Origin of the sequence: Streptomyces sp. NPDC047515 (genome assembly GCF_040643055.1) — a bacterium.
Classification (GTDB): domain Bacteria; phylum Actinomycetota; class Actinomycetes; order Streptomycetales; family Streptomycetaceae; genus Streptomyces.
The window spans coordinates 1-55,868 of the sequence record NZ_JBEYTM010000032.1; the positions used below are offsets into that span (position 1 = coordinate 1).

General features: G+C 71.3%; 45 protein-coding genes, 1 tRNA gene and 3 pseudogenes. 21 read left to right on the forward strand and 28 right to left on the reverse strand.

Going from position 1 to position 55,868, the window contains the following annotated elements; translation table 11 throughout:
- Positions 1–479: 479 nt before the first annotated feature.
- Genes ABZ826_RS24395 through ABZ826_RS24405 form a run of 3 tightly spaced genes read left to right on the forward strand, consistent with a single transcriptional unit; the run spans position 480 to position 4,721 of the window.
- Positions 480–860: a hypothetical protein gene (locus tag ABZ826_RS24395; RefSeq protein ID WP_361452038.1), complete on the forward strand. Its 381-nt coding sequence runs from the start codon at positions 480–482 to the stop codon at positions 858–860.
- Complete coding sequence (locus ABZ826_RS24400) at positions 857–1,837, forward strand: caspase family protein (protein ID WP_361452041.1); 981 nt, start codon at positions 857–859, stop codon at positions 1,835–1,837. Before ABZ826_RS24395 ends, ABZ826_RS24400 begins: the two co-directional genes overlap by 4 nt.
- Positions 1,830–4,721 (forward strand): tetratricopeptide repeat protein, encoded by a 2,892-nt coding sequence (locus ABZ826_RS24405; protein ID WP_361452044.1) that lies wholly within the window; start codon positions 1,830–1,832, stop codon positions 4,719–4,721. The genes ABZ826_RS24400 and ABZ826_RS24405 overlap by 8 nt, the downstream gene beginning before the upstream one ends.
- A gap of 112 nt (positions 4,722–4,833) precedes the next feature.
- On the opposite strand, the gene ABZ826_RS24410 is transcribed toward ABZ826_RS24405, so the two are convergent.
- From ABZ826_RS24410 to ABZ826_RS24430, 5 genes are all read right to left on the reverse strand, one after another.
- Positions 4,834–5,232, reverse strand: a complete 399-nt coding sequence (locus tag ABZ826_RS24410; protein ID WP_361452047.1) for a hypothetical protein — start codon at positions 5,230–5,232, stop codon at positions 4,834–4,836.
- Positions 5,233–5,342: 110 nt separating this feature from the next.
- The gene (locus ABZ826_RS24415; protein ID WP_361452050.1) at positions 5,343–5,750 is read right to left on the reverse strand and encodes a hypothetical protein; all 408 of its coding nucleotides are present in this window, start codon (positions 5,748–5,750) and stop codon (positions 5,343–5,345) included.
- Positions 5,747–7,069, reverse strand: a complete 1,323-nt coding sequence (locus ABZ826_RS24420) for an integrase (RefSeq protein WP_361452053.1) — start codon at positions 7,067–7,069, stop codon at positions 5,747–5,749. The genes ABZ826_RS24415 and ABZ826_RS24420 overlap by 4 nt, the downstream gene beginning before the upstream one ends.
- 792 nt (positions 7,070–7,861) lie before the next feature.
- Positions 7,862–9,595 carry a hypothetical protein gene (locus ABZ826_RS24425; RefSeq protein WP_361452056.1) on the reverse strand — a complete coding sequence of 578 codons (1,734 nt, stop codon included), beginning with the start codon at positions 9,593–9,595 and terminating at the stop codon, positions 7,862–7,864.
- Entirely contained in the window at positions 9,592–10,368 is a 777-nt protein-coding gene (locus ABZ826_RS24430; RefSeq protein WP_361452059.1) for a hypothetical protein, read from the reverse strand. Before ABZ826_RS24430 ends, ABZ826_RS24425 begins: the two co-directional genes overlap by 4 nt.
- A 1,659-nt stretch (positions 10,369–12,027) precedes the next feature.
- Here ABZ826_RS24430 and ABZ826_RS24435 point away from each other — a divergent pair.
- Complete coding sequence (locus ABZ826_RS24435) at positions 12,028–13,890, forward strand: ABC transporter ATP-binding protein (RefSeq protein WP_361452062.1); 1,863 nt, start codon at positions 12,028–12,030, stop codon at positions 13,888–13,890.
- Positions 13,891–14,065: 175 nt separating this feature from the next.
- Here ABZ826_RS24435 and ABZ826_RS24440 read toward each other — a convergent pair whose 3' ends face one another.
- From ABZ826_RS24440 to ABZ826_RS24470, 7 genes are all read right to left on the reverse strand, one after another.
- Positions 14,066–15,367, reverse strand: coding sequence for a hypothetical protein (locus ABZ826_RS24440; RefSeq protein WP_361452065.1), 1,302 nt, complete (start codon positions 15,365–15,367; stop codon positions 14,066–14,068).
- Between the two features lie 211 nt (positions 15,368–15,578).
- Positions 15,579–16,169: a hypothetical protein gene (locus ABZ826_RS24445; RefSeq protein ID WP_361452068.1), complete on the reverse strand. Its 591-nt coding sequence runs from the start codon at positions 16,167–16,169 to the stop codon at positions 15,579–15,581.
- A 14-nt stretch (positions 16,170–16,183) separates the two neighbouring features.
- A complete protein-coding gene (locus ABZ826_RS24450; RefSeq protein ID WP_361452071.1) occupies positions 16,184–17,347 on the reverse strand; it encodes an ROK family glucokinase in 1,164 nt (387 codons plus the stop codon).
- 131 nt (positions 17,348–17,478) lie between these two features.
- Positions 17,479–18,351, reverse strand: a complete 873-nt coding sequence (locus ABZ826_RS24455; RefSeq protein WP_361452074.1) for an ATP-binding cassette domain-containing protein — start codon at positions 18,349–18,351, stop codon at positions 17,479–17,481.
- Positions 18,348–19,400, reverse strand: a complete 1,053-nt coding sequence (locus ABZ826_RS24460; RefSeq protein ID WP_361452077.1) for an ABC transporter permease — start codon at positions 19,398–19,400, stop codon at positions 18,348–18,350. The genes ABZ826_RS24455 and ABZ826_RS24460 overlap by 4 nt, the downstream gene beginning before the upstream one ends.
- On the reverse strand, positions 19,397–20,380 hold the full coding sequence (locus ABZ826_RS24465) for a sugar ABC transporter substrate-binding protein (protein WP_361452080.1): 984 nt from the start codon (positions 20,378–20,380) through the stop codon (positions 19,397–19,399). The genes ABZ826_RS24460 and ABZ826_RS24465 overlap by 4 nt, the downstream gene beginning before the upstream one ends.
- Before the next feature lie 332 nt (positions 20,381–20,712).
- The gene (locus ABZ826_RS24470) at positions 20,713–21,471 is read right to left on the reverse strand and encodes a GntR family transcriptional regulator (protein WP_361452083.1); all 759 of its coding nucleotides are present in this window, start codon (positions 21,469–21,471) and stop codon (positions 20,713–20,715) included.
- A gap of 137 nt (positions 21,472–21,608) precedes the next feature.
- Between ABZ826_RS24470 and ABZ826_RS24475 the strand changes: the two genes are divergently transcribed.
- Positions 21,609–22,646, forward strand: coding sequence for a Gfo/Idh/MocA family oxidoreductase (locus ABZ826_RS24475; protein ID WP_361452086.1), 1,038 nt, complete (start codon positions 21,609–21,611; stop codon positions 22,644–22,646).
- A 48-nt stretch (positions 22,647–22,694) separates the two neighbouring features.
- Here the strand turns inward: ABZ826_RS24475 and ABZ826_RS24480 are convergent, their stop codons facing one another.
- From ABZ826_RS24480 to ABZ826_RS24500, 5 genes and pseudogenes are all read right to left on the reverse strand, one after another.
- Positions 22,695–23,114: a PaaI family thioesterase gene (locus ABZ826_RS24480; RefSeq protein ID WP_361452089.1), complete on the reverse strand. Its 420-nt coding sequence runs from the start codon at positions 23,112–23,114 to the stop codon at positions 22,695–22,697.
- 16 nt (positions 23,115–23,130) lie between these two features.
- On the reverse strand, positions 23,131–24,321 hold the full coding sequence (locus tag ABZ826_RS24485) for a cytochrome P450 (RefSeq protein WP_361452092.1): 1,191 nt from the start codon (positions 24,319–24,321) through the stop codon (positions 23,131–23,133).
- A 55-nt stretch (positions 24,322–24,376) separates the two neighbouring features.
- A pseudogene (locus ABZ826_RS24490) lies at positions 24,377–24,814 on the reverse strand (response regulator transcription factor); the annotation flags it as partial.
- Positions 24,814–25,493, reverse strand: a pseudogene (locus tag ABZ826_RS24495) (histidine kinase); the annotation flags it as partial. The pseudogenes ABZ826_RS24490 and ABZ826_RS24495, both read right to left, overlap by 1 nt.
- Before the next feature lie 19 nt (positions 25,494–25,512).
- A complete protein-coding gene (locus ABZ826_RS24500) occupies positions 25,513–26,436 on the reverse strand; it encodes a DMT family transporter (protein WP_361452241.1) in 924 nt (307 codons plus the stop codon).
- A 397-nt stretch (positions 26,437–26,833) separates the two neighbouring features.
- Here ABZ826_RS24500 and ABZ826_RS24505 point away from each other — a divergent pair, with 397 nt between their 5' ends.
- Complete coding sequence (locus tag ABZ826_RS24505; protein WP_361452095.1) at positions 26,834–27,583, forward strand: SDR family oxidoreductase; 750 nt, start codon at positions 26,834–26,836, stop codon at positions 27,581–27,583.
- A gap of 153 nt (positions 27,584–27,736) precedes the next feature.
- Here ABZ826_RS24505 and ABZ826_RS24510 read toward each other — a convergent pair whose 3' ends face one another.
- The 3 genes from ABZ826_RS24510 to allB all read right to left on the reverse strand — a co-directional run bounded on the left by ABZ826_RS24510 (position 27,737) and on the right by allB (position 30,766).
- On the reverse strand, positions 27,737–28,066 hold the full coding sequence (locus ABZ826_RS24510) for a putative quinol monooxygenase (RefSeq protein WP_361452098.1): 330 nt from the start codon (positions 28,064–28,066) through the stop codon (positions 27,737–27,739).
- A 238-nt stretch (positions 28,067–28,304) separates the two neighbouring features.
- Entirely contained in the window at positions 28,305–29,420 is a 1,116-nt protein-coding gene (alc, locus tag ABZ826_RS24515; RefSeq protein ID WP_361452100.1) for an allantoicase, read from the reverse strand.
- Positions 29,421–29,422: 2 nt separating this feature from the next.
- Complete coding sequence (gene allB / locus ABZ826_RS24520; protein WP_361452103.1) at positions 29,423–30,766, reverse strand: allantoinase AllB; 1,344 nt, start codon at positions 30,764–30,766, stop codon at positions 29,423–29,425.
- A gap of 360 nt (positions 30,767–31,126) precedes the next feature.
- Between allB and ABZ826_RS24525 the strand changes: the two genes are divergently transcribed.
- Positions 31,127–31,927, forward strand: a complete 801-nt coding sequence (locus tag ABZ826_RS24525; protein WP_361452106.1) for an IclR family transcriptional regulator — start codon at positions 31,127–31,129, stop codon at positions 31,925–31,927.
- Positions 31,928–31,985: 58 nt separating this feature from the next.
- Here the strand turns inward: ABZ826_RS24525 and ABZ826_RS24530 are convergent, their stop codons facing one another.
- Positions 31,986–32,666 carry an ABC transporter ATP-binding protein gene (locus ABZ826_RS24530; RefSeq protein ID WP_361452109.1) on the reverse strand — a complete coding sequence of 227 codons (681 nt, stop codon included), beginning with the start codon at positions 32,664–32,666 and terminating at the stop codon, positions 31,986–31,988.
- On the reverse strand, positions 32,663–33,757 hold the full coding sequence (locus tag ABZ826_RS24535) for an ABC transporter permease (RefSeq protein ID WP_361452112.1): 1,095 nt from the start codon (positions 33,755–33,757) through the stop codon (positions 32,663–32,665). The genes ABZ826_RS24530 and ABZ826_RS24535 overlap by 4 nt, the downstream gene beginning before the upstream one ends.
- A gap of 110 nt (positions 33,758–33,867) precedes the next feature.
- Between ABZ826_RS24535 and ABZ826_RS24540 the strand changes: the two genes are divergently transcribed.
- Together ABZ826_RS24540 and ABZ826_RS24545 are read left to right on the forward strand one after the other, a co-directional pair.
- Positions 33,868–35,079 carry a sensor histidine kinase gene (locus ABZ826_RS24540; RefSeq protein ID WP_361452115.1) on the forward strand — a complete coding sequence of 404 codons (1,212 nt, stop codon included), beginning with the start codon at positions 33,868–33,870 and terminating at the stop codon, positions 35,077–35,079.
- Complete coding sequence (locus ABZ826_RS24545; protein ID WP_361452118.1) at positions 35,076–35,708, forward strand: response regulator transcription factor; 633 nt, start codon at positions 35,076–35,078, stop codon at positions 35,706–35,708. Before ABZ826_RS24540 ends, ABZ826_RS24545 begins: the two co-directional genes overlap by 4 nt.
- 20 nt (positions 35,709–35,728) lie before the next feature.
- Here the strand turns inward: ABZ826_RS24545 and ABZ826_RS24550 are convergent, their stop codons facing one another.
- Positions 35,729–36,031, reverse strand: a complete 303-nt coding sequence (locus ABZ826_RS24550) for a DUF5955 family protein (RefSeq protein ID WP_361452121.1) — start codon at positions 36,029–36,031, stop codon at positions 35,729–35,731.
- A 256-nt stretch (positions 36,032–36,287) separates the two neighbouring features.
- On the opposite strand from ABZ826_RS24550, the gene ABZ826_RS24555 reads away from it, so the two are divergent.
- Together ABZ826_RS24555 and aceB are read left to right on the forward strand one after the other, a co-directional pair.
- Positions 36,288–36,893: a nucleotidyltransferase family protein gene (locus tag ABZ826_RS24555; protein WP_361452124.1), complete on the forward strand. Its 606-nt coding sequence runs from the start codon at positions 36,288–36,290 to the stop codon at positions 36,891–36,893.
- 234 nt (positions 36,894–37,127) lie between these two features.
- Positions 37,128–38,747 carry a malate synthase A gene (gene aceB / locus ABZ826_RS24560; RefSeq protein WP_361452127.1) on the forward strand — a complete coding sequence of 540 codons (1,620 nt, stop codon included), beginning with the start codon at positions 37,128–37,130 and terminating at the stop codon, positions 38,745–38,747.
- Between the two features lie 133 nt (positions 38,748–38,880).
- On the opposite strand, the gene ABZ826_RS24565 is transcribed toward aceB, so the two are convergent.
- The gene (locus ABZ826_RS24565) at positions 38,881–39,819 is read right to left on the reverse strand and encodes an extracellular solute-binding protein (RefSeq protein ID WP_361452130.1); all 939 of its coding nucleotides are present in this window, start codon (positions 39,817–39,819) and stop codon (positions 38,881–38,883) included.
- A gap of 111 nt (positions 39,820–39,930) precedes the next feature.
- Between ABZ826_RS24565 and ABZ826_RS24570 the strand changes: the two genes are divergently transcribed.
- Positions 39,931–40,560: a TetR family transcriptional regulator gene (locus ABZ826_RS24570; RefSeq protein WP_361452133.1), complete on the forward strand. Its 630-nt coding sequence runs from the start codon at positions 39,931–39,933 to the stop codon at positions 40,558–40,560.
- A 61-nt stretch (positions 40,561–40,621) separates the two neighbouring features.
- Here ABZ826_RS24570 and ABZ826_RS24575 read toward each other — a convergent pair whose 3' ends face one another.
- On the reverse strand, positions 40,622–42,910 hold the full coding sequence (locus tag ABZ826_RS24575; protein ID WP_361452136.1) for a glycosyl hydrolase family 18 protein: 2,289 nt from the start codon (positions 42,908–42,910) through the stop codon (positions 40,622–40,624).
- A 304-nt stretch (positions 42,911–43,214) separates the two neighbouring features.
- Here ABZ826_RS24575 and ABZ826_RS24580 point away from each other — a divergent pair.
- The 6 genes and pseudogenes from ABZ826_RS24580 to ABZ826_RS24605 all read left to right on the forward strand — a co-directional run bounded on the left by ABZ826_RS24580 (position 43,215) and on the right by ABZ826_RS24605 (position 48,810).
- Positions 43,215–43,290 (forward strand) — tRNA-Arg (locus ABZ826_RS24580).
- 102 nt (positions 43,291–43,392) lie between these two features.
- Positions 43,393–44,529: a gala protein gene (locus ABZ826_RS24585; RefSeq protein WP_361452139.1), complete on the forward strand. Its 1,137-nt coding sequence runs from the start codon at positions 43,393–43,395 to the stop codon at positions 44,527–44,529.
- Positions 44,526–45,449, forward strand: coding sequence for a hypothetical protein (locus tag ABZ826_RS24590; protein ID WP_361452142.1), 924 nt, complete (start codon positions 44,526–44,528; stop codon positions 45,447–45,449). Before ABZ826_RS24585 ends, ABZ826_RS24590 begins: the two co-directional genes overlap by 4 nt.
- 251 nt (positions 45,450–45,700) lie before the next feature.
- Positions 45,701–46,291, forward strand: coding sequence for a hypothetical protein (locus ABZ826_RS24595; protein WP_361452145.1), 591 nt, complete (start codon positions 45,701–45,703; stop codon positions 46,289–46,291).
- Positions 46,292–46,428: 137 nt separating this feature from the next.
- Positions 46,429–47,597: pseudogene (locus tag ABZ826_RS24600) on the forward strand (sigma 54-interacting transcriptional regulator).
- 49 nt (positions 47,598–47,646) lie between these two features.
- Positions 47,647–48,810, forward strand: coding sequence for a VWA-like domain-containing protein (locus ABZ826_RS24605; protein ID WP_361452148.1), 1,164 nt, complete (start codon positions 47,647–47,649; stop codon positions 48,808–48,810).
- An 82-nt stretch (positions 48,811–48,892) separates the two neighbouring features.
- Here ABZ826_RS24605 and ABZ826_RS24610 read toward each other — a convergent pair whose 3' ends face one another.
- Positions 48,893–49,885 carry a fibronectin type III domain-containing protein gene (locus ABZ826_RS24610; protein ID WP_361452151.1) on the reverse strand — a complete coding sequence of 331 codons (993 nt, stop codon included), beginning with the start codon at positions 49,883–49,885 and terminating at the stop codon, positions 48,893–48,895.
- Between the two features lie 184 nt (positions 49,886–50,069).
- On the opposite strand from ABZ826_RS24610, the gene ABZ826_RS24615 reads away from it, so the two are divergent.
- Both ABZ826_RS24615 and ABZ826_RS24620 read left to right on the forward strand, forming a co-directional pair.
- The gene (locus tag ABZ826_RS24615; RefSeq protein WP_361452154.1) at positions 50,070–51,131 is read left to right on the forward strand and encodes an amidohydrolase family protein; all 1,062 of its coding nucleotides are present in this window, start codon (positions 50,070–50,072) and stop codon (positions 51,129–51,131) included.
- Between the two features lie 36 nt (positions 51,132–51,167).
- A complete protein-coding gene (locus ABZ826_RS24620) occupies positions 51,168–51,782 on the forward strand; it encodes a TIGR03086 family metal-binding protein (RefSeq protein WP_361452157.1) in 615 nt (204 codons plus the stop codon).
- A 164-nt stretch (positions 51,783–51,946) separates the two neighbouring features.
- Here the strand turns inward: ABZ826_RS24620 and ABZ826_RS24625 are convergent, their stop codons facing one another.
- Together ABZ826_RS24625 and ABZ826_RS24630 are read right to left on the reverse strand one after the other, a co-directional pair.
- Positions 51,947–54,076, reverse strand: a complete 2,130-nt coding sequence (locus ABZ826_RS24625) for a hypothetical protein (protein ID WP_361452160.1) — start codon at positions 54,074–54,076, stop codon at positions 51,947–51,949.
- Between the two features lie 85 nt (positions 54,077–54,161).
- Positions 54,162–54,845, reverse strand: a complete 684-nt coding sequence (locus ABZ826_RS24630) for an alpha/beta hydrolase (protein WP_361452163.1) — start codon at positions 54,843–54,845, stop codon at positions 54,162–54,164.
- 61 nt (positions 54,846–54,906) lie between these two features.
- Here ABZ826_RS24630 and ABZ826_RS24635 point away from each other — a divergent pair, with 61 nt between their 5' ends.
- Positions 54,907–55,722: a chitosanase gene (locus ABZ826_RS24635; protein WP_361452166.1), complete on the forward strand. Its 816-nt coding sequence runs from the start codon at positions 54,907–54,909 to the stop codon at positions 55,720–55,722.
- The last annotated feature ends 146 nt before the right edge of the window (positions 55,723–55,868 follow it).

Below are 55,868 nucleotides of genomic sequence, written 5' to 3' on the forward strand. Positions count from 1 at the left end.
ACGAACCTCTTCCATCTCCTCAGGTGTCACACCTGAAAGAAGATCACAACCCTACTCCTGCTTGATCATCCGGGGTACCTAACAAAGCCCTACTAGTCGTGACATTCGACGGTCACGGCGAGGTCCTCGCCGTCGACATGGAGAGCTGAGCCTCAGGCGCCCACATGACACACACCGCCCCGGCTCCAGAGTCAACCCCCGAAGGACTTCCGGCGCAGACCACTTAGGAACAGTTCGTCTGTCTCATGACGTCTCCTGTCTCACCAGCACGCGCCCCGGGAAACGATCCGACTCGAGCGCCGGGACCCAGCACCTGTCTCACCATCCCTCCAGACCGTTATGAGTTCGTTGCAAGTCCGGGTCGAGTCGTCGACGTGCAAGCACCTCAGATCGCGGAAACCGACCCCGGCACCCGCCGTATCGTGCAAGCTTGGAGCCGGCCGGGTCAGACCGGGTGGGGATCGACGGAGGAGCGCGTCGTGCAGGTACGACTTCGGGTGGAGGACGGCGGCGAGGGCGGGGATCTCCTGCGATGGCTGCGGAACGACCCGGTTGCCGCTCATGCCCAGCTCAGCGTGCTGCCTGCCGAACCCGGGCAGAGCGAGATGGGCGTCGCCGACGTCGTACAAGCCGTCTTGGACGACCCCGCGGGGTTCGGCAGCCTCGCCGTCGCGGTGGCCGCGTGGCGGGACGCCAGGCGGCAGGGCCGGGACAGGGCCACCGCACCCACGGTCAAGATCCAGTACAGGGATACGACGGTCGAGATCACCCACGACGACCCTGCCGAGATCCGCCGTATCGTCGACACTCTGACGGCATCCGGCGACGACACCGTCGACGAGGGTGCATCGGGCTCGTGACCGTGCCGGACCCGGCCGGTTCCCGGGCGATCCTCATCGGAGTGCACAGTGCGGCCGACGGCCTGGGCATGGGCGCGCTCCCTGCGGTGGAGCAGAACCTGGCCGCCATGCGCCGCCTACTCACCGACGGCACGGTGTGGGATCTGCCGGACGAGCACTGCTTCTCGGTACCTGAACCCGCCTACCCCCACGAGGTCCTGGACGAGGTGCAGCGCGCCGCCGCCGAAGCGACCGACACACTGCTCCTCTACTACTCCGGCCACGGATTGTTGGTGGGCGAATCGCAGGACCTGCACTTGGCGCTCAGGGGCGTGCACTGGGAGGACGACTGCCTGAGCTACGCCAAGGTGCGGACCCGGCTGCGACAGTCCGGAAGCCGGGCCCGGCGCACCGTGGTGATCCTCGACTGCTGCTATAGCGGCAAGGCGTTGAACGGCGAGATGGGCGCCGCGGCGGAGGAACATCAGGGGGATCCGTTGGCAGAACAGCAGGAGCTGGCGGCGCTGGTGGCGGGCAAGGCCGACATCGATGGCGTCTGCGTGCTCACGGCCTCCGCCGCCACCCGCAAGGCGCTCTCGCCGGTGGGCGAGCACTACAGCGCGTTCACCGGTGAGCTGATACACGTCCTGAGCCACGGAGTGGAGGGTGGTTCGGAGTACCTCGACATGACCGCGATCTACGACGCCGTCTCAGCGCGCCTCGCCCTGCGCCCGGGCATGCCGGTCCCGCAGTTCGGCACCCGCGGGCACGGCGCCGGAATCGTAATTGCGCCAAACCGCGCGCACCGCCCGCCGGAGCCACCGGACCGGGCGGTCAACGGCAGTGCGGAGGTCCGCCCCGCCCATGCCGTTCCCATTCCCGACCGCGGCCTCGCACCCGTGCTCGCCACGTACAAGGGGGTGGAGATCCGCGACCGGCAGGTGCTGCTCCAGTTCCTCACGCAGTTGACGGCCGACGAGAGGGACGCCGATGTCTGACTTCCGCTTTAACGGCAGTGTGGGCGCCTCCGGACACGGCCAGATCAACATCACCGGTGACGTCAACTTCCACGGTTCGGTCCTCAACACCGGATCCCTGCGCCGGGTATCGGACGTGCAGGCCGGGGCCGGACTGTCGAACCTGCCGCCCGAAGTAGCGGAACTCATCGGCCGACAACACGAACTAGGCGTGCTGGCACGGCATTTGGAGGAGCCCGGTCGGGTTGCGGTGGTGACCGGACTGGGGGGTGTTGGAAAGAGCGCGCTGGCGTCCACGTTCGCACACCTCTGGCTCCGGCGGAGGGAGGCACCCGCCTGGTGGCTGGCGGCCGGTTCTCCCACCGAGCTCGACAACGGCCTGGCAGACCTGATCTACCGGCTGCAGCCGGAGCTGGCGAAGTCGCTCCCCATGGAGGAAGCGGCGCGGCGCGCCGTCCGGTGGCTGCTCGAACATGATGAATGGCTGCTGGTGCTGGACGACGTAACCGACCCGGCGCACGTCGATCCGCTGCTGGCCGATCTCGCGGGCAGCAGCGGTCGGGCCCTCGTGACCACCCGGCTCTCCTACGGCTGGCGCCGGCCCGATACCGAGGTATTTCAGCTGCAGCCCCTCGCCCCGGACGCCGCGGCCGAGCTGCTCGCTGACCTGTTGCGGAAACCGGGTGCCGCGCGCCCGGCAGAGTCCGCCGAGTTCGAGCGCGAGCTCCGTGAGCTCGCGCTCGAACTCGGCGGACTTCCCCTCGCGCTCGCCCTGGCGGGCGCCTACCTTCGCAAGACCGGGATCAGCAGCGCGTCGTTCCGTCGGCGGATGTCCGAACACCTCGACACCTTGGGTGGCGTCGACGCGTGGGCCGGGCATCTGGTGGACGCCATCGGCTTGGCGCTCCGTGCCGTCTCAAACACTCCGGGTGCACTGCGCCTGTTGCGCGTGCTGTCCTGGTACAGCCACGAGCCCGTGCCCGTTGCACTGCTGTCAGGCTCCGACGGGCCGGCCGCCGGAAGGGCTGTTCTCCGGGCTCTGAGGGAGCTCCGCGCGCACGGCCTGGTCCAACTCGGCGACAATACGGTCTCCGTCCACCGGCATGTTCAGACCCTGGTGCGGACCGCTGACGACCGCGATTCGCTGCGCAGCACGGAAGCCATCGCCGAGAGCCTGGCCACCGCCACCGACCTGCTCGACCAGTACGTTCCCCCCGTCCACGAATCTCGGAGCTGGCCGCGCTGGCAGGAACTCCTGCCGCACATCACGGCACTCGCCGATCAGTCCGCAGCATCGTCTGACACGCCGGTGACCGCCCGCCTGTTCAACCGCACCGGGCTCTTCCTCTGCGAGCAGGGTGCCCCCGGCGACGCGCTGGTGCTCCTGGAACGGTCCCACGCGGCCTACCAGCGCATCCTGGGCGACGACCATCCTGCAGCGCTCGCGGCGCTCCGCAACGTCGCGGGCGCCCTCCAGGCGTGCGACCGGATCGATGAGGCCGTTGTCAGCTTCCAGCGCGCACTGGACAGCTCCGAGCGCGTCCTCGGCCCGGACGATCCGGCGACCCTGGGGTGCCGGGCCGACCTGGCCGGAGCCCTCTTGGCCCGCGCCGACTCCGAAGCGGCAGTCGACTTGCTGGAGCACGCCTTGGCCGACTGCGCACGAATCTTCGGCAGCGACCATCCCGAGACCCTCACGGTGACCGCCAATCTCGCCTATGCCTATCGAGTGGCCGACCGCCTGGAACGGGCGATCCCGCTCCTAGAACGAGCTCTGGTCGGACGCCGGCGCATCCTCGGCGACGACCACCCCACCACTCTGGTCACCCGGCACAACCTGGCCGGTGCCCTGCACGCCGCCGGCGACCTCGCGCGAGCCCTACCGATGCTGCAGGACAACCTGACTGCACGGCTGCGCGTCCTGGGCGGTGACCACCCCGAGACCCTGACGTCCCGGAACAGTCTGGCCTACGCGCTACTCAGCGCCGGCCAGCTCGATCTGGCCGTGCGGATGCTCCAGGATGTGCTCACCGACCGGGAGCGGGTGCTGGGCCCCGACTCGCCCGGCACCATCACCTCACGCAGCAATCTGGCCGCCGCCTACTGGGAGACCGGAGATCTGGGGCAGGCTGCCGAACTGTTCGAACGGACGATCTCGGACTGCCTGCGGCGGCTCGGCACCGACCACCCGGACACCCTCGCGGCCAGGCAGAACCTCGCGGGCGTGTACCGCGCCGCCGGCCAGCACGAGGAAGCGCTCGCGCTCTTCGAGCTAAACCGAGCCGAGACGGAGCGGCTACTCGGCCCCGAGCACCCAGACACCCTCACCGCCCGCAACAACCTGGCTGCCGCGTACTGGGAGAACAACGATTTCCCCCAGGCCCTGCCATTGCTGGAGCGGGAAGTCGACCACTGCGTAAGGCTGTTGGGCGAGCGGCATACCGAAACCTTGGCCGCCAGATCCAACCTTTCACTGGCACTGCTGACCACGGGCGCACACGAGCGCGCCCTGCCCCTGCTGGAACGCGTGGTGGCCGACTACAAGCAGGTACTCGGCCCCGACCATCACGCCACGCTCACCGCCGTCAACAACCTGGCTGGGACCTACGAGGAGACCGGCAGGCTGCAGGAGGCCCTCGCCTTGTACGAGTCGAACCTGGAGCAACGGACGCGTGTGCTCGGACCACGTCACCCCGACGTACTCGCGTCCCTGAACAACCTGGCCGGGGCCTACAAAGAGAGCGAGCGGCAGGAGGAAGCACTGGCCCTGTACCAGGTCGCACTCCCTGTATGCCAGGAGACGCTGGGCGAGAGCCACCCCCTCACACGCACCATCCGGCGGAACCTGTCGGTCCTGACCGGCGGACGTCGGGGCGGAGAGGGGGGGGCTGGCTGTGCGGGGTGATCACGTGGGGCGGGATGCTGGTCTCCTCGGTGAGCTCGCGGCCGGCGGCCTGCAGGAGGGTGTTGTCGGCTGGTTCGAGGTGGCCGCCGCCGTTAGAAACAGTTCGGCTGTCTCAGAGCTGCTCCTGTCTCGCTCGGCCTCGCCTGCTTCTGCCGGGAGGACACTCCGATCGCATGGGCAGGCAGGGTGATTGCAAAGTCTTTTGATCATGGATTTGGTGCAGGTCAGTTGAGGCCGAGGAGGGCCAGCGGTCGTTCGTAGGGGCGGAGGGCTGTCGTGCGGAGTCCGGCGGCGATGTTGGCGTGGCCGGCCGCGCGGAGCCGGTTAATGGCGAAGCTGCGGAGGGTGTGGCCATGTTCTCTGGCCCGTGTCCGGCGCGGATCTTGGAGGTGTCTTCGCGGAACGCGGTGTCACGGACGAAGTGGAGCTTGTTTTCGATCACCCAGTGCGCCCTCAAGATTGTTGCGAGGCGTTCCGGTGACGCCTGGCGGCTTGTCAGGTCGGTGATCACGTAGACCGTTTCCCGGCTCTGCTTGCCGGTTGTCGCGTACTCCCCAAAGTTCTCAGCCGCTTGCCCGTTGACGGCCGGAGCTCGGCGTCGCTGCGCGACGGCCTCGGCCTTCAGCCGGCGGGTGGGCGGATCGGGACGACGTTCCCAGGGTCGGGTTGATCCTCACCGGCGGGTTTGCGGAGGATGAGGACGGCAGCAGCGAGGGCCATCTGCTCCGCTCTATGCTGGGACTTGGCCTCGGCCGTCCGGGAGTCCTTGAGTGCTTGCTTCAGGCGGACTACCTCTTTGCGGAGACGGGCTTCGACCTCCGGTGTCTGGTGGGTTTCTGCGCGAACTCGCGCGTAGAACTCCTCCTTGAGATCGGCGTGGCGCTTCTGCAGGGCCATGCGGTGAACACCGGCTTCTGCGGCGAGCGCGACCGCCGTGAGGCTGCCGTTGGAGCAGGTGGGCTGGCCAGCCAGGAGCCGGTCCATGGCCTCGCGGATGCGGGCGCGTTCATCCATGTGCTGCTGGTTCATGCGATGGCCTCCTCGGCGTCGAGCGCGGCGGCGTCGTGGGCGTCGGCGAGACCTCGGAAGCGGTCTGCGGTCAGGCGGAGCCGATCACCCAGGGGCTGGGGCAGATGGGCTGCCTTCGTCTCGAGCCGATCAGCGTGCTCTCTAGCCGCCCGCGCGTGGCTGTCCGTTCGGACCGCGTTGCCGCAACCGAGCTGGCAAGCGAACTGGTTGGGTGCCGTCGCCCCAGGATCCGGGTCGCATAGGGCCGTGTCGCGCTTGAAGGCGCAGATGAGGAACGAGTCCGGGTTGTCGAAGAGTACGAGGCCGTCGCGCGAGAGGAACTTGGCGGCGGCCTTCGGGGTGGTCAGGGCTCCTTCGAAGCTGGGCATCGAGGTTGCTCCGATGATTGCTCGTCGAGCGGCGGGCCCGGAGATCTTCTCCCCAGCGGCAGCAGCGTCGCGCAGTCGAGCCGCGGTCTGTGCGGCGGCAAGGGCGGTCTCGACGTCGAGCTCGCCGTGGAACCCTCGGCGCCCGCGGTTGCCGTAGCTGGCGGAGGTGCGGGCGTCCAGGGCGGTGCGCATGTGTCCGTACTGGATGGCGAGGGCGACCAGGCCGCCGGGGCGGCGGGCGATGTGCCAGGCCAGCGTTCTGCGAAGGCGGCTCAACCCCAGGTTTCCGTGCGGGTCAGCCGGCACCTTCTGATCCGGCAGGCCCTGGGCGGTGGCCTCCTGGTTGATCCACGCGACGAGACTCTCGACCCGGCGGTCCAGGCTGGACCGCTTCAGCGCACCGTGATGGTTTCGCTGGGAGACGATGTCGTGGTGGGTGGAGCTAAACAAGAGCTCACCTTCGGGGACGATCCGTTCCAGAACGCGGATGGCGTTCACCACCGGTGTGATCGCGACCCAGGGAACATCTCGCTCCTCACCAGCGGCTATGTGGTGGCCGTCGGAGTCGCGGACGTTCTTGTAGTGGTGGGATCGGATCAGGTGCCTCGGCGTGGAGCCGTCGGGGTTGGGCTCCGGATCCGGACAGCAGCCGGACCGCAGCGACTTGGTCTCCTGGGGGCGCATTCCGGTCAAGTACAAGATCACGATTGCGGCGGCCGTGGCCAAGTGACGCACCAGGGTCGGTGTTTCCTCGTAGTCCATACATTCCCGCCAGGGTCGCCCATCGATCCGGCCCGCCACCGGCACTTGCATCGGGCTGGGGCCGGGCCGCTGGGCGGTGAGCCGTACGAGTCCGCGCCGGGCGATGAAGTGGTGGGCCTGGTTCCAGCTGGCCCCCGTGACTGCGGCGACGTAGTGGTGGGCCAGGGTGATGCCGTGCTTCCGGTGCACGGTGGCGGGCAGCAGACCGCCGGAGTCGATCAGTGGCGTCAGATACTCCTTGACGGCGGCCAGGCCCTCTCGGGTGCATGCGGCGGCGCTCGGCCCAGGCCGCCAGAATGTCGTCGGAGAAGTCCTCGACCATGCGGACCGACCAGGTCAGCAAGGGGCCGATCACTGTCGGGTCCAGTGGCTCGGTCGTGTTCTCCCCGCGCGCCTCGCCCGTCTCGGCCGACAGGTAGTCGTCGACGCCCTCGTCCTCCCAGGGAGGACGCGTGATGCCGCAGGGGCTGATCGACAGCTGGTCGAAGGCCCAGAGGTCCGACAGCCAGCGCAGCACCGTCAGAGCATGATCGCGCGTGCAGCCGCTGCTCGTGCACTTGGCGGCGTACGCCCTCCAGTGCTCCACGGTGCAGTCACTGAGCTGGGAAACACCCTGCCGGTCGAGCCAGCGCGCGAACTTCAGCCACTGCAGGATGTTGTCGCGCATGCTGAGAACGCCGTCGCGTCCCCGGTTCTGAAAGCCGCGTTCCCGTACGTAGGTGGGACGCAGTTCGCCGTTGATCAGAACCCAGATCATACGCTGGAACTCGCTCCTGAGCGCTGCGGGACATCTCCTCCAGTGGATCTTGTGAATGCTGTCCCCCGGCTTGTCGGTCAACGGCCCCATCGACCAGATGTCGTCGCCATAGCGGGAGTTGGGGTGGGTGTTGGTGACGCTGATCCACCGGTCCTGGACCACCAAGCTGTCGGGACCCGGCAGGGGAAGGATGTAGGGATCGGCCTCGATGGTCAGGGCTGTCGTCACGGGGCGAGGTCTCCCTTGAGTAGATGGCTGATGATCATCCGATCCCGGTCGGTGACACGGGCCAGCGAGGTGTGCCAGGTGCTTTCGTTGACCTTCGTGCGCAGGTCGGCAAGTCGCTGGAAGTGCTCGTCCCATCGTTTTTGCCAGAGCTTCTCGGGCCAGGTGGACCGGAGCGATTTCAACTGCCGGTGCAGGAGCGCGAGGCGGGGGTGGTGACCGGTGTGAACCCGGGAGTTCTCGCAGGACAGGCAGAGCAGGAAGTCGGCGCCGCAGCCCCCGCTCGGGTCGGGCCACGGGCTGGTCTCCTCGTCGGCGCAGTCCGCGGTCGCTGTCTCCTGGTGGGCCGCGTCGGCCGCGTCCGTGAGCCGGCCCTTGAAGGTGTAGTCGCGGGCCTGTTCGAGAGCCTCTTCGGCGCCGGCTGCGATCACGTCCACGGCGGCTCGCTGCACGTTCTCGTCGGGCAGGACGTAGATGCTCTGGTTCGTGCCGGGCTTGTGCTGCAGGGGCTTGCCCGTGGTGGTGACGGTGGTTCTGCGTGTGCGCTGGAAGGGCGAGCCGAGCTGGTGAGACGTCGCCCAGTTCTTCGCGTCTGCCTTCGAGACCCCGAAGACCAGCGGGCCGAGGGGCCGGGGCCGGTCCAGGTTGGAGTCCACGTCGCTCGGACGCCGGTTGCGGGCGGTCATCAGCAGGTCATGCCCCGGGGCCAACGCAGCGGCCAGGGCCCTCGCGTTCTTCGTGGCTTCCAGGGCCTGGGTGATGAGCCTGCCGGGCGAGTCGGCGCCGGAGTCTGTGTAGTTCTCCGTGTCGAACCACTGTCCCTCGCCGGAGCGGCGCTTCTCGACCAAGACCTCGTAGGTGACGGTGGCCGTCTCTCCTGCAGAAGGGGTGATGACGGGGACATGCAGGCGGTCGTAGACCGACAGGTTCCAGCCGTAGCGGTCGGTCATCATCACCGCGAGCGAGGTCAGTTCCTGGCGCGTCAGAAACAGCCGGCCCGTTGTCTTCCCGCCGTTCCGACCGCGCAGCAACCTCTCGGCCCGGGTGTAGACCTTCCCCTCGGGATCTTCGGCCCCGGGAAGCTCGCCCGTGGCGGCGATGTGCTCAAGGACCTCCCCGATCCTCCATTCCCGGCTGTCCGCGTCGAGCGCGCCGGCCCGAAAGCGGGCCAGCAATGTGGTGTTCTCCCGGATCCGGAGGAGCGCGGCCCGGAACTGCCGTTCTGCGGCCAGCAGCACCTGATCGCGCTCCGAGGGCCGGTAGGACTGCTTGGAGGGCTTGCCCTTCTTCGGGACGGGGCGGGCCAGTTCTTCGGCAGGAAGTCCCTGGGACAGACGCGGCTCGCGGTTCAGCAGCGTCCGCATCTTGCCCAGGGCCTCGCGCCCGCCGGGGGTGTCCTTATGGTTGTTGCGCCAGAGCCGGAGCGTGGCCGAGGTGAGGTCTCCCAGGTCGTCCGCCGGCTGCCCCTGGGCCTTGAGGAACCGGGCGAAGACTTCCAACGACCGCCAGTACGACTCGCCACTCGCGTGGCTGTTCCACCCCATGGACTGTTCGGCGAAGGCTCGCGCGAGCGAGCGGCGCATCGGCTCGGGCACGGCGAGGGAGGCGAAGTCGAAGACGCGCTCGAAGCCTTCCTTGTTGACCACGGTGGCCCGCAGCCCGTCGGCGGCTATTCGCTGGGTTGACTGGAAATCCGCCGGTGGCAGGACAGCCTTGTGCCCCCGCCCACTCATGACGCCTCCGCGACGGGCCGGGCGCCGACCAGCAGTTCGATGTCCTGGATCCCGGAGGTCTCCCTGGCCAGCCGGGCGAACAGACCATTCAGGTCCGTCGCCTCGTCCTCCTCGCCGGGCTCGCCCTCGGTGTCGAAGGCGAGGATCGACTCCAGCTGCAGATGCATCACCGGGTTGAGGTAGTGCTCCTTCGTTGTCTCAACGTCCCGGTGCCCCAACAGGGTCTTCACCAGCCACCACGGGTCGCCGTAGAGCTGAGCGAAGTCACGCCGATCTGCGGCGGTCAGCCCGTACTTCTTGTCCATGAGCTCGTTGAGCACGATCAGCATGTAGAGCGCCATAGAGTGGCGCGCGGAGTGCGGGGTTGCATATGGGACTTTCCCCCGCACCTCGGCCAGCCTGACCAGCCGCGGCACCTCCCGTTCCTGCGGTGTAAGCAAAGCCTCCTCGCAGCGCTGGTTGGCCTGCCGGAACACCGTGTTCCACCGGTCCGGCAGCATCGGCATGCCCTGCTCGGTCAACCACAGCCACGCCGGCTCCGGCCCCTCCGGCCCCTCGACGAACAGCCACTGCCGCTCGCGCCAGCCCAGCAGGCTCAACTCCCGCCTGCCTGCCGCCCCGTTGCGGTCCACCCAGTGCACGACCGGGACCGGGCCTCGCGTCACCTTCGTGATCAGCCGCATCAGGGTCAGTTTGTCGTAGCGACCCCTCTCCTGGGCGCGCTGTACCGCCCAGGCCCGCTCGGACTCGGAGTAGGCGCCAACCTGCCGCACGGACTCGATCGACGCGTAACAAGTCCGGTCGCGCTTCGACCGGGACAAAGCGCGGGCCACCTGGCCGTGGCAGTAGCGCCCGGACCGGAGAGGCCGTGTCGGCACTTCGAACGTCAACATCGCGCCCGCCTCCTGGCGCCGCTGCCCCGAGCTCAGCGTCAGCCCCACGTACGCGGTGTTCCGCAGCTCGGTTCGCCCATCCCAGCCAGGCAACGGCGCTCCATCACGACCGAGTCCTCGAAGGCCCAGGTCGTGCCACAACCCCCAGGTCCGCGGAGTCAACCACGACAACCGAGAGCTTCGCGCGCTCGCCGCCCGGTCCTCGCGCCGTCCCACGTCCAGCGGGAGAGGGCTGACCTTCGCCCATCTGTAGAGCCGGGTCAGCGCAGCTGCTTCCCGGTTCCACTTCGTGCCGCCGATCCGTTGCGGATTCAGCGGTGATATCGAGGCGCCATTCCTTGTATGCCTGCAAGTCCATTCTTGTCGCCGCCCTCCAGGGCACGCCCCGTCGCCAGAGCCACGACAGGAGCAGCCGGATATCCGTCGCATAATTCCGACGTGATTCCCGTTCCAATCCCCGGAATTCGAGTGAGAGAACGAACTGCAGCAATTCCGCGTCAACAATGAAATCTGGCCGCACGAAGACCGGATCACCCGGCCGAAGCCCTACTTCCTCAAGGGCAGCTGGCAGGTCGCGGACCCCCAGTACCCCCTCCGCCGGCAGCGGCCACCATCGTTCCGGATCTGGTACGAACACCAACGACCACTCGTCCAACTTCCACCCCTGTGAGTCCCTTGAACTCACTCAATCATCAGGGAAACACAGATGGGGGTCGTGGGGCTCTCCGGTCGCCTCGAAACGGATATGCCCGCAAAGGCAGCCGCCGGTGGACACGACTGGTGTGCGGTCGTCGGTCATGGGCGTTTCCTCGCTGTCGCAGAGTCGTCGGGGGGCCCTCATCGCCGTGCCGCAAGGGGGGCAGGCATGCGTGCGGGGCGCACGGGCGGATGGGGGCGCCGCGGTGAGGGGCAGCCTGGCACGCCGACTCGGCAGTGGGGGTACGGCCGCACGGAATCGGCCATTGCCGCCGCCGTGACCCCGCGCGGCGCGCAGCGTCGCCGCGCAGTTGCCGCCCGAGACGGCCGCGGTTTCAGGTTGGCCGGAATCTCTCCGAGGAAGGGGCCGAAAGGGTGACTATCCCTCGAACGAGGGCGTTTCGAAGGACCCGCCCCAACGGCTCCTGGCATCAGCCAAGGAATTCGCACAGGCGTCCCGCATTCCCCCCGCCGTCACCCGTTACGGCGAGCAATCAGCCGCGTTTCTAGAGCACCCGTGCCATTCGACGACTTGCTGGAGGACACGATGGATCCTGTACCCACCCACGCGCATCAGCCCCCCGGATTCGAACGGCGGCGGCCCCTCCCCGCTCTTTCCACCCCCGGAGTGCAGCAGGTCGACACGGTTGCCGGCCACTCAGGGCGACCGGATACGGGGCGGGCGGCATGAGCGAGCCCACCGATGCCTCAGCCGACAGTGTCCCGGGGCCGCGCACCACCCCGCCGCCCGCAACGGCGCATTCCGGACCGACGAACGGACCGGGCGTCCCGCCTGAAACCGCGCCGGCCGCCGCCACGGAGGCAACCCCTCCCGGGCCGCAGATGCGGTACGTGGACGTGACCGGCAGCCGTGAAGCGGCCGGCCGCTCGATCCGGATGAGCGACATGACCAGGCGCCTCCCGCAGTTGGTGCGCCGGTCGCTGGCTCTCGCCTGGCGGGTCGACCGAGCAGCGACTGTCGGTCTCCTGCTGTGCCAGGCGGTCGCCGGTGTGGTGCAGGCCGTGGGTCTGGTCGCGATCAGCGGCACCCTGACCGCGCTGCTGACCAGCGGGGACGTCTACCACCGGCTCCTGCAGGCATGGCCGTCCGTGGCCCTGCTGGCCGGCGCGTCCGGCGTGCGATCACTTCTGGGGATCACCGTCAACTGGCTCTCCTCCCGGCTGGGTCCACTGATGTCGCGCGAAGCCGAGCAGATGCTGCTCATCGGCTGCGCGGAGGCGGAGCTGTGCGCCTACGACGAACCCGACTTCAACCGCGACCGCGAGGCCGCCGACCGCGGAGCGCAGGTCACCGGAGACCTGATCAATGAAGGGCAGGACCTGATCGCCTCGACGGCCTCCTTCCTCGCCGGGGCACTCGTGCTGGCCGGGGTGCACCGGGTGCTTCTTCCACTCCTGGTGGCGGCCAGCCTTCCGCAGGCACTGGCCCAGATCAGCGCCGCACGGGTGCGCTACCTGGCGAACCTTCGCAGCAATGGTGACAACCGGATGCTGTCGGTGCTGCGATGGCACATCTACACCAAGGACGCCGCCGACCAGATCCGCGCAGGCACCATGGCCGCCTTTCTCTCCGGCCGGTACCGGCAGACGGTCGCCCGGATCAATCACGAGGACAGGGCCGCGGCCGACAAGGGGGCGCGCATGTCCCTGGTCGGTGCACTGTGCGGCGGCGTGGGGTCGGCGGTCGTGTGGGCGGCGGTCGTGTGGCTACTGGCAACCAGCCGCATCAGCGTCGGGCACGCCGGGACGGCCGTTTTCGCCTTGCAGACAGTCGGGCAGTCGGTACGCGGACTCGTGGCCGTCGGGGCGCGAGCCGTGCGCACGGGGCTGTACATGGATGACTGGAGCGGCTTCCTCGACAAGGCCGGCGGGTTCCGGATGCGCCGGGGCGCGCGCCGCCCCGAGCCGCCGAAGAAGATCGAGATCAAGTCGGTCTCTCACCGCTACGCGGGCAAGGACCAGAACGCGCTGTCCGACGTCTCGCTGACGCTGCGCAGGGGTGAAGTCACCGCCCTGGTCGGTTTCAACGGCTCGGGGAAGTCGACGCTGTCGAAGCTGGTCGGCGGCCTGTACCTGCCCACTGACGGGCAGGTGCTGTGGGACGGTACCCCCACCGGCGACGCCGACCCGCAGGCGCTGTGGCAGCAAGTGGCCCTGGTGCCACAGGACTACGCGCACTGGCCCCTGACGGTGCGCGAGAACGTGACCCTGGGGCAACCCTCGGAGCGCGGCGACGCGGCGGTGCGTGAAGCGTGCGAGGCCGCCGGCGCCGACGAGGTCGTTGACAAGCTCGGTGCCGGGCTGGACACACTCCTCGCTCGCGAGTGGCTCAACGGGGAGGAATTGAGCGGCGGCCAGTGGCAGCGCATCGCCCTCGCAAGGGCGTTCTTTCGCGAGGCCGGGCTGCTGGTTCTCGACGAGCCGACCGCGAACCTCGATCCCCGCGCCGAGTACCGGATCTTCCAACGGCTGCGAGACCTGGCCCGGGAGCGGGTGGTGCTGCTGGTGACCCACCGCATCACCAACGTCGCCGTGGCCGACCGGATCGTAGTCCTCGACGAGGGCAGGATCGTGCAGGAGGGCACCTACCAAGAACTCGCCGGGCAAGAGGGCTTGTTCCAGCAGTTGCTGTCCTACCAGGTCACGTCCGAGCCGGACGGCGAGAAGCACGGGACCCGCACATGAGCCGCACCGACGTCACTTCAGCTGCCCCAGCCGCCGTGGGAGCGCCCACGACGCCGTACTCCTTCGGCCACCCCACGCCCTCCCGAGGTGATGACGTGCCGCCCGCCCGCTCCCACATCCGTGCGACCGCCGAGGCGCATCCGGCTCGGCATCCGCATGAGCGGGATGTCGCTCGTCAGGGTGCCGCACGACGGGACTCCACCGGCGGCATGGTGTGCAGCAGTTCCAGTCGGTGCTGGACGGCTTCGACCGCCCCGGCGCGCCGGCCAGGTACGTGGCGGCGCAATGAGACCAGGGGCGGGCCGAGTTCCCGGGCCCGCTGCGGGTCGCGAAGTTCCTGCCACTGGTGGTGGGCGCGGTCCACGGCGCCTTCTACGGCGGGGTCGTCCGGGGTCTGCTGCCGGGCGAGGCGGGCGTTGGCTGCAGCCATCCACAACTCGCAGCTGCGTGCCGGATCGCCGACCAGGCGAGCGAGGTCGGCCCGGACCTCCAGCCAGTGGATCGCCTGCACGGAGCCCGCGCCGTAGGCACGCAGAGCCCACCCCTCCCACATGGCTGCGAGCGACGCGGCCTCGCCGTGCCGCCCGGCGTGGGCGGTGGCAAGGATCGCAGGCAGTGGGTCCGATTCGGCCACCTCGTTGTCTTCCGGAATCGGAGCAGGTGCCGTCGGAACGGGTGCAGGTTCTTGGTGCGGCGGGTTCGGTACCTGGACAGTCGCCGCTGCAGGGGAGGGGGCGGCTGTGTTGTCGACGGCGAGGAACAGCGCGTCGTCGGGGCCGGCCTGGGCGGCGACCTGTTCGTGGAGCTGAGCGAGCGGCGGGTTGATGCCGCTGCGCCAGACGGTGGCGAGGGCCTTCAGGTAGAGCGGTTCTGCGATCCGGTGGCGGGGCGGCGGCGGGGCGATCCGGCCGAATACGCGGATCCCATGGCCGAGGACGAGACCCTCGGTACGGAGCTGCTGCCAGGCGTCCGGGGCAGCGACCATATCGATGACGACGGTGGTGGTGCCCGGTCGGCGCAGCTTGAGTTCGCCGGCCAGCCAGTGCCAGGGCAATGCGGTGTAGCGCAGGGTGGTCGGCGTGGTCCGGGCGAGTGCGAGGTGGATCAGGCGCTGTTTACGGTCGAGGTGGAGTTGTCCGGTGATGTAGAGGGAGAGTGGGCCTGGTGCGGCGGCTGTGGCGCGGATGCGGGTGAGGACGGTCTGCGGGTGGGTCGGGTCGGCGAGTTCAACGATGGTGGCTGCTGTCGTGCCGGTCAGGATGCTGGGCGGGACGGCCGCGAGCGTGGGCAGGACGCTGGTTGCGTCGATGAGACAGCCCTTGGCGGCCGGAGCTGCCGCGATCAACAGCGCGGTCCCGGATGCCGTGTCCTCCCCGTTGATCATCACAACTGCACCGTAGCGGCTGCCCGGCCTGTGCATGTAACCGGCGACCAACTCCCGTCCGATGAGCAGGGTGTAGACCTGCCCGGCAGGCATTCGAACCGGGCGCGTGCGGAACGCCTGCCTCCCTTTCTGCCCGGGGAACGGCGCTCCAGGCTCCCTGAGCACGGACGACGCTGCGCGCACTTGACGGTGTCGGCCGACGCGTCCCCGTCCTCGAAGCCCTGGGCCCGCACCCAGCAACCGTCCTGCGGCGCGACTGTTCGTCGCACGCGCGCCGCCCTCATCGCCGCAGTACCCGGATCGTTCAGGGCGTCGCCGCGGATACGACATAGACGACCGGGTTCATCGGATCGGTCATGTTCACGGTGATGTCCTGGGTGGGGCGCGGGCGCTCGTTGATGTGCGTGGTGCTCGCCCACTCGACGCCGGGCCCGAAGCTCCAGCCCGAGATCTTCTGGTCGCGGGCGCCGATGCCGACCTTTCCGGCCTCCAGGGCGGCACGGCCGCTGCCCAGTCGGCTCAGGAACCGGTCGAGCCCGGCGGACGTGGTGCGGAACTCCACGTACAGCCGGCTGGCCTTCCAGTTGTTGGTCTCGTAGTACCGCACGTCCAGGGAGTTGCCGGGCATCGGCAGCTCGAAGATCCGGCGCTGCAACCGGGACGGCCAGCCCTCGCGCAGTCCCTGCGCGGAGGCCTCGGCCTCCTTGTTCTGGCCGGAGCGGCGGCTCTGTCCGGCGGAGATCAGCAGATAGCCGGCCGGGATGCCGATGAGCAGCACGATGATGGTCGCCGTGATCAGACGGCGGCGGATCATCCGGCGCCGGTCCTGCGGCCGCTTGTCGTCGTCGGGCGGCGAGGACTGGCGCGGCAGGACGGGGTGCTCGGCTGCGGTCATGTCTCTGGGGATCCCTAGGAGGTGCGAGTGTTGCGCGTGTTCCGGATGGTGCTGGCGGCCTGGTCGTAGATCTGGGCGTACCGCTCGTACCGCTCGACGCGGCGACGGTTGGCACGACGGAATCTGCGGGCCACCAGCCGGGCCAGGTCGGCGGCGCCGACCATACCTGCCTCCGGGCCCAGCTGCGCCTTCGCGATCCGGGCCTCGGGGCGGTAGCCGCGGCCGGTGAGGTGGCGTTTGAAGGCGTCCCTGGCAGGGCCGATCAGCAGGTCGTCGGCGGCGCTGACGCCGCCTCCGATGACGAAGCAGGAGGGGTCGAGCGCGGCGGCGAGGTTGGCGATCCCGATGCCGAGCCACTGGCCGATGTCCTGGAGGAGCTCGACGCACATCGCGTCGCCCTCGCGGGCCAGTTCGGTGATGAGCGGCCCGGTGATGTCGGGAATGTTCCCCTGGACCCGCTCGATGATGCCGTGGGCCACCGGAGAGTCGGCCGCGGCCAGTTCCTTGGCCTCGCGGACGAGCGCGTTGCCGGAGCTGTACTGCTCCCAGCAGCCGCGGTTCCCGCACGGGCAGCGATGCCCTCCGGGAACCACCTGCATGTGACCGAACTCACCGGCGACGCCGTACTTGCCGCGCTTGACCTGACCGTCCTCCAGGATCGCGCCGCCGATGCCGGTACCGAGCGTGATCATGACGAGGTGGTCCTCGCCGCGGCCCGCACCGAAGCGCCACTCCGCCCAGGCGGCGGTGTTGGCGTCGTTGTCGACCATGACGGGGACGGCGAGGCGGGAGGCGAGGGCGTCGCGCAGCGGTTCGTCGCGCCAGGCGAGGTGCGGGGCGAACAGCACCTTGGAGCGGTCCGCGTCGACCCAGCCCGCCGCCCCGATGCCGACGGCGTGCACATCGTGCCGGTCGGAGAGGTCCAGGACCAGCTCGACGATGGTGTCCTCGACGACCTTGGGACTCTTGGACTTGTCCGGCGTCTCGGTGCGCAGCCGCTCCAGGATGTTGCCGTCGGCGTCGACGACGCCGGCCATCACCTTCGTGCCCCCGATGTCGATACCGACGGTGGGCACCCGTGGCGCCGTGAGGTGCGAGCGCCGCTCCCGGGTGCCTACGGTCCGCAGGACGGTGGCGCGGGCGGAGCCGCGGTGTGTGAAGTCGCGGTACGTGCTCATCGTCCCTGCAGGGTCTGGGGGGGCCGGAGGCGGTGCTCCCGGCGGCGGACGGCGCCCGTCGGGCTCGATTCTGCCACTGCCGGGGCGCCGCGGCGGGCGGACCTGTGGGGGAGCGCGGGTATCGGTCCGGGCTACCGCGGGTGGCCGGCGCCGGGGTGGCCGCCGAGACGGGTCGGCCCCGGGACCCGTTCCAGCTCGTGGCTGAGCTCCTCCAGCTCGCTGCCGCCCGCCATTTGGCGGGTCAGCTCGTCCAGGGTGATGTCCGCCCTCGTGTGGCTGCCGGACATGGCGCCCCGCTTGAGGAGGACGAAACGGTCGCCGACGAGAAACGCGTGGTGCGGGTTGTGCGTGATGAGGACCACGCCGAGACCCGCGTCGCGGGCGGCCGCGACGTACTTGAGGACGACCCCGGACTGCTTGACGCCGAGCGCCGCGGTGGGCTCGTCCAGGACGAGGACCTTGGCGCCGAAGTAGACGGCCCGCGCGATGGCGACGCACTGGCGCTCACCGCCGGAGAGCGTGCCGATCGGCTGGTCGACGTCGCGCAGGTCGATGCCCATGCGCAGCAGCTCGGAACGAGTCGTCTCGCGCATCAGCCGCACGTCGAGCCGTTTGAAGGGGCCCGCGCCGGTGGTCGGCTCGGAGCCGAGGAAGAAGTTGCGCCAGACCGGCATCAGGGGAACGACGGCCAGGTCCTGGTAGACCGTGGCGATACCCCGGTCGAGGGCGTCGCGCGGGTTGGCGAGGGTGGTCTCCTCGCCGTCGATGAGAAACGTTCCGGCATCGTGCCGGTGCAGCCCTGCGATGATCTTGATCAGGGTGGACTTGCCGGCTCCGTTGTCGCCCAGCACGCAGGAGATCTCCCCCGCGTGGACCTCCAGCGAGACGTCCTGGAGTGCCTTGATGTTGCCGTAGAACTTGCTGACGCGGTCCAGCTCGACGAGCGCCCGGTGGGGCGTCTCCTGGTCGGTCGGCCGGCCGGCCGGTGCCTGGGGGGCCGTCATTTCGTCGCCTCCGCGCGCTTGCGTACCCATGCGTTGAGCAGGGTGGCCAGGAGCAGCATGGCTCCGAGGAAGAACTTGAACCAGTCCGGGTTCCACTCCGCGTACACGATGCCCTTGCTGGTCATGCCGAAGATGAAGGCACCGACCGCGGAGCCGATCGCGGAGCCGTAGCCGCCGGTGATCAGACAGCCGCCGATGACGGCCGCGATGATGTAGATCAGTTCGTTGCCGACGCCCTCGCCGGACTGCACCACGTCGTACGAGAACAGCAGATGCTGCCCCGAGACCCAGGCGGCGAAGGCGACCCCGAGGTAGAGCCCGATCTTGGTACGGATCACCGGGACGCCGACCGCGCGGGCCGCGTCGGCCTCGCCGCCGACCGCGAAGATCCAGTTGCCGAAGCGGGTGCGGAGCAGGATCCAGGTGGCGATCGCGACGAGCACGGCCCACCACAGGATGGTGACCTTGAACTCGACGCCGCCGATGGTCCACTGCGAGGCGAAGACCCGACGGGCCGAGTCGAAGCCCTCCATGTCACCGATGGTCTTGGTCGACACGGTCCCGCTGATCAGCTTGGTGAAGCCCAGATTGAGACCGGTCAGCATCAGGAACGTACCGAGCGTGATGATGAAGCTCGGCAGTTTGGTCCGGGTCAGCATGAAGCCGTTGAAGGCTCCGATGGCCAGTGTGACCAGCAGCGACACGAAGACGCCGACCCAGACGTCGGCCGTCATCTGGTAGCTGAACATCGACGAGATCAGCGCGGAGCTGGTGACCAGCACACCGGCGGAGAGGTCGAACTCGCCGCCGATCATCAGCAGCGCCACCGGCGCGGCCATGATCCCGATGGTGGAGGCCGCGTAGAGCACGGTGCCGAGGCTGGAGGCGCGCAGGAAGCTGTCGGCGACGATCGAGAAGAAGATGAAGACGGCCGCGGCGCCGACCACCGAGCCCAGCTCGGGGCGGCCGAGCAGCTTGCGCAGCGGCGAGGTGCGCAGCAGCCGCTCGTCGGCCGCGGCCGGGGCGGATGGACCCGTCACCGTGCTCATCGGGTGCCCCGCTTCGTGTACTCGGCGAGTTCGGCGGCGTCCTTCGAGGTGATGATCTGCGGGCCGGTGAGAACCGGACGGCCACCGCCGAGCACATTGCCGTTGTAGCGGTGGAGCCAGAGCAGGTCCACGGCCTCGTACCCCTGGAGGTAGGGCTGCTGGTCGACCGCGAAGCCGAGGGTCTTGTCCTGGAGGGCCGTGGCGACCTTGGCGTTCAGGTCGAAGGTGTCGATCTCGGCCTTGCTGCCGGCGGTCTTCTTCGCCTTGACGGCGGCGTCCGCGAACGGGGCGCCGAGCGTGACGACCGCGTCGATGTTCTCGTCGGCCTGGAGCTTGGCCTCGATGGACGCCTGGACGTCGGGCATGTTGGTGCCTTCGACATACAGGTTCTGCATCTGCCCGTCGAAGGTCTTCTTCGCCCCGGCGCAGCGCTGCTCGTGGCCGACGTTGCCCTGCTCGTGCAGGATGCACAGGGCCTTCTTGCGGCCCCGTGCGTTGAGCTCGTCGCCGACCGCCTCACCCGCGATGGACTCGTCCTGGCCGATATGGGTGAGCGCGCCGAACTGCTTGGACTCCGCGGACCCCGAGTTCACCGTGATCACCGGGATACCGGCCTTGGTGGCCTTGGCGACGACGTCCTTCATCGCGTCGGGCTTGGCGAGCGTGACGATCAGCCCGTCGACCTTCTGGTCGATGGCCGCCTGGACGAGCTGGGCCTGCTGCTGTGCCTCGTCGTTGTGCGAGTAAAGGAACTTGATGTTGTCCTTGACGGCCGCCTGCTCGGCGCCCCGCTGGACGATGTCCCAGAACGTGTCGCCGTCGCCCGAGTGGGTGACCATGGCGAAGGTCCAACGGGGCGTGTTCACCGCGGACCGGCCCTCGGCGGCAGCCCGCGCCGCGCGCTCCTCCGCACGCTTGCCGCCGGTGCTGCTGCATCCCGCGAGGGAAGCCCCGAGCACCACCGCAAGCACGGCGCCCATCGCACGTACCCCTGTCCGAACCCTTGCCACGACGCCATGCCCTTCTTGTGCTGCTCGCTGTGCTGCCTGATGGGACCGGGGACGTTTCACACCCAGCCCGGCCGGCCAAGTATCCCCGAGCCGCCGACGGCGCCGCCCGGCAGGGCGGAGGTCGACGTTCCGCTTGATGGCCGTCCGGACGGCCGGGCCCGTTCCCCGCCTGCCTTCTTCCCCGGGCGGGAGAACTCGATACCGTCCCCGGCCGCCGTCTCTTTCACACCGCCGGGCACGATCTCCCGCAAGCCACCGCCCTCCCCCGGGTCCGCATCCGTCGCGGGCCCGGGTGACCCCCGTCACCGTACGAGCAACTGGAAGTCGAAGGAATAGCGCGAGGCGCGGTAGATGTGGGAACCGAACTCGACCGCGCGCCCGGTGTCGTCGAAGGTGGTGCGCTCCATCGTCAGCAGCGCGGCTCCCTCGGTCTCGGCGAGTGCGGCCGCTTCCTCCGCCGTGGCGAGCCGGGCGCCGACGGTCTGGCGGGCGCTGTGCAGGGTGATGCCGGCGCCGCGCATCATCCGGTAGAGGCCGGTGGTCTCCAGCCGCTCGGTCTCCAGGTCGACGATCCCGAGGGGCAGGTGGTTGCGCAGGAGTGCCAGCGGCTCGTCGTGCGCGTACCGCAGTCGCTCGACGACGTGCACGTCGGTGCCCTCGGCGACCCCGAGCGCGTCGGCGACCCCGGCGCCGGCGGGCTCGACGGTGTTGCGCAGGACGCGGGTCGCGGGGTGCCCGCCCGCCGCCTCCAGGTCGTCGTACAGGCTGCTCAGTTCGAGGGGGCGCCGGACCCGGCTGTGCACGACCTGGGTGCCGACGCCTCGGCGACGGACCATCAGCCCCTTGTCGACCAGTGACTGAATGGCCTGGCGCACGGTGGGGCGGGACAGACCGAGCCGGGCCGCGAGCTCGATCTCGTTGCCGAGGAGGCTGCCGGGGGCCAGCCGTCCCTGCTCGACGGCCGCTTCCAGCTGCTGGGCCAGCTGGTAGTACAGCGGAACCGGACTGGTGCGGTCCACACCGAGTTCGAGTGCGGTGGGGTCGGTGGTGGGTTTGGGCACGCGTGGAGGGTATCCCTCACGTCAGAACCTCCGGTAGTCCGGTAGTCCTGTTGTCCGGACAGCATGAAGATCGAACAAGCCTCGCCTTGTCAGGACATATGGTTGACAGCGCAGTCGGCGGGCGGCACGTTGGGTCCATGCGCATCGGACTCATCGGCACCGGCCGGATCGGTTCCTTCCACGCGGGCGTGCTGGCCCGCCATCCCGCGGTCGACGCCCTGGTGGTGACGGACACCGACGCGGCACGGGCGGCCGAGGTCGCGGACCGCCTCGGCGCGCGGACCGCGGGCAGCGCCGCCGAGGTGTTCGGCGCGGGTGTGGACGCCGTGGTGATCGCCTCGGCCACCTCGGCGCACGCGGACCTGATCGGGCAGGCCGCCCGCGCGGGGCTGCCCGCATTCTGCGAGAAGCCGATCGCCCTGGACCTGCCGGGGACGCTGGGCGCGCTGCGCGAGGTCGACCGGGCGGGCAGCGTCCTCCAGCTGGGCTTCATGCGCAGATTCGACGCCGGGTACGAGGCGGCCCGCACCGCGGTACGGGCCGGGGCGCTGGGCAGGCTGCACACCGTACGGGCCATGACCATGGACCCCGCACCGCCGCCCGCCTCCTACCTGCCGCTCTCCGGAGGGCTGTACCGGGACTGTCTGGTCCATGACTTCGACATGCTGCGGTGGGTGACGGGCCGTGAGGTGACGGAGGTGTACGCCACCGGGTCGGACGCCGGACCGGGGATGTTCCGGGCGGCCGGTGACGTCGACACGGCGGCGGCCCTGCTGACCCTCGACGACGGCACGCTGGCCACGGCGACGGCCACCCGCTGCAACGGTGCCGGTTACGACGTGCGGATGGAGCTGGCGGGCGAGCTCGGCCAGCTCACGGTCGGCCTGGACGACCGCACTCCGGTCACCTCGGCGGAGCCTCGGGGCCCCGCCGCGCCGCGCCGCCCCTGGCCGGGCTTCCTGGAGCGCTTCGCCCCGGCGTACGAGGCGGAACTGAACGCGTTCGTACGGGTGGTGCGGGGCGAGCTGCCCAATCCGTGCGACGGCCGGGAGGCGTGGTACGCGCTGCTGATCGCGGAGGCGTGCGAGGTGTCCCGGCAGGAGCGTCGCCCCGTGGCGATCGCCGAGATCGCCGATGCGGCGGCCGCCCGGTCCGGAGCTCACGCCGCGGGGTGAATCCAGCCCCGCCCCGTCCCCGGTGGCCGGGAACGGGGCGGAGGCGTCTCAGGACGGCGTGGCGGACAGCACGGTCCCCTGGGCGACCGCGCAGAGCGTCCGCGCCCCCTCCTCCCCCGTGGCGAACAGCTCGCAGCGGACCACGGCCTGCCGGCGGCCGGTGTGCACGACTTCGGCGCGGGCGACGAGTGTGCGGCCGGTGGCGGGCCGGACGTACTGGATGGAGAAACCGCCGGTCAGCACGGCCGGGCCGAGGGTCGTCCCGGCGGCGAAGGTGATCGAGTTGTCGGCGGCATAGGCCAGGACCCCGCCGTGCACGAAGCCGTTCTGCTGCTGGAGCTCCTGGCGGATGTCCACCTCCAGGGTGGCCGCACCGTCCCCGAAGGCGGTGATCCTCGCCCCGACCAGCCCGCTGAACGGCTGGCTGTCGAGCACCTTCTGTGCCATCTTCAGATCAAGTCCCGTCATGGTAAAGCTTTTTACCTCACCAACGGACGGGCAGCCCGCGCACCCCACGGATCAGCATGCCGGGGAGCCAGTCCGGCTCCCCGCCGTCCGTGTCCAGTACCAGACCGGGGCACCGCTCCAGCAGCGACCGGATCGCGATCCGGCCCTCCGTCCGGGCCAGCGGCGCACCCAGGCAGAAGTGGATGCCGTGGCCGAAGGCCAGATGCCCCTGGGCGTCGCGGCGGATGTCGAAGCGGTCCGGTTCCGGGTAGCGGCCGGGGTCGCGGTCGGCACCCGCCAGGGAGACCAGGACCGGCTCCCCCGCGGGAATGACCCGCTGCCCGACCTCGACCGTTTCGCGGGGAAAGCGGAACGTGGCGGTCTCCACCGGCCCGTCGTATCGCAGCATCTCCTCGACCGCGCCGTCGATCAGACCGAAGTCCGCACGGAGATCCGCCAGTTGGTCCGGGTGGTCGAGCAACGCCCGTACCCCGTTGGAGATCAGGTTGACCGTGGTCTCGTGCCCGGCGACGAGCAGCAGGAAGGCCATGCCCACGAGCTCGTCGGGCGACAGTCCGTCCCCCTCCTCGTCACGCGCCCTGACCAGCGCGCTCATCAGGTCCTCGCCGGGCGAGCACCGCTTGTCCTCGATGAGTTCGCCGAGATATGCCCCCATGGCGGCCACGGCCTCGCGCTCCTGCTGCGGCGTGGCCGGGGTGACAATGGTGTTCGACAGTCGGCGGAAGGTGTTGCGGTCCAGATCCGGCACACCGATCAGTTCGCAGATGACGGTCATCGGCAGCGGGAACGCGAGCGCGTCCACGAGATCGGCACGCCCGGCCGGCACCATCGCGTCGAGGAGTTCATCGGTGATCTGCTGGACGCGGGGGCGCAGGGCCTCGACCCGGCGGGCGGTGAACTCGCGGGTGACGAGCTTGCGCAGCCGGGTGTGGTGGGGTGCGTCGAGCTCCAGCATGTTGGCGAAGATCGGATCGTTCCCCTCGGGCCGGTCCACCAGCCCCTGCCACTCCTTGCCGAACCGCTGGTCGGCGAGGACGGCACGGCCCTCGTCGTACCCCACCACAAGCCACACCCGCTCGAAGTCGTCGGTACGGACGGTGTGCACGGGACCCGTGGCGCGCAACTTCTCGTAGTGCGGATAGGGATTCGCGGTGAAGTCCTTGACCCCGCGCAGATCGAAATCGACATGGACACTGGCATCGGACATGGGATCGCCCCTCCCGGTCTGATCGGCTCGATCGCTGGCGATCGACCGGTTCAGCCTATGTGGCCCGGTCTGCGCCGTCGTCGTCGAGCAGGCCCGCGTCATGCACCAACAGCGCGATCTGGACACGGTTGTTGAAATCGAATTTGGCCAGGATCCGGGACACCTGGGTCTTCACGGTCGCCACGCTGAGACAGAGCGTGGCGGCGATCTCGGCGTTGGAACGGCCCCGTCCGACAGCGATGGCGACCTCGCGTTCCCGTTCGGCGAGGGCCGCGATCCGCTGCCGCGCCCGGTCGGCGCGGTCCACCCGGTCACCTCGGCCGGGCCCGGGGCCGGTCCCGGCGGCGCGGGCCGTCAGCCGTCGGGTCACCGCGGGCGACAGCACCGGATCACCGGCCGCCACCCGCCGCACCGAGTCGACGATCTGCGCCGGAGGCGTGTCCTTCAGGACAAATCCCGCGGCTCCGGCGCGGATGGCCCGCAGCACCTGTTCGGCCCGCCGGCGACGGTGACGCCGACCTCGGTGCCCGGTGCGTGTTTACGGGCGTTGGTCAGGCCCTCCTGGGCGATGCGGTAGACCGTGCGGCCGGTGGCGGCGGGGGCCGCGGCGGGGTCGGTGACGCGGTTGTCGAGGACGACCCTCATACCGGCCGGCCGGGACTCGGCGATCAGGGAGTCCAGGGTGGCGAGGGTGGGCTGCGGCCGGTCGTCGTCGCTCTCCCCCGGGCTGCGCAGGACTCCGATGATCTCGCGGAGGTCCTGGAGCGCCTCGTGCGCGCTGTCCCGGATGACCCCGGCGGCCCGCGCCACCTCGGCCGGGGGTGCGTCGGGGCGGAATTCGAGGGCACCGGCGTGGACGCTGAGCAGGGTCAGCCGGTGGGCGAGCACATCGTGCATCTCCCGGGCGATGGCTTCGCGGGCCGGCCGCTGCGCCTGCTCGGCGCGGAGCTCCGCCTCGGTCTCGGCCCGGCGGGCCCTCGCGCAGCGTGACGACGAGCTGGCGCCGGACCGTACGACCATGCCCCGGCTGAGCACCAGCAGGGACAGCGCACACCGACGATCGTGGACGCGGTGAACGAGGTGCCCGGGTCGGGCCGCAGATACGGCTGCACGGGGGCCGTGATCAGAGCGAGTGCCCCGATGGCCGCGACGGGGTGGCGGGTGCGGCGGTGATGGTGGCGGCCTACCGGCTCAAGGAGTAGCAGGGTCCACCGCCCGGCGCCCCCAGCCGGTGCCCATCAGGACCAGCAACGCGCCCACCGCACCGAGGACGCCGAGCCGTTCACCGCCGATCGCGATGCCCACGGCGGCGGCCCACAACGGTTCCGTACCGAGCAGCAGACTGACCCGGGACGGCGAGGTGCGGCGCACCGACCACATCTGCACGAAGAAGGCGAAGAGCGTGCAGAAGACGGAGAGGAAGAGCAGCCCGCCCCATTCCCGGACCCCGAAGCCCGCGGCCACCGTCCACGGCGCCTCCCCGGTGCCGGGCGCGGCCGCGAGCACGGCGAAGACGGCGACGGCGCTGCCGAGCTGGACCGTGGTCAGCGACAGCGAGTCCGCCCCCTGCACCGACTTGATGCGGGCCATGAGCAGCACGTGCACGGTACGGGCGAGGGCGGCCACGAGCATCAGCAGGTCGCCCGCCGACGGGCTGGTGAATCCGCCGCCCTGGGTCAGCAGTGCCACACCGGCCACCGAGAGCCCTGCGGCGCCGAGAAATGCCCTGGGCGGCCGGACGCGGGTCACGGCGGCCTCGGCGAGCGGGGTGAAGATCATGGTGAGGCTGATGATGAGCCCGGCGTTGGTGGCCGAGGTGTGCACGACTCCGTATGTCTCCACCAGGAAGATCGCGCTGAGGACCAGGCCCAGCAGACCCGCTCCCCGCCACTGCGCCGCGCTCAGTGCCCGCAGGCCGCGTCGGCCGGCCACGGCCAGCACGGGCAGCACGGCGACGAAGCGCAGTACGAGGACGGCGACGACGGTCTGGGCGGTGGTGATGCCCTTGGCCGCGAGGTAGCTGGACCCCCAGACGACCGCCACGAGCAGTACGGGCAGATCGGTGAGCCAGGCACGGCGCGGCGGAGCGAGGGAGGGCATGGCGATCGAGGACACCTGGCTGGTTCTCCTGGTTCTCCGCAACGAGAAGAGGGCGGGAGTCATGTGGAGACCTCGACGGCTCACACGCGGAGCGCTCACCGTACCGGGCCGCACCCGCCGGCAGGAACACCTGTCTCACCAGCGGGAGTTCCGCTGCGTCGAACCGGCTTCCGCGCACGCGAAGGAGGAGAGATCGCCGTCCGGGGAAGCGGGGTGGGGGCGGACGGTCTCGTCGCCTCCGGGAGTGACCTCGCTCCGCGGCCGGCTGCGGAGGTGACCGCACTCCGTCGGTCCGGCCGACGGCACCGCGCATCGCATCGCACCTGGGCGTCCGTTTCCCGCCGGTGCGCGTACGGCACAAGGACTTTCCTTGTCCCTGTCGGAACAACGACCCGAGCACAAGGAAAACACCATGACCAGCACCGACAGCAGCACGACCAGGACCGCACTCGTCACCGGAGGCAGCCGGGGCATCGGTGCCGCGACCGCCCTGCGGCTGGCCCGGGACGGCGCCGACGTGGCGCTGACGTACGTGCGGGACGAGGACGGCGCGAGGGCGGTCGTCAAGGAGATCCAGTCGTACGGCCGTCGCGGCATCGCCCTGCGAGCCGACTCGGCGGACCCGGATGCCGCCCCGGCGGCCGTGCACCGTACCGCCGAGGAGTTCGGCCGGCTCGACGTCCTGGTCAACAACGCGGGCATCGGCGTCCTCGGCCCCATCGGCACCCTCACACCCGCCGATGTGGACCGAGTACTGGCGGTCAACGTACGGGCGGTCTTCCTGGTCTGCCGCGCCGCGGCCGGGCTGATGGAGAGCGGCGGTCGCATCATCTCCATCGGCACGGCCCTGAGCCGGTACGCGGGCGGTACGGGCTCCACCCTCTACGCGATGAGCAAGGCGGCGCTGGCCGGTCTGACCAAGCCGCTCGCCCGTGAACTCGGCCCGCGCGGCATCACGGTCAACCTGGTCCAGCCCGGCCCGGTCGACACGGACCTCAACCCGGCCGACGGCCCGATGGCCGCCGGGCAGCTCGCGGCGACCGCGCTGGACCGGTTCGGCACTGCGGACGAAGTGGCCTCACTGATTGCCTACTTGGCCGGCGCCGAAGCGGCGTTCATCACGGGCACGGAGGTGACGGTGGACGGGGGCCACGCGGCCTGACCGGCTGCGTGACGGGGGATTCCGGCCGGCGCCCCGGGCCCCGGCCGGATCCCGGGGGCCACGCGCGCCACGAGGCAAGCTGGGGCCGGGCCCGTCGGCATCCGTCCCGTCGGTGGGTCCGTGCCGGTCGACGCGGACGCACCGACGCGCGGATCACCGCGAGCGCGGGGTGAGCTCCGTCATCCGGGACCAACCCTCGCCCGGCACCTCGACGTTGATGATCTCCGGCGTCTTGGAGACAAGATCCGCCATCCGGTCCATCGCCGCGGCGAAGTGCTGCGACTTCACATGGGCCTGACCGGCCTCGGCGGAGGCGAACGCTTCCAGCAGGACGAACTCGTCCGGGTTCTCGACACTGTAGGACCACTCGAAGAACAGGTTGCCGGGCTCCTTCCGGGTGGCGAGGGTGAAGTCCTCGACGGCCGGGAGCCAGTTGTCGCGGTCGGCGCTGTGGACGGTGAACCTGACGGCGATGAAGATCATGCCATCAGAGTCCCACAAGCCCTCAATGCGGCCCTATCGGACGCACCGGGACGGGGTCGGCCGGACCGGAACGCGCCCCGGTCCGGCCGACCCGTCCGGGGCGCGGGCACGGCATGACCCCCGCGCCCCCGTCCGGCCCCGATCCGCCGGGTGGACGCTGGGGTCTTCCGTTCGGATCAGGCCGGATCGGCGAGCGGTGCCGGGGCACGCGAGCCCGGCGTGATCCGAACGAGAGGCCCTAACCGCCGAGCTCGCGGTGGCGCGCGGCCAGTCGCGCGGCCCCCTCCTCGGTCGGCGACCCGAAGAGCCGCAGCCGGGAGATGCCGCCGTCCGGGAAGATGTCGATCCGGATGTGCGTGGCCCGCACCGCCTCCGGCAGAACGAAACGGTGGTTCGTGTCGGGCTGGAGCCGGGTCCGGGGCAGCACCTCGGTCCAGTCGCCGCTCTCCCCGTCGCGGGGGGAAAGGCCGGCCCAGCCCGCCGAGTTGCCCTTCAGATACGCGGTGTCGATCTCGACGGCGCGGATCTCCGCCTGCTCGACGAGGCGGTAGCGGATCCAGTCATTGCCCCGGTCGCGCCGTCGGCGGGTCTCCCAGCCGTCGTCCATCTTGCGGGACCTGCCCGGCTGGATGGTGTTGGTGGCCGGTGAGTAGAACCGGTCGGAGGCGTCCTCGACCGTGCCGCCGTTCTCCAGGGCGACCAGATCGAAGGTGCCGAGGGCGGCCAGCCAGCCGGGGTCGGGGGTGACGTCGCCGTACACCCGCAGTCGGGCTGTCCCACCGTCGGGATGCTGATTGACCCGCAGGTGGGTGACGCGCTGCTCGGCAGCGACGACGAAGCCATTGGCGGCATGCCCTCCGACCGCCGTACGCGGTACGAGCGTGGTCCACTTCACCTCGGGGGCGAGGAGGTCTTCGGGTGACGGGGAGCCGGGGACGCAGGCCGCCTCGACGGAGACCGCCTGCGGGTAGTTGCCGCGGAAGTGGGCCGTGTCGACGACGATGCCGCGTACGACTCCGGGCGCGCCGAGCCGCACCAGCGCCCAGTCGTGGTCCTCGTCAGCGGGGTGCGGCCGGTCGGCGTCGGCACCACGTCGGCGGCGGGTCTCCCAGCCGTCCATGATCTTGCCCTTGTGGCCGAAGCGCTCGGGGTCGAACTCCGCGGGCTCCGGCTTCAGCAGGTTCTCGCGCTCGGCGAAGAACTCGTCATTGGCGGCGATCACCCCCGCGCCGAGCCGCCGGTCGGCGAGGTCGACGAGGCCCGTGAAGGGGAAGTCGGCCGTGCGGTAGTCGGCGTACGGGTCACCGCCGCCGTACGGGTTCGCGTCGCCGGTGAAGCGGACTGTCGCCGTCATGGTCAGTGCTCCCTTTCCAGAAGGCGTCCGGTGGGTTCGGCGACGCTGCCGTCGGCCGCGATCCGTACACCGCGCAGCCAGGTCGACTTCACGACGCCGTGCAGGCTCTTGCCCGCGTAGGCGGTGACCTGGTTGCGGTGGAAGAGCTCCGCGGGGTCGACGGTGAAGGTCTCGTCGGGGGCGAGGACCGCGAAGTCGGCGTCCCGGCCGGCCTCGATGGCGCCCTTGCGGGTCAGCCCGGCCAGCTCCGCGGGGGCGGCCGACATCCAGCGGACGACGTCGTCGAGCGAGTGGCCGCGCCTGCGGGCCTCGGTCCAGATGGCGGGAAGGCCCAGCTGGAGGGAGGAAATGCCGCCCCAGGCGGAGGCGAAATCCGGCGTCTTGAGGTCGGTGGTGCACGGCGAGTGGTCGGAGACGATGCAGTCGATCGTCCCGTCGGCCAGCCCCTGCCACAGCGTGTCCTGGTTGGCGGCCTCCCGGATCGGCGGGCAGCACTTGAACTCCGTCGCACCGTCCGGGACCTCCTCGGCGGTGAGGGTGAGGAAGTGCGGGCAGGACTCGACGGTGACCCGTACACCCTCACGCCTGGCGGCGGCGATCATCGGCAGGGCGTCGCTGGAGGACAGATGCAGCACATGGACCCGGGCGTTCAGCCGCCTGGCGTGTGCGATGAGTCCCTCGATCGCGGTGTTCTCGGCGTCACGGGGCCGGGAGGCGAGGAAATCGGCGTACGCGGGCCCGCTGCGCTGCGGCGCGGACGCCAGATGGCGCGGGTCCTCGGCGTGCACGATCAGCAGGCCGCCGAAGCCGGCTATCTCAGCCATGGACCGGGCCAGCTGCTCCTGATCGAGCGCCGGGAACTCATCGACGCCGGAGGGCGAGAGGAAGCACTTGAAACCGAAGACCCCGGCCTCGTACAGCGGTCGCAGGTCCTTGACGTTGGACGGGATCGCACCGCCCCAGAATCCGGTGTCGATGTGCGCCTTGGGGGCCGCCACCTGCTGCTTGGTGCGCAGGTGGTCGACGGTGGTGGTCGGCGGGAGGGAGTTGAGCGGCATGTCGAGCAGGGTGGTGATGCCGCCTGCCGCCGCCGCGCGGGTGGCGGTGTGGAAGCCTTCCCACTCGGTGCGGCCGGGGTCGTTCACATGGACATGGGTGTCGACGAGTCCGGGCAGCAGGACGTCGTCGCCGAAGTCCTCCAGCCGGGCGCCGACCGGCACCTCGCTGTCGTACGGCAGGACGGCGTCGATTCTCCCGTCGGCGACGGCGACCGCCACGGGGCGCGTCCCGTCCGGGGTGACGACACGCGTCGAGCGCAGTACCAGATTCACGTCCGCACCGGACACCCGTGCTCCTCATTTCGGACTTTCGACCACTCGAATTCAACGAACTGTTGAAGGAGTCTTCACTCGGGATTCGGGCCCGTCAAGACCCCGCTCCCCTCGTGGGACGACCGGTGGACCACCCGCAACCCACAACTGGAGATTTCCACAAAGTAAAAGACCTATTCCGGAGAGTGGAACGTAACATGGAACCAGTGCGGCATCGCAGAACCGTCCCCCGGACTGCAGACACCCGGACAAACGGGCTCTGACCGGCCAGGATGCCGCACCCGGAGCAGTGGGCCGATCGGGAACCGCCCGGTAGGCTGCGGGGTGCCTCGCCGGGCGGGGCACCCGCACTTCCGCCTCGAAAGGACCGTTGACGTGCCGCCGTCCCACGCCAGCACATCCGACTCCAAACCCGCCGCTTCGAGCGGTGGTGTGCAGTCCCTTGAGCGTGCATTCGATCTGCTGGAACGAATGGCGGACGCCGGGGGCGAGGTCGGGCTCAGCGAACTCTCCGCGAGCAGTGGGCTCCCGCTGCCGACCATTCACCGTCTGATGCGCACGCTGGTGATCTGCGGATACGTACGCCAGCAGCCGAACCGCCGCTATGCGCTCGGCCCGCGCCTGATCCGGCTCGGCGAGTCCGCGTCGCGGCTGCTCGGCACCTGGGCCCGCCCGTATCTCGCGCGCCTGGTCGAGGAGACCGGCGAGACCGCGAACATGGCGCTGCTCGACGGCGACGAGATCGTGTACGTGGCACAGGTGCCGTCCAAGCACTCGATGCGCATGTTCACCGAGGTGGGCCGACGGGTGCTCCCCCACTCCACGGGGGTCGGCAAGGCGCTGCTCGCGCACACACCGCCGGAGGAGGTGCGGGCACTGCTCGCCCGTACCGGCATGCCGGCCGCCACCGACAAGACGATCATCACTCCGGACGGCTTCCTCGAAGCGCTGGAACAGGTCCGCAGGGTCGGTTACGCGGTGGACGACAACGAGCAGGAGGTCGGTGTGCGCTGCCTGGCGGTCTCGGTGCCCGACTCCCCCACGTCCGCCGCGATTTCGATCTCGGGTCCGGCCGGCCGGGTGACGGAGGCGGCCACGGAGCGGATCGTGCCGATTCTGCAGCAGGCCGCAAAGGAACTGTCCGACGCGCTGGCCAGCAGCGGTACCACGGGCTGAGACAGCGGGGGCCGATATGTGTGGAGGGGGCGGCCGGGCCGCCCCCTCCACACATATCTCAGGCCGGTGTGGGCACGGTCAGACGGCCGTCGTCCATCGTGACGGCGCGGTCCGTCCGCTCCAGATGGGCCCGGTCGTGCGTGACCATCACCGTCGCCGTCGACCGCTGCCGGGTCAGATTGACCAGCAGTTCGAGCACGGCAGCCCCTCGCTCGTGATCGAGCGCGCTGGTCGGTTCGTCGACGAGCAGCACCGCCGGCTCGTTCATCAGGGCCCGTGCGATGTTGATCCGCTGGCGCTGCCCGCCCGAGAGCTGATGAGGCCTGCGGTCGGCCTTGTCCGCGAGGCCGACCGCGTCCAGCAGTTCCAGCGCCCGGCCGCGGGCGCCGCGCGCGGCCCCGCCCGACAGATGGGTCATCACCTGGAGCTGTTCGGCCGCGGTGAGGGACGGCAGCAGATTGGGCTGCTGGAAGACGATGCCGACGCTTTCGCGGCGCAGCGCCGCCTTCTCCGCGCGGCCGAGGCCCGCGGTGTCCGTACCGGCGACGACGACCCGCCCCTCGTCCGGTGTGACCAGGGTCGCCGCCACCGCGAGAAGGCTGGACTTGCCGGAACCCGACGGTCCGACGACCGCGGTGAGCGAACCGGCGGGGACGTCCAGCGAGACCCGGTCCAGGGCGGTGAGCCGGCCGTCGCCGTCGGGGTAGGTGAGGGTGACATCGGCGAGGGTCAGGGTCATCGGGCACTCCCGAGTGCGGTGAGCGGGTCGACGGCGGTGATCCGCCGGATGGACAGTGCCGCCCCGACGGCACCGAGGACGATCATGACGGCCGCCGGGACGAGGACGGTCGCCGCGTCGAGGACGAACGGCACGGCACCGCCGCTGACCACCGCGCCGATCCCGGAGGCGAGCGCGGTGCCCACTGCGGTACCGATGGCGAGCATCACCACGGCCTGCCCGAGCGCGTCGCGCAGCAGATACGGGGTGGAGGCGCCGAGCGCCTTGAGGACGGCGACATCGCCACTGCGCTGGATCGTCCAGACCGTGAAGAAGGCGCCGATGACCAGGGCCGAGATGGCGAAGAGGAAGCCTCGCATCAGCTGGAGCGAGCCGTTCTCGGCCTGATAGGAGCCGATCGCGGTGAGGGAGTCCCCGAGGGAGAGCGTGCTGGTGCCCGCCGCCTTGTCGCCCGCGGCGAGGTCGGCGCCGCCGGTGGTGGTCAGGGCGATCACCGTGGCGTGCGGGGCGCGGCCGGCACCGTCGGCGCCGAAGCGCTGCCAGTCGTGGAGCGAGGTCCACACCACCGGCGTATGGCTGTACGAGGCGTCCGTCGCGACCGCGGCGACGGTGACTTCGGTGCCGCCGAGGCGCAGCCGGTCTCCGACCCCGGCAGCCAGGTCGTCCGCGGCCCCCCGGGACAGCACCACCTTCCCCGTGCCGACGGACGCGGCGCCCTCGGGCGCCAGTCCCGCGCCGGGCTCGACGCCGAACGCCGAGACGGCGGCCGTGCGCTTGCCCTCGACGGCGGCGGCGTTGAGGGTGCGGATGCCGAGCGGCTCCGCGTCGCTCACACCGGGCCGCTCCGCCCAGCTCCGCCAGGCACTCTCCTCGACGATCGAATCGGTGAAGGACACCGACCGGCCGTCGGGCGGGGCGGCGAACGCGAGGTGGTCGGCGTTCAGCCCCGTGACGGCCGAGGTGTTCTCCCTGGCCAGACCGGCCGTGAGACCGGACAGCAGGCCCACGAGCAGCGTGATCAGGACCACGACCGTGCCCATGAGCGCGAACCGGCCCTTGGCGAACCGGAGATCTCTCCATGCGACGAACATGCTTCCAGCCTGCAGCGCCGACCGTCCGGAAACATCGCGCGGCGGTGGGGCCCGACATCAAACTTTCGATTGACCGGGCGCGGGCACCGCCCGTCTACGCTGGAGGAATCATGGATTCCCGTGCCCACCCCCCGGTCACCGCCGCGCTGCGGCTCTGTCTGCACGCCCTGCTGGTGGGACTGCTCGCTCTCGCGGCGGTACGGGCCGTCGGTGACGGGACGCCGCACGCCGCCGTCGTCGTCGTGGTCACCTGCGTGATGGCCGCCGGGTACGCGGCGGGTGCGCTCGCTCCCGTCGTACGGCCGCACAGCCGCGCGGCCGCCCTGTGGCTGGGGCTGTTGTGCGCCCTGTGGCTGGCACTGCTCGTGCTGTCGCCCGACGCCCTGTGGGTGGCCTTCCCGCTCTACTTCCTGCAGTTGCATCTGCTGCCGACGCGCTGGGCCCTGCCGGTCGTCGCGGTCACCGCTCTCGCGGCCATCGCGAGCTTCGTGCTGCACGGCCAGGCCGTCAACCCCGGCACCTTCATCGGTCCGCTGCTCGGTGCGGCGGTCGCGGTCGCCACGGTTCTCGGGTACGAAGCGCTGTTCCGGGAGAGCGAACGGCGCCGCGAACTCATCGAGGAGCTGATGTCGACCAGGACGGAGCTGGCCGAGGCGGAACGCACGGCGGGCACGCTCGCCGAGCGTGAGCGGCTGGCCCGTGAGATCCACGACACCCTGGCGCAGGGCCTGTCCAGCATCCAGCTGTTGCTGCGCGCCGCCGAGCGCACCCTGTCCGCCGATGCTCCCGCCACCGCGCACGTCCGCCGGGCCCGGGAGGCCGCACAGGAGAATCTCGCCGAGGCCCGCCGCTTCGTCCGTGCCCTGTCGCCGCCCGACCTGGAGAACGGCTCCCTGGCAGCCGCCCTGGAACGGCTCTCGTCCCGCACGACGGGCCCCGGCCTCATGGTGCAGTTCGCGGTCAGCGGCAGCCCGGTGGAGCTGCCGACCCCGTACGAGGTGGCGCTGCTGCGCACCGCCCAGTCCGCGCTGGCCAACACGGTGCGGCACGCCGGGGCGCGGCGCGCGGAGATCACTCTCAGCTTCATGGACACCTCGGTGTCGCTGGACGTCGTCGACGACGGCCGCGGGTTCGCCCCCGGGAACGGGCCGGCCGCCGCGGCCACCGACACCGGTGGCTTCGGTCTGCCCGCGATGCGTTCACGGGCCCGTTCGCTGGGCGGCACGCTCAGTGTCGAGTCGGCGCCCGGTCAGGGCACGGCCGTCGCTCTGACCTTTCCGCTTCCGCTGCCCGACGGCCGGCCAGGACAGGACGCCGCATGACCACCCCCATCAGGCTGCTGCTCGCCGACGACCACCCGGTGGTACGGGCGGGCCTGCGGGCCGTGCTCGACACCGAACCCGACTTCCAGGTGGTCGCCGAGGCGGCCACCGCCGAGCGGGCCGTCGCGCTCGCCGCGACCGGTGGGTTCGATGTCGTCCTCATGGATCTGCAGTTCGGCGCGGGCATGCACGGCTCCCGCGCCACCGCGGCCATCACGGCGGAAGCGGGCGCGCCCAGGGTGCTGATCCTCACCACGTACGACTCGGACGCGGACATCCTCGCCGCGGTCGAGGCGGGCGCCACCGGCTATCTGCTGAAGGACGCCCCGCCGGAGGAACTGGCGGCGGCGGTACGCACGGCCGCGGGCGGCCGGTCGGCGCTCGCCCCGGCCGTCGCCCACCGTCTGATGGACCGCATGCGGACCCCGGCGCAGGCCCTTACCAAGCGGGAACTGGAAGTCCTGCAACTGGTCGGCGAGGGCCTGTCGAACCTGCAGATCAGCAAGAAGCTCTTTCTCAGCCAGGCGACGGTGAAGTCCCACCTGGTGCACATCTACGCCAAGCTCGGCGTCGACTCCCGGACCTCGGCGGTGGCGGCGGCGACGGCCCGTCGGCTGATCCGCCGCTGATCCGCCGCTCGCCCCGCCCATCAGCCGCGCGGCGGCTCGCCGAAGAGATCCACGGCGACCCGTACGTCCCGGAGCGCGGGGGCCAGTGCGCTGACCGAGCCGATCGCCCCCGCGATCAGCAGCAGCGAACGGCGCAGGCGCGGAATCTCGGGTGCGCCGCTGGTGGCCATCTCGTCCAGCGCGGCCAACTCGTCCTCGGCGATGCCCCGGTCCGGGAACTCCGCGGGGTGCCCCGCGAGCTCCCGGCGGAGTCGGGAGACGGCCGTACGCAGCTCCGTCACCCTCGGATCCTCACCACTGCTGGTCACTCGCGTCTGCCCCACGCTTCGCAACAAAGCACTCCCCCTCGCACATCCTTGTGCCAGTTTTCCGACCGGTTCCCGGACCGTGGTCAAGTGTCCGGAGATGCCCGCAAGTTAACGCCATGAAAGGTGTCGCGCGCCACTCCGCGGACGGAAATCAGGGGTCCCGTACGGGTGATGCGCGGATCGCTCCGTGGACGTCGCCGCCCGGCCCTCACGCCCTCTCGCGCCGGTTCCCGCTTGCGCGAACGGGGCGTGTCTGAGGTATCCAGTCCGCATGACTCGAACAACACCGGCACCGGCGGTCGCCGGGCTGCTGCTCGCCGCGGGCGGCGGGCGGCGGCTCGGCGGCCGGCCCAAGGCACTGCTCGAACACCGCGGCCGGCCACTGGTGGAGCACGCGGTACGCATGCTGCGGGAGGGCGGCTGCCACCACGTCCATGTGGTCCTGGGTGCCGCCGCCGAGGAGGTGGCGGCACGCGCCGACCTCGCCGGCTGCACGGTGACCGTCAACCCCGAGTGGACCGAGGGCATGGGCTCGTCGCTGCGGGCGGGACTGGGGGCGCTCTCCGGTACGGGGGCGGACGCGGCGCTCGTCCTCCTGGTCGACCAGCCCGGCATCGGCGCGGACGCGGTGGCACGGGTGCGATCGGCGTACCGCTCCCGGACGAGTCTGGTGGCCGCCTCGTACGACGGGGAACGCGGCCATCCGGTGCTCTTCGGTGCGGACCGATGGGCGGACATCGCGGCGGGCGCGGTGGGCGACCAGGGCGCTCGGGCGTATCTGCGGGCACACCGCGATGCGATCACGCTCGTCGAGTGTTCCGATGTGGCTCAGGCGTACGACATCGACACGGTGGAGGACCTGAAGCACCTTGAGTGAACGGGCTGGCACGCTGCGCCAGCATCACCCCATTTCTGTCGACCCGGAGAATCTCGACATCAACAAACCATTGAACTTCCACCATGAGGAAACTACTATCCACTGGTCAGAAGCCCTCTGCACCTCAGACGGCGCCCACGGCCGTATCTCGGAGCCCTGGCACGCCGTGCCATTTCAGGCGACCCGGCGGCCGTGAGACGCCGCCCGCACCGCCCGCTGAAGGAGTGACAGCTCATGTCCGCACCAGCGCCGTCCCCGCTGGCCATCGTCGATGCCGAGCCCCTGCCCCGGCAGGAGGAGGTCCTGACCGACGCGGCCCTCGCGTTCGTGGCCGAGCTGCACCGGCAGTTCACGCCCCGCCGTGACGAACTGCTCGCCCGCCGTGCCGAGCGCCGCGCCGAGATCGCCCGCACGTCCACGCTGGACTTCCTGCCCGAGACGGCAGCGATCCGCGCGGACGATTCCTGGAAGGTCGCGCCGGCCCCGGCCGCGCTCAACGACCGCCGGGTGGAGATCACCGGTCCGACCGACCGCAAGATGACCATCAACGCCCTGAACTCGGGCGCCAGGGTCTGGCTCGCCGACTTCGAGGACGCGTCCGCCCCCACGTGGGAGAACGTGATCCTCGGCCAGCTCAATCTGATCGACGCGTACACCCGGAGCATCGACTTCACCGACCCCAGGTCCGGCAAGTCGTACGCCCTCAAGCCCGCCGACGAGCTCGCGACGGTCGTCACCCGCCCCCGCGGCTGGCACCTGAACGAGCGTCACCTCCAGCTCGACGGCGCCCCGGTGCCGGGCGCGCTGGTCGACTTCGGCCTCTACTTCTTCCACAACGCCCAGCGCCTCATCGACCTCGGCAAGGGCCCGTACTTCTACCTGCCGAAGACGGAGTCGCATCTGGAGGCCCGCCTCTGGAACGACATCTTCGTCTTCGCCCAGGACCGCCTCGGCATCCCGCGGGGCACGGTCCGCGCGACCGTCCTCATCGAGACGATCACCGCCGCGTACGAGATGGAGGAGATCCTCTACGAGCTCCGCGACCACGCCTCCGGGCTGAACGCCGGCCGTTGGGACTACCTCTTCTCCATCGTCAAGAACTTCCGTGACTGCGGCGCCAAGTTCGTCCTCCCGGACCGCAACGCGGTGACGATGACCGCCCCGTTCATGCGCGCGTACACCGAACTCCTCGTCCGCACCTGCCACAAGCGCGGCGCGCACGCCATCGGCGGCATGGCTGCCTTCATCCCGTCCCGCCGCGACGCCGAGGTGAACAAGGTCGCCTTCGAGAAGGTCAAGGCCGACAAGGACCGCGAGGCCCACGACGGCTTCGACGGCTCCTGGGTCGCCCACCCGGACCTGGTCCCGATCGCCATGGCCTCCTTCGACGCGGTCCTCGGCGAGAAGCCGAACCAGAAGGAGCGCCTGCGCGAGGACGTCTCGGTGGCCGCGGGCGACCTGATCGCCATCGACACCCTGGACGCGACGCCCACGTACGACGGCCTGCACAACGCCGTCGCGGTCGGCATCCGCTACATCGAGGCATGGCTGCGCGGCATGGGCGCGGTCGCCATCTTCAATCTGATGGAGGACGCGGCCACCGCGGAGATCTCACGCTCGCAGATCTGGCAGTGGATCAACGCGGACGTGGTCTTCGAGAACGGCGAACACGCCACGGCGGACCTGGCCCGCAAGGTCGCCGCCGAGGAACTCGCCGCGATCCGTGCCGAGATCGGCGACGAGGCCTTCGCGTCCGGCAAGTGGCAGCAGGCCCACGACCTCCTGCTCCAGGTCTCCCTGGACCAGGACTACGCGGACTTCCTGACACTGCCCGCGTACGAGCAGCTGGCCTGAGAGCCTGCCGGGCCCGCTGACGAGCTCCGCCCCCGGTACCGCACAGCACCGGGGGCGGAGATGTCCCTGCCGTCGTGGCGGACCGGCCGGGCAGCCCGCCGCTGCGTGAGGTCCGGCGCGGTCGGGGCGGGTGTCAGGCGGTCGCCGCGTCCCTGTCCGCCTTGGCCGCCGACTCGTCCAGCGACTTGAGAACAGCGGCGGGGTCGCCGCCCTTCAGCACGGCCTGGCCCACATCGGTGCGTATCACGCCCCTGACGGCCGGCCAGGACCGCATGTTCACCGGCGCGAACTGCGCGTCGGCCAGCTGATCGATGAACGGCCACAGCGGTCGCCCGGCGGACCTCGCGCGCGCCGCGTCCGACGCGGAGTACGTCACGGGAAGCGCCGACTGACCGCCGTCATAGGTCAAGGCGGACTTCCCGCTGTAGAGGAAGGCGAGGAACGCACCGCATTCCTTGCTGTGGCCGTCGCGCTTGAACGCCATCAGCCAGTCGCTGAGCCCCAGCGGCGCGGCGGCTCCGCCGTTCTTCCTGGGGAACGCCGCATGCGCGTAAGGGACCTTGGCCCGGTCCGCCGCACCCATCAGCACGGGGTGGGCGATCAGCACCCCGATCTCGCCCCGCAGGAACTGCGCGTACGCGGCCGTCCTGTTGAGCTCCGCGGGGGCGGGGCCCGCCAGCCCTCCGGCGACGAGCTCGTCCCGCAGCCAGGTCAGGGCCTCGATGTTGGCCGAGGTCGCGAAGTCGTACCCCGAGAGCTCCCCCGTACAGCCGCCCCCGGCCGCCAGCAGCCAGGACAGGGCCTCGTCGTCGGCCGCCTCGGGGCCGAACTGGAGCCCGTACGGTGTCTTCACGCCGATCCCCTTCAGGGCCTCGGCAGCCGCTCGCAGCCCGTCCCACGACGTGGGGGCGCCGTCGACGCCGGCCCGCCGGAAGAGCTCCTTGTTGTAGAAGAGCCGGGGCGTGCTGGCCAGGGAGGGGACCCCGTACGTGGCGTTGTCGACCGTGCCCGCGTCGGTGAAGGACCGGATGAAGTCGGCCTGAGTGGCGATGTCGAGCTGCCGCCGACGCATCGCTCTTGCCACCCCTTGTTGTTCCTACCTCACATGCCAGTGTTGGCAGATTCTGCCATACAGGCACATTGCGCCTTCTGCGAGGTGCCTTCAGGGCATAACCTGATCCGTATGCAAGGTGGCTCACTGACCGAGCGGCGCAAGGCCGCCACCCGACTGGACATCGCCCGTACGGCGGCGGCGCTCTTCGTGGAACACGGCCTGCGGACCACGCGCGCCGAGGACATCGCGCGCGCCGCGGGCGTCGCCCCGCGCACCTTCTACCGCTACTTCGCGACCAAGGAGGAGGCCATCACCCCCCTGCTCACCGCCGGGGCCTGGCAGTGGGTGGAGGCGGTGCGGGACGCCCCGGGCGCCCTGTCCGTGCCCGATGCGCTGCGGCACGCGGCAGCCCGCACGCTGACTCCGGACCCGGACGACGCGGCGGCCTCGGAGTCCTTGGCCTGGGTGCGGTCCCTCCTGAGGATGGCGGTGGACAGCCCCGCCCTCCAGTCGGTCTGGAACGACGCGTGCCACGACTCGGAGGTCACCCTGGCAGCGGTGCTCACCGCGCGTGCCGGACTCCCGGACGGAGCGGACCCGCTGGACATCCGGCTGACGGCCGGGGTCGCCGGCGCGGCAGTGCGGGTGGCGGTGGAGACCTGGGCGGCGAGCGACGCCCCGGCGACGGGCCCCCTGGGCCCCGCGTCGCTGGCCGAGCGCTGTCTCTCCGCCGCCGAAGGCGCGCTGAAGGGCGCCTGATCCCACCGGTTCGCGGAGCCCGCCCGGGTTCCGCGAACCGGCGACCGGCCTGCCGCGTCGACTACTTCAGACCGGTGTCCAGCGCGTTGAGCAGCGTGCCCTGTGCCGTGTCACCCGACATCTCCCAGACCATGACTCCCAGCAGACCCTTGGACTTCACGTATGCGGTCTTCCTGCCGATGGACCAGGTGTCGTCGAAGGACCACCATTGGTTGCCGGTGTAGCCGTACGTGGAGACCGACTGTTCGTCATGATGGACCGTCATCGTCGGGTAGGCGCCGATGAGATTGGCGTATCCGCGTGTTCCGGCCTCCTCCGCGAACTGGCCGGGGGCCGCGCCTCCCGCCGGCTGCCATTCGCCCGCGACACCGCCGTCGGTGACGTTCTGCCAGCCGCGGCCGTAGAACGGGATGCCGAGGGTCAGCTTGCGGGGTTCCACGCCCGCGTCGGTGTACGCCTTGATGGCGGCGTCGGCGCTGAAGTGGAAGTCGTACGGGTCCTGGTCGTCGGAGTAGAGGTTGGCCTGGTGGCCGGTGCGGTTCGGCTCCCAGGAGTTGTCGCTGCCGGAACCGTGGAAGTCGTAGCCCTGGACGTTGGCGACGTCGAGGGAGTCGAAGACCTTGTTCAGCTCCCAGCCCTCGCCGATCTTCTGCGGGTCGGCGGGGGTGAAGGCGGTGAGCAGCCGGTGGCCGCCGCCGAGGGCGTCCATCTGCTTGCGGAACTCGGCGAGCAGGAGGGTCAGGTTGGCCTTGTCGTCGGGCGAGTAGTGGTTGCCGGGGTGTCCGGTGCCGGTGCCAGGCCATTCCCAGTCGATGTCGAATCCGTCGAAGATGCCGGCCGCCGTACCGGGGCCGCCGGCGCCGTTGTACTCGGGCAGGTTGCCCTTGAGGTACATGTCGACACACGAGGACACGAACTTCTTGCGGGAGGCGTCGGTGGCCGCCACGTCGGAGAAGTACTTCGAGTAGGTCCAGCCGCCGAGCGAGATGACGATCTTCAGGTTCGGATGGAGCTTCTTGAGCTTCTTCAACTGGTTGAAGTTGCCGCGGAGTTGGGCCCAGCCGTCGTCCGCGACGCCGTCGACGGACTGGGCGGCGCTGAACGGGCGGCTGTAGTCGGCGTCGGCGTCACCGGCGCCGGTGCCCTGCTCGGGGTCCTCGGGGTCGGCGGTGGTGCCCTTGGTGACGCCGTTCAGGCAGGTGAGGTTGGTGGGGTCGATGTTGGCGAAGGCGTAGTTGACGATGTCGAGCTTGTCCGCGGCGCCGGAGTCGTGGAGGTTCTTGACGAAGTACTGGCGGCCGTAGATGCCCCACTGGACGAAGTAGCCGACCTTGGCGTAGTTGCCCGCGCCGACTATGTCGTCGGTCTTCACCGTGAGCGCGTTGCTGGCCGGGGAGGCGTTGTCCGCCGCGTCCCGGGCCTTGACGGTGAAGGTGTACGAGGTCGAGGGCGAGAGCCCCCCGATGGTGGCGGTGGTCGTGGTGCCGGAGACCGTGGTGGCGAGCCCGCCGTCCCGGTAGATGCCGTAGGCGGCGACCCGCTGGTCATCGGTGGAGGCGGTCCAGGCCAGGGTGACGGACGAGGAGTCCGCCGCCGTGGAGTGGAGCGAGCCCGGAGCGGTCGGCGGAGAGGTGTCGGTGGCCGGGTCGACGGTGGTGACGGCCAGCGGGGCGCTCTCGTCGGAGGTGTTGCCGCGGGTGTCCCGGGCCCGGACGGTGAAGGAGTAGGCGGTGGCGGGGGTGAGCCCGGTGACCGTGGCGGTGGCCGCCGCGGTGGCGGTGCCGAGCACCTTGCCGCCGGCCAGGATGTCGTACGACGCCACGGGGAAGTCGCCCGCGGTGGCCGCCGTCCAGGACAACGACGCGGTGCGGGCGGTGACGTCGGTCTGCTTCAGCCCGCCGGGGGCGCCGGGCGGCACGTCCGCGGAGCCGTCGCACTTGTCCCCGTTGATCCGGCAGCCCGTCGGCGGGGAGATCGGCCCGGTGGCCACGAACCAGAAACTGTACGGTTCGGAGGTGCTGTGCGCGGCGATTGTCCCGTTGTAATGGGCGTTGACGGCGGTGACGTGGCTGCCCTGGGTGGTGACGGTGCCGTTGTACGAGGTGTCGATCGCGACCCCGGCCGGCAGGTCGAATTCGAGGCTCCAGCCGGTGACGGCGGCGTCGGTGTCGTTGTGCAGGACGTAGGTCCCCTTCCACCACGAGCCGTTGTCGACGGAGGTGAACGTGGCCGTCAGCTTGCCCGCCGCGTGCGCGGGTACGGCCTGCAACGACAGCAGTGCGAGAAGGAGCCCGAGAACGGCGACGACGGCGGTCGCCGTTCTCCCTCGGAAGGTCATGTGCTCTGACAAGGTGTTTCTCCCTTGGGGCAGGGACCGGTGAGGCGGTCCTGAAAGGGGAGCGGAGGCGTACCTGGTGCCATGGAGCACAGCGGAAACTAAAAGGTCTGGACCAACTCGTCAAGAGGTACAGACCATTTGATGATGCCGAACCCCTTCGTCCGGCACGCCGGGACAGCCTCCTCGTGCGCGTGCACCGGCGCCGCACATCACCCGGACCGGCCGGTCCGCCGCACGCGGCTCACCCCCGGCGCCGCCACCAAGTCCGGGACTGGTGTGCGAATTCGAGGCGACCATGGCTGTGATCACGCACGGCAAGGCTGTAGCGCAGAGGTCGTCGCGCCCTAGCATCGAGCTGGAGGACGTCGGTTCGAATCCGACCGGCCTTGCCACCTTTCGTGGAGCGGAGTCGATGGCGTCGGTTCGTCCCGGGCGGGCGGAGAACGAGGTCGTCCGCTCCGGGCCGGGTGCCGACGGGGACCTGGGGAGTAGTGATGTTGCAGCCGATGCCCGTGCGCTGTCCCGCGATCGAGCACCCGGACATTCCGCTTGCCGACGCGGCCCTGCTGGATCCGTTGCTGAGGCGGCTGGACGCGACGCGTCCCGTCGAGGCCGACGAGACGTTCGCGCTCGGCGCACTCCGCAGCGACGGGCGGGTCGACCTGTGCAAGCAGGGGCTCGGGGCAGCCGGAGCGGCCCGGGTGGTGCCCGCCTTGGCGCGCTCCCCGCACGCCGTGCACGTCCTGCTCGGCACCAACGCGCTGGGCGACGAAGGAGCGCGGGCCGTCGCCGATGCCCTCGCCCCCGGCGGACACGGTCTGCGCACGGTCTACCTCGGCTGCAATCGCATCGGAACCGACGGAGTCACGGCGCTCGCCGACGCACTCGCCGAGGACGACACCGTCCGGGCCCTGTGGCTGAAGCGCAACCCCGTGACCGACGCGGGTGTCCGGGCGCTGGTCCCGATGCTGCGCCGCAACACCGTGCTGCGCACCCTCGACCTGGTGAACACCGGGCTCACCGCCGACGGTCTCGGCGCGCTGCTCGCCGTGCTCACCGAGCGGTCGCAGCCCGTCGAGCGGCTGTTCCTCGGCGGCAACGGGCTCGGCCCCGACGCCGCGCCGCTGCTGGCCGCGCTGATCCGGGACGCGGGCGTGCGGGAGCTGTATCTGCCGTCCAACCACCTCGGCGACGCCGGAGCCGCCGTGCTCGCGGCCGCCGCCGACCCCGCCCGCCCGGTCCGGCTCGGTCTCGGCGGCAACGGGATCGGGCCCGCCGGGGCGCGCGCCCTGGCCGACGCGCTCGACGGGATCGAGGCGCTCGACCTGGGCCGGCCGCCCTCGGAGCGGACCCTCGGGGCCAGCCCCAACGTCACCGGGGACGCCGGCGCCGACGCGCTGGCCGGGGCGCTGCACGGCACTCCGCTGCGACGGCTGGAACTGCGGCACACCGGACTCACCGGGCGCGGCGCGAAGACCCTGCTCGCCGCCGTCGACGCCGGATCCCTCCTGGAATACGTGGGGTTGGGCCCCGGCCTGCCCCGCAGGGTGAAGCGGTCCTTCGCGGCGCGGCTGCGTCCGGACCGCGGCACCCATGCCGACCTGCGCGCGGTCAGGAGCGTCTACCGGTGAGCCGGGCCCCGATGGCGGCGGCCTTCGCCCCGGAAGTGCTGGCGAGTTGGCGGCAAGTGCGCCGGTACGCGGTGCCCCGCTCGGTGATCGAGGAGTCCGCCGTGCGGCGGGCCGCCGGTGACTGGCGGGGAGCCTGCGCGGCAGCCCGGTTCGACATCGGCTTCGAACTGCCGGAGGTCGCCGCGTGGTACGGGTCCGAGGTCGCCGGGGCGCTGGCGGACGACCTCCGGCGCCTGGTCCCCGACCTGGTGCGCTGGCACCTGCCGCGGTCGCTGGGCGGGCGCTCCACGCTCTCCGCCGGGCTCACCGTGGTCCTGGCGGGCTACGGCGCCGCGGACGCACCCGGAACCAGGGCGTCCGGGCCGTATCTGCATCTGCGCACCCCGGTGCTGACCGAGGGTCCGCAGCGGATCTCGCTCAGGTTCGGCGCGGTACGGCGGACCGGTTCTCCCGCCGTCTTCCGCCCGGGCGTCGTGGACTGGCGGGTGTGCCGACCGCTGTGGGACGCGCGGCGCACCGACGAGCTGCGCGCCCGCGCAGGCGGCGCGGACCGGCTGCCGTTCCTCCGCGCCGACGGCGCCCCGCTCGCGCCGGAGGAGCTGCCCGCCGACGACCCGGGCGCCGGCGATCCGGTGGCCCGCGCCGAGTGGGTGACGCTGCTGTACCGGCAGGGGCGGGTGTCCGACGCCCTGGCGGCGGTCGGCATCGAGCTCGATCCGACCGAGCCGCCCAGGCCGTTCTGGAATCACGCGGAGCCGGAGACGGTGGTGGGACAAGTGGGGCTGGACGTGCCCCGGCTGGCGGCGGAGGCCCGGCGGTTCGCGGCCCTGTACCCGACGGCCTTCCTGCAGATCGGCAAGGACTGGCGCACCAGCGTCCTGCTGGAGCTCACGGGCCGGGCGACGGCGGCGGGCCCCTGATCAGGGTCGTACGCGAGGCGGCCCCGGACACGGTCGTCCTTCCCGACAGCCTCTCGCAGGAACTGCCGGATCTCGGCCTGCTGCGGTCCGGCGCGCTGACCCCGGACCAGCTGCATCCGCTGGTCGCCGGCGCCCTGTTCCCCGGCGTACGGACGGCGGACGGCCCTCCCCCGCCGCCGCGCCCCCAGCCGGTGCGGGTGAGGTGCCGCGGGGGATGGCACGAGGTCGCCTTTCGCGACGGACGGCTCGGCTTGCCGCACAGCGAGCAGGAACGGCAGCGTGAGAACGCGCTGCGGGCCTTCGGCGGCGCGGTCACCGGCTGCTTCGCGGTGGAGCATTCCTGTGTCACGGGGACCGGCCGGCTGCCCAAGGCCCTGCGGGCGCAGCGGCGGGACCTCTTCCTGCGCGTCGAGCACGGCGACACGGCGGGGGTGCTGGAGCTGCTGGACGCGGGGGTGGATCCGCGGATCCTGGACGGCGGGCGGCGCAGCCTGCTCCATGTGCTGCACCTGCTGGACCACGAGGAGCTGTTGCCCCGGCTACTGGCCGCCGGTCTCGGTCTGGAGGCTCTGGACCACCGGGGGCGCACCCCGCTCTGCGCGGCGGTCGGCGACCGCGGTTCGGCGGGACTCGTGACGGCGCTGGTCGGGGCGGGGGCCCGGATCGACATCACCGACCAGATGGAGCTGTCGCTGGCCCAGCTGATCCGCATGTACCGCCGTACGGATCTGGAGTTCCTGCGGGAACGGGTGGAGAAGGAGCACCCGGGCATCGGCGCCGAGTGGTGGGACGAGTGGCAGGAGGAGCGGGAAGAGCGGGAGAGGGAGGGCGAGGAGGAGTGAGCACCGTCGCCGCCCGTGACCCGGCCGCGCAACCGCCCGTGCCGCCGTCCCCCGCCGCCGCATCCAGGCGGGCGCCCCGGCCGTCCTCGCCGGACGCCGCGCCCGTCCCGCCGTCCGCGGCCGCCGCTTCGGGGCCGCTGGCCGCCGCCGACGAGCTCAACCGCAGGCTGCGGTCGACCCGTACCGAAGCCGCCGGCAATCCTCAACTGGAGGCGCTGGCCCTAGCGGTGACGGCCAATCAGCCAGTGCTGCTCTGGGGTGAGCCGGGCATCGGCAAGTCGGCCGCGGCCTGGAACAGCTCGCCGCCGGGCTCGGTCTCGGGCTGGAGACGGTCATCGCCAGTGTGCACGAGCCGTCCGACTTCGCCGGGCTGCCGGTCGTCGGTGCCGACCCGGCCGTGACCGGGGTGCCGATGGCCCCGCCGGACTGGGCGGTCCGGCTCGCGCGCGCGGGCCGGGGGCTGCTGTTCTTCGACGAGTTGTCCTCCGCTCCCCCGGCCGTGCAGGCGGCGCTGCTGCGCGTCGTGCTCGAACGCCGCGTGGGCAGCCTGACGTTGCCGGAGTCCGTACGCATCGTGGCGGCGGCGAATCCGCCGTCGAGCGCGGCGGACGGCTGGCACCTCAGCCCGCCGCTCGCCAACCGTTTCGTGCACCTCCAGTGGACGCACGATCTCCGCACCGTCGCACGCGGCATGGCCGGTACATGGCCGGAGGCGGCCGTCCCCGTCGTCGATGCCGCGAGGGTCGCGGGCTCGGCGGCGCGGGCCCGTGGCGCGGTATCCGGCTTCCTGACCGCGCGGCCGGGGCTCGTCCATCACATTCCGGCCGACGCGGAGAGCCGGGGCCGGGCCTGGCCGTCCCCCCGGACCTGGGACATAGCGCTGCGGCTGCTCGCCACCGGGTACGCGACGGGCGCCGGGCGGGAGGCGCTGGCCGCCGCGCTGACCGGGGCCGTCGGGGACGGCGCGGGCATCGAGCTGCTGTCCTACCTGGAGAACCTCGACCTGCCTGACCCCGACCGCGTACTGGCGAACCCCGACGCGTTCGCCCTGCCCGAACGGGGCGACCGGCAGCTGGCCTTCCTCATCGCGGTCGTCGCGGCCGTCCAGGGCGATCTCACCAGGCCTCGCTGGGAGGCGGGCTGGACGGTGCTGGCGAAGGCCGTCGACGCGGGTGTGCCCGATGTGGCGGCCAGGGCGGCGATGGACCTGGCGACGATGCGGGACACCGACTGGCCGGTGCCGGAGGGCATCGACGCCTTCGTGGAACTGCTGCAGCTGTCCGGCGCGCTGCCGCAGAGCGGCTGAGTCCAGAACGCCGGTGCCGGAACCGGAAACCGCCCCGGAGAGGCCTCAGTTGGACACGACCAAGCTGCTCGCCGCCCGCTACCGGGCGGCGACCGACCGTCCCTACCTGGCGTCGGCCCTCTACGCCCTGACGGTGGTTTCGAGCACCGGTGTCCCGACCATGGGTGTGGACCGGCACTGGCGCTGCTACGTGTCACCCGCCTTCGTCGACGCGACACCGGTGGCGGAGCTCGCGGCGGTGTGGCTGCACGAGGTGGCGCATCTGCTGCGCGACCACCATGGACGCGCCGACCGGCTGCCCGCCGCCGACCAGCGTGACCACCGTCGCCTCAACGTGGCCCAGGACTGCGAGATCAACGACGATTTGATCGCCGACGGGCTGCCCCTGCCGGCCGGCCGGATGGAGCCCCGGCTCTTCGGCCTGCCGTCCGGGCAGCTCTTCGAGACGTATCTCCCCGGGCTGCCACCGGGCCCCGACTCGCTCGACTGCGGGTCGGGCGCCCATGGGCGACCGGTGCCCTGGGAGCTGACCGGGGCCGACGGGCCGACCCGTCTCGGTCCGGTCGAGGCGGAGGCGCTACGGCGCCACACCGCGGAGGCCATGCGCGCGCACCGGCGCAGCCGGGGCACCCTCCCGGCGGGCTGGGAACGCTGGGCGGACCAGATCCTGGAGCCCACCGCCGACTGGCGGCAGGCGCTCGCGGGCGCGGTCCGGGAGGCCGCCGCGTGGGCCGCCGGGGCGATCGACTACACCTACCGTCGCCCCTCCCGCCGCAGTGCGGCGCTCCAGGGCGTCGTGCTGCCCAGCCTGCGCCGTCCGCTGCCCCGGGTCGCCGTCGTCATCGACACTTCGGGGTCGATGAGCGACGAGGAGCTCGCCTCGGCTCTGGCGGAGGTCACCGGGGTGCTGCGGGAGGTGGGCGTCCGGGGCAATCGCGTCACCGTCCTGGCCTGCGACGCCGATGTGCAGAGCGTGTCCCGGGTGACGGCCGCCGAACAGATCACCCTGGGCGGGGGCGGCGGCACCGACATGCGTGTGGGCATCGCCGCCGCCCTGGCGGCGCGGGACCGTCCGAACATCGTCGTCGTCCTGACCGACGGCTACACCCCCTGGCCGGACGAGGCCCCTTCGTGCCGGCTCGTCGCGGCGCTCATCGGCGCGAACGCCCCGCGGCCCCCGAGATGGGTCGAGACCGTTCGCGTCACGGGCTGAGCTTCGCGTCACGGGCTGAGCCGGGAGGGGACGTCCCGTCACCGTCGCCCGCGCCCCGGGGACCGATGGGCCGTCCACGGGCTCAGTCGCCGAGCACGACCGTGCGCCGGGCGGAGAAGTCCCCCCACTTCCCGTCCGGGAGCTTGGCGCGGACCTTCATGGAGTAGCGGGTGCCGCGCGGGTCGCCGACCGTGAGCCGGTAACTCGCCCGGCCCGCGGGCGGGGTGGCGCCCCACACGATCGTGGTGGTCAGCCGGCCGTCCATGAAGAGCTGGTACGCAGGGATCTCGCCGCCCGTATCGGGCTGCTTCCAGTCCAGGTCGACGGCGTACTCCTTGCCCTGCACATGGTTGCTGATCCGCAGGTCGGTGGGGGCGGTGCCGGCAGGTGCGCCCGGAGCGGACGCGGTGGTGAGGTCGATGGCGTTGCTGTCCGGCGAGGAGGTGTCGGCAGCGTCGCGGGCCCGGACGGTGAAGGTGTAGACGGTGCCGGGGCGCAGTCCGGTCAGATGTGCCGTCGTGCCGGTGCCGGGCACGCTGTGGATCCGGGAGTCCTCCTGGTAGATGTCGTACGCGGTGACGCCCACGTCGTCCGTCGAGCCGCCCCAGGAGAGGTTCGCCGCCGTGCTGCCGTCCGCCGTGCCACGCAGCTTCACCGGGCGTGTCGGCGGCTCGTGGTCGGCGGGGGTCGGGGCGGGTGTGGTGACGGTCGCGGCGGCGCTCGGGGCGGAGAGGTTTCCGGCGGCGTCACGGGCCCGGACGGTGAAGGTGTAGGTGGTCGAGGCGGTCAGCCCGTCGACGTCGATCATCACCTTGGCCGCCGGGACGGATGTGACCCTCCTGCCCTTGCTGTAGACCTCGTAGCCGGTGACCGCCTTGTCGTCGGAGGCCCGTTCCCACATGACGTGCACGGAGGTGGCGCTGCCGGCCTGCGCCGTCACATGGCCCGGCACCGTGGGTGCCCGGGTGTCCGCCTCGGGGGTGGAGCCGCAGGCGGTGAGCGCGGCGAGGAGCAGGGCGGCGGAGCAGACCGACGTGGTGGTTGCGTGGGGGCGTCGCACGGTCGCGCCTTCCATCCGGCAGCAATGGTCCAGACCTGTATCGCATGACGTGGGGGTCGCCGACAAGAGGGTGGATCGGAACGTTCCGCAATGTGCCGGTGTGCGTGGGCGGTTCGTCGGCCGACGCGGGCCGGGTGCCGGTGTGTGCCGCGGTCCGTCGGCCGAGGGCCGGGGACCGGGGATGACGTACCGTCGGACGATGTTGTGCATACGTGGGGTCGTGCTGCCGGAACGCGAGGAACGGGGCTTCTGGATCGATGGCGAGGTGCTCCGCGCGGGCAGTCCGCCGGGCGGCGCCGCGGGCAGCGACGCGGAGACGGTCGTCGACGGCGAGTGGCTGCTGCCCGGACTCGTCGACGTGCACACCCACCCCGGAGCACCCGATCCCGGTGCGCCCTTCGACGAGGAGCTGCTGCGCAGGCAGTTGGGCGAGCACCGGGACGCCGGGGTGCTCGCGGTGCGCACCCCGGGCACCTCGCAGCGGATGCCCGCGTGGGTGGAGGAGGACCCCGAGCTGCCGCGCGTGACATCGGCGGGACGATGGCTGGCCACGCCCGGCCGCTTCTTCCCCGGCTTCGGACGTGATGTGAGCGAGGCCGAGTTGGTGCGGGCGGCGGTGGAGGAGGCGGCGGCCTCGTCCGGGTGGTGCAAGGTCGTCGGCGACTGGGCCCTCGACGAACCTGCTGTTCCGCAAGCCCTGTTGGCCTCGGTGGTGGAGGCGGTGCACGCGGCCGGCGGCAAGGTGGCGGTGCACTGCCAGACCGCCGAGGGCACCCGTAACGCCGTACTGGCCGGCGCCGACAGCCTGGAGCACGGTATGCATCTGGACCCGGCGCTGCTGGACCGGATGGCCGCACAGGGCACGGCGTTCGTCCCGACGCTGAGCGTCTTCGGCTCGAAGGCGGACGCGATGCGGGCGCGGGAGCCGAGCGTGCGCCGCGATCTGTGGCTGGCGGGCTGGGACACCATGTTCAGCAATGTGCGCGCGGCCCACGAAGCGGGGGTGACGGTACTGGCGGGAACGGACTCCTTCCCGTGCGGAACGGTCGCGGGCGAGATGGACTGGCTGGTACGGGCCGGTCTGCCGGCCCACGCGGCGCTGGGCGCGGCGTCCTGGACGGCGCGGGCCTGGCTGGGCCTGCCGGGCCTCGTCGACGGCGCGCCCGCCGATCTCGTCGCGTACGCCACCGACCCGACCCTGGACCCTGCCGTGCTGAATCGTCCCAGCCGGATCGTGCTCCGGGGACGCGTCGTGCGATGAGCGATGAGTTCCGGGCACCGAAGCGGTCTGCACTGTATGAACAAGCACACGGAGACGACCCCGACGATTCCCACAGTCGACCTGGAGCCCGCGGCCCGGCAGATCGCCGACCTGCTCCCCGCCATCCATGAGCAGCAATTGGCCGGCCCGACGCCCTGTCCCGACTACACGGTACGGGAGCTGCTCGCCCATGTGGTCGGGCTGACCACGGCCTTGCGCGACACGGCGCGCAAGGAATTCGGGCCGACGACCGACACCGCCCCGGACGCCGCGCTTCCGGTCCTCGCCGAGGGCTGGCGCGAGGCGTTGCCGACGCTGCTGGACGAGCTGGTGACGGCCTGGCGCGACCCCGCCGCCCGGCAGGGGATGACCAGGGCGGGCTGCGTGGACCTGCCGGGCGACGCGGCCGCGGTGATCGCGCTGGACGAGCTGGTCATCCACGGCTGGGACCTGGCCCGCTCCACCGGCCGGAAGTACGAGCCCGACGAGGGGAGCCTGCGAGTCTCGCTGGCCATGCTGACCCACAGCGACGCCGTCCCTCGGTCCGAGAGCATCTTCGGTCCGCCGGTTCCGGTGGCGGCCGACGCCCCGCTGGTCGACCGGGCCGTTGCCATGAGCGGCCGCCGTCCGGACTGGCAGCCGGGCGACTGACGGGCGGGCGGCTGACGGGCGGGCGGCTGACGGGCGGGCGGCTGACGGGCGGGCGGCTGACGGGCGGGCGGCGAGGCCGCCCGCCCGCCGAGGCCGATGGGCCGCGACGCCTCCGGGGGCGCGTCCGCCAGAGGCCCGGACGCGGTGGCCGGACGCGGCCCGGTTCAGCCCAGCACGCGCGCCGCCTCCCGTGCCTGCTCGCGCAGTCGCTCGTCGGCCGGAGCCACCCCCGGTTCCAGGCCGGAGGACACCACCCGCAGATCCCGCTCGGCAAGGGCACCCAGGCGGCGGCGGTGGTCCTCGGTGAGGGCCGTGGGGCCGAGGGCGACGAGCGCTTCCAGCGCGGTCACCGCGTCGGCGTCCTCCTCCGCGCAGTCCAGGAGGAGTCCGGCCAGGCGGGGGCCGTCGAGGGATTCGGGCACGATCGCATGCAGCGCGAGCACCGCGGCCGGGGTCTGCAGCCGGTCCGTCAGCAGGCCCTCCAGTACGGGGACCAGTGGGCGGGCCTCGGCTCCGATGCGGGCCGCCACCCGCGAGGCACGGGTGAACGTCCAGCGCATCCAGAGCTTTTCGGTTTCCGCGAACACACCGGCCAGCACCGGCACCGATTCCTGAGCCCCGCCGGTGATCCGCCACAGGGCCGCGGCGATCTCGACGTCGCCGTCCAGCTGCGGGATGGTACGGTCCGCCTCCGGTGCGCCGAGCGCGGACCGCAGAGCGGGCACCAAGCCGGCCGCCGCCGGGCCCAGCTCGGCGGCCAGGCCCGCGGCCTCCCGGATGCCGTGGCCGCCACGGGCGAGCTGAGCGGAGACCGCCGTCAACAGCGGGCCGGCCTCCCCGGTCAGTTCACGCACGGCCCTCGCCGCGGCAAGCCGTTCGTCCCCCGCCCCGGAGCGAGCCGCGGCGGTCAGGAGCTCCGCCGTCGCCGCGCGCTGGTCCGGTGGGCAGACCGCGGCCAGCGCCTTCGGGACGGCTTTCGGGAACCTCGGCAGGGTGGAGCGCAGTTCGGGCAGGGCGGCGGACGCCCGGCTCCCCCAGGCAGCGAGGAGGGAGACGAGCAGGAACGGCTCGTTGGCGTCGAGGTCGTCCGCCCCCAGCCTGGTGCGAATCGCGTCCAGCAGTGCGGGGTCGTACGGGAACGAGGCGTCGGCTGCGCGCCCGATGGGGAAGCCGCACGCCTCGCGGAGCGCGCGCGGGCGCTGTCCCAGGTCGCGCGCCAGGAGCGGCGCGGCCCGGTCCGGGGCCACGGCGACGAGTGCCTGCAGGGCCTGGTCCGCCTCGTCCCCCTCTCCCGCGGCGAGCCGGGTCAGCGCCGGAGCGGTCGCCGCGGCATGGGTGCCCAGCTTCTTGAGGAGCGCGTACATCGCCGGTACGGATGCCGGGTCGGCAGCCAGCGCCTCCACGGGGGCGGCCAGCCGCGCCGGGGCACATCGCGAGAGCCGGCAAGCGGTCTCGGCCGCCCACAGCGCCTCCTCGCGCACCTCGGGCAGCGCGCTGCGCAACGCGGCATCGAGCAGGGCGTACGCCGCTACGCGGTCCGCGTCGGTGTCGCGGAGCAGCAGTGCTTCGACGACGTACTGCAAGGGTTCGTTCCGCGTCAGGTCCAGACGGCCCTCGACCAGCCCGTTTGCGGGCAGGAGGGACAGCATCGCCTCATGGTGCGCGGAGCCCCAGGGCAGTGCGGCGTCCACGCACGCCAGCAGCGCCGCGATCCGCACCTCGGCGGGCCCGGCCGCGCCCATGGCTTCGGTCGCCCCGGCGGCCGTTCCCGCCGGATCCAGATGGGCCATGGCCCCCAGGATCTCGGCCCGCACGAGGGGATCCGTCTCCGCCTTCCGGCGCCGTCGGAGCACCGGCAGCACCTGCCCGGCCGCCCCGGTCATCGCCGCGGCCCACACAGCGGCCTGCCGCGTCCGGGCCTCCTCGGCATCGACCGCCAGGAGAATCAGGGGCAGTTGACCGATGACGGCCGCCCGGCACGCGGCCTCGTCCGTGTCGCCCCGGACGTCACCGCTCTCCGCTATTGCGCCGAGCAGGGCCAGGAGATCCTCCGTACGGTGCCCGGCCCCGGCGAGCCGTGCCAGATACGGCACGGCGCGGGCCGTGGCCTCGTAGACCGACCCCTGGTGCAGGATGCTGCCGTAGAGCTCGGAGACCGCCTCGGACGCGGCTTCCCCGTCGTCCCCGGCGAGCGCCCGCAGGCAGTCGGGCACGTCGGCGGCGCTGCCGTACGCATGCTGCAGCTCGGCCCACGGCTGGGCGTCGACGTCGGCGAAGAACAGTGCGAGTTCCATGAAACGGATCATGGCACCCGGCACTGACAGCGCCCCCGGCCGCTGTCGAAGGACCCACAGGACGGCGCTCGGCGGCCGGGGCCCGTCAGCTGGTGAAGAACTCCGTGATCTGCTGGGCCACCTGGTCGGGGTGGACCTCGTGCACCCGATGGCCGCCCGCGATCGTGATCAGCCGGCAGTCCGGGATCAGCGAGGCCATGTCCTGCAGACGCCCCTGGGGCATGGTGGACTCCGGGCCGCCGGCGATCATCAGCGTCGGCGCGACGATCTCGCCGAGTCCCGCCGCCCACTCCGGATCGGGGTCGGACACCTGGGCCCGGATGGGGGCGACGACGGCCCAGTCGTAGTCCACCGGCCCCTCCGGCTCGGCAGCCGGCTTCAGCTCGCTCGGGAACGGCGGCGGGGTCTCCACCAGCACCAGTCGCTCCACCCGGTCCGCGTGCTCCTGGGCGAGCAGATGGGCGACGACGCCGCCCATCGAGTGGCCGACCAGGCCCACCCGGTCGAGTTCGCACTCGTCGAGGAAGCCGAGTACGTCGTCCCGCATCAGCTCGAAGGAGTACTCGTCCGGCCAGTCGCTCTCGCCGTGGCCCCGCAGGTCGAGGGCGTACACCCGCCACTCCTCGCCGAGCAGGCTCGCGGCCGCCTCCCAGCTCGCGGCGGAGCCGCCGAGGCCGTGCAGCAGGACCACCGGCGAACCGAAGGGGTCGCCCCAGGTCCGATACGCCAGCCGTACATCGCCGACATCCACAACAGACTGATCTTCCATGGCCATGACGCTACAGCGGAATCGGTGAGGGCCGTTCCACACGGCCTGGCAGGGTGGGGGCATGAAGATCGTTCCGCGCCCGCTGCCCGTCGCCGTCACCGCTGCTGTCCTAGCCGTCTCCGTGCTCTCCGGATGCTCGGCGGGCGGGTCCGCCGACGGGGGATCCGGCGCCGGGCTCGACGATCCGGCCAAGAAGGAGATCGCCATGCAATTGGTCTCCAGCGCCGAGAACTCCTCGCTCGACTGGAAGGCCCAGTACAAGTACATCGAGGACATCGACGACGGCCGCGGCTACACCGCGGGCATCATCGGCTTCTGCTCCGGCACCGGCGACATGCTCGACCTCGTCGAGCTGTACACCCAGCGCAAGCCGGGCAACGTGCTCGCGAAGTACCTCCCCGCGCTGCGGAAGGTCAACGGCACCGACTCGCACAGCGGTCTCGACCCGAACTTCAAGAAGGACTGGGCGACCGCCGCGTCCGACTCGGCGTTCAAGCAGGCCCAGAACGACGAGCGGGACCGGGTGTACTTCAACCCGGCCGTCAAGCAGGGCAAGGCGGACGGCATCGGCACACTGGGCCAGTTCGCGTACTACGACGCCATCGTCATGCACGGTGACGGCGGCGACAGCACCAGCTTCGGCTCCATCCGCAAGCGGGCCCTGGCCAAGGCGAAGCCGCCGGCCCAGGGCGGCAACGAGGTGACGTACCTCAACGCCTTCCTGGACGCCAGGGTCTGGGCGATGCAGCAGGAGGAGGCCCACTCGGACACCAGCCGGGTGGACACCGCCCAGCGGGTCTTCCTGAAGAAGGGCAATCTCGCCCTGGACCCGCCGCTGGACTGGAAGGTGTACGGCGACAGCTACCACATCGGCTGACGCACCCCGGTCACCGCCGTGGGGGGGGGGGGGGCGCCCCGGGGGGGGGGGGGGGCCGCCCCCCCCCCCCGGCCCCCGGGGGGGGGGGGCGGGGGGGGGGGGGGCCCGCGCCCGGGGCGCCCGGCGCGCCGGGGGCGGCGGCCGGG

What these genes read in the sequence shown, in the direction of transcription:
- ABZ826_RS24415 (WP_361452050.1), bottom strand. Translation starts at nt 5,750, where the DNA reads ATGAACCAGCAGCACATGGATGAACGCGCCCGCATCCGCGAGGCCATG.
- ABZ826_RS24530 (WP_361452109.1), bottom strand. Translation starts at nt 32,666, where the DNA reads ATGACCCTGACCCTCGCCGATGTCACCCTCACCTACCCCGACGGCGAC.
- ABZ826_RS24610 (WP_361452151.1), bottom strand. Translation starts at nt 49,885, where the DNA reads ATGGAAGGCGCGACCGTGCGACGCCCCCACGCAACCACCACGTCGGTC.
- ABZ826_RS24505 (WP_361452095.1), top strand. Translation starts at nt 26,834, where the DNA reads ATGACCAGCACCGACAGCAGCACGACCAGGACCGCACTCGTCACCGGA.
- ABZ826_RS24545 (WP_361452118.1), top strand. Translation starts at nt 35,076, where the DNA reads ATGACCACCCCCATCAGGCTGCTGCTCGCCGACGACCACCCGGTGGTA.
- ABZ826_RS24465 (WP_361452080.1), bottom strand. Translation starts at nt 20,380, where the DNA reads ATGGGCGCCGTGCTTGCGGTGGTGCTCGGGGCTTCCCTCGCGGGATGC.
- ABZ826_RS24405 (WP_361452044.1), top strand. Translation starts at nt 1,830, where the DNA reads ATGTCTGACTTCCGCTTTAACGGCAGTGTGGGCGCCTCCGGACACGGC.
- ABZ826_RS24460 (WP_361452077.1), bottom strand. Translation starts at nt 19,400, where the DNA reads ATGAGCACGGTGACGGGTCCATCCGCCCCGGCCGCGGCCGACGAGCGG.
- ABZ826_RS24565 (WP_361452130.1), bottom strand. Translation starts at nt 39,819, where the DNA reads ATGCGTCGGCGGCAGCTCGACATCGCCACTCAGGCCGACTTCATCCGG.
- ABZ826_RS24445 (WP_361452068.1), bottom strand. Translation starts at nt 16,169, where the DNA reads ATGACCGCAGCCGAGCACCCCGTCCTGCCGCGCCAGTCCTCGCCGCCC.
- ABZ826_RS24440 (WP_361452065.1), bottom strand. Translation starts at nt 15,367, where the DNA reads ATGCCTGCCGGGCAGGTCTACACCCTGCTCATCGGACGGGAGTTGGTC.
- ABZ826_RS24570 (WP_361452133.1), top strand. Translation starts at nt 39,931, where the DNA reads ATGCAAGGTGGCTCACTGACCGAGCGGCGCAAGGCCGCCACCCGACTG.
- ABZ826_RS24425 (WP_361452056.1), bottom strand. Translation starts at nt 9,595, where the DNA reads ATGAGTGGGCGGGGGCACAAGGCTGTCCTGCCACCGGCGGATTTCCAG.
- ABZ826_RS24615 (WP_361452154.1), top strand. Translation starts at nt 50,070, where the DNA reads ATGTTGTGCATACGTGGGGTCGTGCTGCCGGAACGCGAGGAACGGGGC.
- ABZ826_RS24625 (WP_361452160.1), bottom strand. Translation starts at nt 54,076, where the DNA reads ATGGAACTCGCACTGTTCTTCGCCGACGTCGACGCCCAGCCGTGGGCC.
- ABZ826_RS24450 (WP_361452071.1), bottom strand. Translation starts at nt 17,347, where the DNA reads ATGAGCACGTACCGCGACTTCACACACCGCGGCTCCGCCCGCGCCACC.
- ABZ826_RS24630 (WP_361452163.1), bottom strand. Translation starts at nt 54,845, where the DNA reads ATGGAAGATCAGTCTGTTGTGGATGTCGGCGATGTACGGCTGGCGTAT.
- ABZ826_RS24455 (WP_361452074.1), bottom strand. Translation starts at nt 18,351, where the DNA reads ATGACGGCCCCCCAGGCACCGGCCGGCCGGCCGACCGACCAGGAGACG.
- ABZ826_RS24620 (WP_361452157.1), top strand. Translation starts at nt 51,168, where the DNA reads ATGAACAAGCACACGGAGACGACCCCGACGATTCCCACAGTCGACCTG.
- ABZ826_RS24480 (WP_361452089.1), bottom strand. Translation starts at nt 23,114, where the DNA reads ATGACGGGACTTGATCTGAAGATGGCACAGAAGGTGCTCGACAGCCAG.
- ABZ826_RS24540 (WP_361452115.1), top strand. Translation starts at nt 33,868, where the DNA reads ATGGATTCCCGTGCCCACCCCCCGGTCACCGCCGCGCTGCGGCTCTGT.
- ABZ826_RS24510 (WP_361452098.1), bottom strand. Translation starts at nt 28,066, where the DNA reads ATGATCTTCATCGCCGTCAGGTTCACCGTCCACAGCGCCGACCGCGAC.
- ABZ826_RS24535 (WP_361452112.1), bottom strand. Translation starts at nt 33,757, where the DNA reads ATGTTCGTCGCATGGAGAGATCTCCGGTTCGCCAAGGGCCGGTTCGCG.
- alc (WP_361452100.1), bottom strand. Translation starts at nt 29,420, where the DNA reads ATGACGGCGACAGTCCGCTTCACCGGCGACGCGAACCCGTACGGCGGC.
- ABZ826_RS24485 (WP_361452092.1), bottom strand. Translation starts at nt 24,321, where the DNA reads ATGTCCGATGCCAGTGTCCATGTCGATTTCGATCTGCGCGGGGTCAAG.
- ABZ826_RS24585 (WP_361452139.1), top strand. Translation starts at nt 43,393, where the DNA reads ATGTTGCAGCCGATGCCCGTGCGCTGTCCCGCGATCGAGCACCCGGAC.
- ABZ826_RS24635 (WP_361452166.1), top strand. Translation starts at nt 54,907, where the DNA reads ATGAAGATCGTTCCGCGCCCGCTGCCCGTCGCCGTCACCGCTGCTGTC.
- ABZ826_RS24475 (WP_361452086.1), top strand. Translation starts at nt 21,609, where the DNA reads ATGCGCATCGGACTCATCGGCACCGGCCGGATCGGTTCCTTCCACGCG.
- ABZ826_RS24435 (WP_361452062.1), top strand. Translation starts at nt 12,028, where the DNA reads ATGCGGTACGTGGACGTGACCGGCAGCCGTGAAGCGGCCGGCCGCTCG.
- ABZ826_RS24555 (WP_361452124.1), top strand. Translation starts at nt 36,288, where the DNA reads ATGACTCGAACAACACCGGCACCGGCGGTCGCCGGGCTGCTGCTCGCC.
- aceB (WP_361452127.1), top strand. Translation starts at nt 37,128, where the DNA reads ATGTCCGCACCAGCGCCGTCCCCGCTGGCCATCGTCGATGCCGAGCCC.